The sequence below is a fragment of the Pseudomonas sp. GL-B-26 genome, assembly GCF_019947405.1.
GTDB lineage: Bacteria > Pseudomonadota > Gammaproteobacteria > Pseudomonadales > Pseudomonadaceae > Aquipseudomonas.
This window is the reverse complement of record NZ_JAGYGJ010000047.1, coordinates 1-53,752: the sequence shown is the minus strand read 5'-3', so window position 1 is coordinate 53,752 and position 53,752 is coordinate 1. Positions and strand designations below refer to the sequence as shown.

44 protein-coding genes and 2 pseudogenes are annotated in these 53,752 nt (G+C 55.9%); 30 read left to right on the top strand and 16 right to left on the bottom strand.

Annotated elements, in window-relative coordinates; translation table 11 throughout:
• The 4 genes and pseudogenes from KGB23_RS24515 to KGB23_RS24500 form a co-directional block, all read right to left on the bottom strand.
• A pseudogene (locus KGB23_RS24515) lies at positions 1 to 724 on the bottom strand (glycine dehydrogenase (aminomethyl-transferring)); the annotation flags it as partial.
• Positions 725 to 734: 10 nt separating this feature from the next.
• Positions 735 to 1,112: a glycine cleavage system protein GcvH gene (gcvH, locus tag KGB23_RS24510; RefSeq protein WP_150657248.1), complete on the bottom strand. Its 378-nt coding sequence runs from the start codon at positions 1,110 to 1,112 to the stop codon at positions 735 to 737.
• Between the two features lie 422 nt (positions 1,113 to 1,534).
• A complete protein-coding gene (locus KGB23_RS24505; RefSeq protein WP_223432906.1) occupies positions 1,535 to 3,043 on the bottom strand; it encodes a sigma-54-dependent transcriptional regulator in 1,509 nt (502 codons plus the stop codon).
• Positions 3,044 to 3,100: 57 nt separating this feature from the next.
• Positions 3,101 to 4,015, bottom strand: a complete 915-nt coding sequence (locus KGB23_RS24500) for a LysR family transcriptional regulator (RefSeq protein WP_223432905.1) — start codon at positions 4,013 to 4,015, stop codon at positions 3,101 to 3,103.
• Between the two features lie 151 nt (positions 4,016 to 4,166).
• Between KGB23_RS24500 and speB the strand changes: the two genes are divergently transcribed.
• From speB to betA, 4 genes are all read left to right on the top strand, one after another.
• Positions 4,167 to 5,171 (top strand): agmatinase, encoded by a 1,005-nt coding sequence (gene speB / locus KGB23_RS24495; protein ID WP_095132840.1) that lies wholly within the window; start codon positions 4,167 to 4,169, stop codon positions 5,169 to 5,171.
• Between the two features lie 27 nt (positions 5,172 to 5,198).
• Complete coding sequence (locus KGB23_RS24490; RefSeq protein ID WP_223432904.1) at positions 5,199 to 6,707, top strand: aldehyde dehydrogenase family protein; 1,509 nt, start codon at positions 5,199 to 5,201, stop codon at positions 6,705 to 6,707.
• A 209-nt stretch (positions 6,708 to 6,916) separates the two neighbouring features.
• Positions 6,917 to 8,485: a purine-cytosine permease family protein gene (locus tag KGB23_RS24485; protein WP_056743525.1), complete on the top strand. Its 1,569-nt coding sequence runs from the start codon at positions 6,917 to 6,919 to the stop codon at positions 8,483 to 8,485.
• A gap of 2 nt (positions 8,486 to 8,487) precedes the next feature.
• Complete coding sequence (betA, locus tag KGB23_RS24480) at positions 8,488 to 10,176, top strand: choline dehydrogenase (RefSeq protein ID WP_223432903.1); 1,689 nt, start codon at positions 8,488 to 8,490, stop codon at positions 10,174 to 10,176.
• 92 nt (positions 10,177 to 10,268) lie between these two features.
• On the opposite strand, the gene KGB23_RS24475 is transcribed toward betA, so the two are convergent.
• Complete coding sequence (locus KGB23_RS24475; RefSeq protein WP_223432902.1) at positions 10,269 to 12,554, bottom strand: Orn/Lys/Arg decarboxylase N-terminal domain-containing protein; 2,286 nt, start codon at positions 12,552 to 12,554, stop codon at positions 10,269 to 10,271.
• 2 nt (positions 12,555 to 12,556) lie between these two features.
• Positions 12,557 to 13,960, bottom strand: coding sequence for a putrescine-ornithine antiporter (gene potE, locus KGB23_RS24470; protein WP_223432901.1), 1,404 nt, complete (start codon positions 13,958 to 13,960; stop codon positions 12,557 to 12,559).
• Positions 13,961 to 14,144: 184 nt separating this feature from the next.
• Between potE and KGB23_RS24465 the strand changes: the two genes are divergently transcribed.
• Positions 14,145 to 14,474 (top strand): hypothetical protein, encoded by a 330-nt coding sequence (locus KGB23_RS24465; protein WP_223432908.1) that lies wholly within the window; start codon positions 14,145 to 14,147, stop codon positions 14,472 to 14,474.
• A gap of 98 nt (positions 14,475 to 14,572) precedes the next feature.
• Here the strand turns inward: KGB23_RS24465 and KGB23_RS24460 are convergent, their stop codons facing one another.
• Positions 14,573 to 15,289, bottom strand: a complete 717-nt coding sequence (locus tag KGB23_RS24460) for a glycosyltransferase family 25 protein (protein WP_223432900.1) — start codon at positions 15,287 to 15,289, stop codon at positions 14,573 to 14,575.
• A 197-nt stretch (positions 15,290 to 15,486) separates the two neighbouring features.
• Here KGB23_RS24460 and KGB23_RS24455 point away from each other — a divergent pair, with 197 nt between their 5' ends.
• The 6 genes from KGB23_RS24455 (at position 15,487) to KGB23_RS24425 (ending at position 21,569) form a co-directional block, all read left to right on the top strand.
• Positions 15,487 to 16,140 (top strand): peroxiredoxin, encoded by a 654-nt coding sequence (locus tag KGB23_RS24455; protein WP_150657255.1) that lies wholly within the window; start codon positions 15,487 to 15,489, stop codon positions 16,138 to 16,140.
• 425 nt (positions 16,141 to 16,565) lie between these two features.
• Positions 16,566 to 17,063, top strand: a complete 498-nt coding sequence (locus KGB23_RS24445) for a hypothetical protein (protein WP_223432899.1) — start codon at positions 16,566 to 16,568, stop codon at positions 17,061 to 17,063.
• Between the two features lie 426 nt (positions 17,064 to 17,489).
• Positions 17,490 to 18,047 (top strand): polysaccharide biosynthesis/export family protein, encoded by a 558-nt coding sequence (locus KGB23_RS24440; protein ID WP_223432898.1) that lies wholly within the window; start codon positions 17,490 to 17,492, stop codon positions 18,045 to 18,047.
• Positions 18,048 to 18,133: 86 nt separating this feature from the next.
• Entirely contained in the window at positions 18,134 to 19,189 is a 1,056-nt protein-coding gene (locus tag KGB23_RS24435; protein ID WP_411741509.1) for a hypothetical protein, read from the top strand.
• 20 nt (positions 19,190 to 19,209) lie between these two features.
• Positions 19,210 to 20,769: a GumC family protein gene (locus tag KGB23_RS24430; RefSeq protein WP_223432896.1), complete on the top strand. Its 1,560-nt coding sequence runs from the start codon at positions 19,210 to 19,212 to the stop codon at positions 20,767 to 20,769.
• A 68-nt stretch (positions 20,770 to 20,837) separates the two neighbouring features.
• A complete protein-coding gene (locus KGB23_RS24425; protein WP_223432907.1) occupies positions 20,838 to 21,569 on the top strand; it encodes a CpsD/CapB family tyrosine-protein kinase in 732 nt (243 codons plus the stop codon).
• 44 nt (positions 21,570 to 21,613) lie between these two features.
• Here the strand turns inward: KGB23_RS24425 and galE are convergent, their stop codons facing one another.
• Positions 21,614 to 22,591: a UDP-glucose 4-epimerase GalE gene (galE, locus tag KGB23_RS24420; protein ID WP_223432895.1), complete on the bottom strand. Its 978-nt coding sequence runs from the start codon at positions 22,589 to 22,591 to the stop codon at positions 21,614 to 21,616.
• Between the two features lie 129 nt (positions 22,592 to 22,720).
• Here galE and KGB23_RS24415 point away from each other — a divergent pair, with 129 nt between their 5' ends.
• Positions 22,721 to 24,367 (top strand): phosphoethanolamine transferase, encoded by a 1,647-nt coding sequence (locus KGB23_RS24415; protein WP_223432894.1) that lies wholly within the window; start codon positions 22,721 to 22,723, stop codon positions 24,365 to 24,367.
• A 64-nt stretch (positions 24,368 to 24,431) separates the two neighbouring features.
• Here KGB23_RS24415 and KGB23_RS24410 read toward each other — a convergent pair whose 3' ends face one another.
• Together KGB23_RS24410 and KGB23_RS24405 are read right to left on the bottom strand one after the other, a co-directional pair.
• Positions 24,432 to 27,053 (bottom strand): glycosyl hydrolase family 5, encoded by a 2,622-nt coding sequence (locus KGB23_RS24410; protein WP_223432893.1) that lies wholly within the window; start codon positions 27,051 to 27,053, stop codon positions 24,432 to 24,434.
• A 5-nt stretch (positions 27,054 to 27,058) separates the two neighbouring features.
• Positions 27,059 to 28,582, bottom strand: a complete 1,524-nt coding sequence (locus tag KGB23_RS24405) for an O-antigen ligase family protein (RefSeq protein WP_223432892.1) — start codon at positions 28,580 to 28,582, stop codon at positions 27,059 to 27,061.
• A gap of 95 nt (positions 28,583 to 28,677) precedes the next feature.
• Between KGB23_RS24405 and KGB23_RS24400 the strand changes: the two genes are divergently transcribed.
• The 12 genes from KGB23_RS24400 (at position 28,678) to KGB23_RS24345 (ending at position 41,864) form a co-directional block, all read left to right on the top strand.
• A complete protein-coding gene (locus KGB23_RS24400; RefSeq protein ID WP_223432891.1) occupies positions 28,678 to 30,054 on the top strand; it encodes an oligosaccharide flippase family protein in 1,377 nt (458 codons plus the stop codon).
• Positions 30,055 to 30,385: 331 nt separating this feature from the next.
• Complete coding sequence (locus tag KGB23_RS24395) at positions 30,386 to 31,855, top strand: FAD-dependent oxidoreductase (RefSeq protein ID WP_223432890.1); 1,470 nt, start codon at positions 30,386 to 30,388, stop codon at positions 31,853 to 31,855.
• Between the two features lie 133 nt (positions 31,856 to 31,988).
• Complete coding sequence (locus KGB23_RS24390) at positions 31,989 to 32,606, top strand: acyltransferase (RefSeq protein WP_223432889.1); 618 nt, start codon at positions 31,989 to 31,991, stop codon at positions 32,604 to 32,606.
• Positions 32,599 to 33,555: a glycosyltransferase family 2 protein gene (locus tag KGB23_RS24385; protein WP_223432888.1), complete on the top strand. Its 957-nt coding sequence runs from the start codon at positions 32,599 to 32,601 to the stop codon at positions 33,553 to 33,555. The genes KGB23_RS24390 and KGB23_RS24385 overlap by 8 nt, the downstream gene beginning before the upstream one ends.
• A gap of 8 nt (positions 33,556 to 33,563) precedes the next feature.
• Positions 33,564 to 34,088: a serine O-acetyltransferase gene (locus tag KGB23_RS24380; protein WP_095132884.1), complete on the top strand. Its 525-nt coding sequence runs from the start codon at positions 33,564 to 33,566 to the stop codon at positions 34,086 to 34,088.
• Between the two features lie 43 nt (positions 34,089 to 34,131).
• Positions 34,132 to 35,109 carry a glycosyltransferase family 2 protein gene (locus KGB23_RS24375; RefSeq protein ID WP_223432887.1) on the top strand — a complete coding sequence of 326 codons (978 nt, stop codon included), beginning with the start codon at positions 34,132 to 34,134 and terminating at the stop codon, positions 35,107 to 35,109.
• A gap of 7 nt (positions 35,110 to 35,116) precedes the next feature.
• The gene (locus tag KGB23_RS24370) at positions 35,117 to 36,052 is read left to right on the top strand and encodes a DUF535 family protein (protein WP_223432886.1); all 936 of its coding nucleotides are present in this window, start codon (positions 35,117 to 35,119) and stop codon (positions 36,050 to 36,052) included.
• 75 nt (positions 36,053 to 36,127) lie between these two features.
• Positions 36,128 to 37,330: a glycosyltransferase gene (locus KGB23_RS24365; protein ID WP_223432885.1), complete on the top strand. Its 1,203-nt coding sequence runs from the start codon at positions 36,128 to 36,130 to the stop codon at positions 37,328 to 37,330.
• The gene (locus KGB23_RS24360; RefSeq protein ID WP_223432884.1) at positions 37,327 to 38,514 is read left to right on the top strand and encodes a glycosyltransferase family 2 protein; all 1,188 of its coding nucleotides are present in this window, start codon (positions 37,327 to 37,329) and stop codon (positions 38,512 to 38,514) included. Before KGB23_RS24365 ends, KGB23_RS24360 begins: the two co-directional genes overlap by 4 nt.
• Positions 38,514 to 39,248, top strand: coding sequence for a WecB/TagA/CpsF family glycosyltransferase (locus KGB23_RS24355; RefSeq protein WP_223432883.1), 735 nt, complete (start codon positions 38,514 to 38,516; stop codon positions 39,246 to 39,248). Before KGB23_RS24360 ends, KGB23_RS24355 begins: the two co-directional genes overlap by 1 nt.
• Positions 39,249 to 39,521: 273 nt before the next feature.
• Entirely contained in the window at positions 39,522 to 40,664 is a 1,143-nt protein-coding gene (locus KGB23_RS24350) for a hypothetical protein (protein WP_223432882.1), read from the top strand.
• 78 nt (positions 40,665 to 40,742) lie between these two features.
• Positions 40,743 to 41,864, top strand: a complete 1,122-nt coding sequence (locus tag KGB23_RS24345; protein ID WP_223432881.1) for a glycosyltransferase 61 family protein — start codon at positions 40,743 to 40,745, stop codon at positions 41,862 to 41,864.
• 74 nt (positions 41,865 to 41,938) lie between these two features.
• On the opposite strand, the gene KGB23_RS24340 is transcribed toward KGB23_RS24345, so the two are convergent.
• The 5 genes and pseudogenes from KGB23_RS24340 to KGB23_RS30270 all read right to left on the bottom strand — a co-directional run.
• Positions 41,939 to 43,363 carry an undecaprenyl-phosphate glucose phosphotransferase gene (locus tag KGB23_RS24340; RefSeq protein ID WP_223432880.1) on the bottom strand — a complete coding sequence of 475 codons (1,425 nt, stop codon included), beginning with the start codon at positions 43,361 to 43,363 and terminating at the stop codon, positions 41,939 to 41,941.
• Positions 43,364 to 43,804: 441 nt separating this feature from the next.
• A complete protein-coding gene (locus tag KGB23_RS24335) occupies positions 43,805 to 44,989 on the bottom strand; it encodes an acetyl-CoA C-acyltransferase family protein (RefSeq protein ID WP_223432879.1) in 1,185 nt (394 codons plus the stop codon).
• 224 nt (positions 44,990 to 45,213) lie between these two features.
• Positions 45,214 to 45,654, bottom strand: coding sequence for a helix-turn-helix domain-containing protein (locus KGB23_RS24330; protein ID WP_223432878.1), 441 nt, complete (start codon positions 45,652 to 45,654; stop codon positions 45,214 to 45,216).
• 434 nt (positions 45,655 to 46,088) lie between these two features.
• Entirely contained in the window at positions 46,089 to 46,346 is a 258-nt protein-coding gene (locus tag KGB23_RS24325) for a DUF2790 domain-containing protein (protein ID WP_223432877.1), read from the bottom strand.
• 64 nt (positions 46,347 to 46,410) lie between these two features.
• A pseudogene (locus tag KGB23_RS30270) lies at positions 46,411 to 46,509 on the bottom strand (alpha/beta hydrolase); the annotation flags it as partial.
• Positions 46,510 to 46,589: 80 nt separating this feature from the next.
• Here KGB23_RS30270 and KGB23_RS24320 point away from each other — a divergent pair.
• Positions 46,590 to 46,811 carry a hypothetical protein gene (locus tag KGB23_RS24320; RefSeq protein ID WP_056743460.1) on the top strand — a complete coding sequence of 74 codons (222 nt, stop codon included), beginning with the start codon at positions 46,590 to 46,592 and terminating at the stop codon, positions 46,809 to 46,811.
• Between the two features lie 17 nt (positions 46,812 to 46,828).
• On the opposite strand, the gene KGB23_RS24315 is transcribed toward KGB23_RS24320, so the two are convergent.
• The gene (locus KGB23_RS24315) at positions 46,829 to 47,731 is read right to left on the bottom strand and encodes a LysR substrate-binding domain-containing protein (protein WP_223432876.1); all 903 of its coding nucleotides are present in this window, start codon (positions 47,729 to 47,731) and stop codon (positions 46,829 to 46,831) included.
• 149 nt (positions 47,732 to 47,880) lie between these two features.
• Here KGB23_RS24315 and KGB23_RS24310 point away from each other — a divergent pair, with 149 nt between their 5' ends.
• From KGB23_RS24310 to KGB23_RS24290, 5 genes are all read left to right on the top strand, one after another.
• Positions 47,881 to 49,182, top strand: a complete 1,302-nt coding sequence (locus tag KGB23_RS24310; protein WP_223432875.1) for an NAD(P)/FAD-dependent oxidoreductase — start codon at positions 47,881 to 47,883, stop codon at positions 49,180 to 49,182.
• A gap of 51 nt (positions 49,183 to 49,233) precedes the next feature.
• Positions 49,234 to 50,322 carry a polyamine ABC transporter substrate-binding protein gene (locus KGB23_RS24305; RefSeq protein ID WP_223432874.1) on the top strand — a complete coding sequence of 363 codons (1,089 nt, stop codon included), beginning with the start codon at positions 49,234 to 49,236 and terminating at the stop codon, positions 50,320 to 50,322.
• A gap of 207 nt (positions 50,323 to 50,529) precedes the next feature.
• A complete protein-coding gene (locus KGB23_RS24300; RefSeq protein ID WP_223432873.1) occupies positions 50,530 to 51,501 on the top strand; it encodes a tripartite tricarboxylate transporter substrate binding protein in 972 nt (323 codons plus the stop codon).
• Complete coding sequence (locus KGB23_RS24295; protein WP_150657288.1) at positions 51,498 to 51,992, top strand: tripartite tricarboxylate transporter TctB family protein; 495 nt, start codon at positions 51,498 to 51,500, stop codon at positions 51,990 to 51,992. Before KGB23_RS24300 ends, KGB23_RS24295 begins: the two co-directional genes overlap by 4 nt.
• 24 nt (positions 51,993 to 52,016) lie before the next feature.
• Positions 52,017 to 53,525 (top strand): tripartite tricarboxylate transporter permease, encoded by a 1,509-nt coding sequence (locus tag KGB23_RS24290; protein WP_150657289.1) that lies wholly within the window; start codon positions 52,017 to 52,019, stop codon positions 53,523 to 53,525.
• Positions 53,526 to 53,752 lie beyond the last annotated feature (227 nt).

Sequence of the window (53,752 nt, the reverse complement as noted above, 5' to 3'; positions counted from 1 at the left end):
CCGCCACCAAAGCATTGGCGGCGTGGAAGCGTTCGGTCAGTTCGCGGTAATCGAACACATCACCGTTGCTCGCCGGGTATTGCAGCAAAGCGCCGAAGAATGGCGACACGTCGCTCAGTTCACGCTCATCGCCGACCACCACGTCGATGCCCAACGGCTCGGCACGGGTGCGCAGCACGTCGAGGGTTTGCGGGTGGCAATGCACGGAGGCGAAGAACGCGTGACTACCCTTGTTCTTGCTCAGGCGTTTGCAGAAGGTCATGGCTTCGGCGGCGGCGGTGGCTTCATCCAGCAGCGAGGCGTTGGCGATCGGCAGGCCGGTGAGGTCGCTGATCAGGGTCTGGAAATTCAGCAGCGCTTCGAGGCGGCCCTGGGAAATTTCCGGTTGGTACGGGGTGTAGGCGGTGTACCAGGCCGGGTTTTCCAGCAGGTTGCGCAGGATCGGCGACGGCGTGTGCGTGCCGTAGTAGCCCTGGCCGATATAGGTCTTGAACAGCTGGTTTTTGCCGGCGATGGACTTGATCAAGGCCAGGGCATCGGCTTCGCTCAGGCCGTCTTCGAGGCCAAGGACGCTGGTGCCCTTGATGCTGTCCGGGATGACGCTGGCACTCAGGGCTTCCAGCGAGTCGAAACCGAGGCTGTTGAGCATGGCTTGCTCATCAAAGGCGCGCGGGCCGATGTGGCGGGCGATGAATTCGTTGCGGGTGTCGAGGAGGGCGGTCATGGAGAAGTCCTCAAGCGTCGTCGTGGGTCAGGCGCTCGTAAGCGGCTTGGTCGAGCAGGGCGTCCATTGCACTCGTGTCGCTGGGGCGCATACGAAAGAACCAGCCTTCACCCAGCGCGTCTTCGTTGATCAATTCGGGGGAGTTTTCCAGCGTCGAATTCACCTCGACCACTTCACCGTCCAGCGGCATGTACACGCTGCTGGCGGCTTTCACCGACTCCAGCACCGCCACCTCATCGCCAGCGCCGAAGGTGCGCAGTTCAGGCACTTGAACGAAGACAACGTCACCCAGCGCTTGCTGGGCATAAGCGGTGATCCCCACGGTAATCAGGCCATCGCTCTCAAGACGCAGCCATTCGTGATCGACGGTAAAACGCAATTCGCTCATATCAACTCCTCATTGTTCAGACTCATCCACTGCTGGTGGCGGATGGCGATTGGCAGGCTCGTGCAGGGCAGCGAGCGTGGCTTGAGGGTTGATAGCAAGGGCGGTGCCAATGTTTATTTATCTATTTAAATCAATTGCTTGAATCATTTTTAGACAGATTGGCAATGCGTCTCCGTATTGAAATCAATACAGGTACTCAAGAGAGAGGGTGCGAGGCCCGGGCCAGGCAGGTCGTGACGGTTATGTCTTGAATTCAATACGCTGTATCGATTTTCACACAGGCTGCAACGACACATGTCCATTGTGGGAGCGGGCTTGCTCGCGAAGGCGTCGGATCAGCAACTTTGCAGGCGCCTGACCCACCGCTTTCGCGAGCAAGTCGGATCGCCGCACCGCCGCTCCCACATTTGATCTAGTCGGATTTACGATTTATTGGGAATGCCGTATTTACGCAAGCGGATAGCGATTGCACTGTGCGACGTTTGCAGGCGTGCCGCCAGTAAACGGCTGGAGGGATAACTGCTGTAGAGCTGTTCCAGCAGGTTCTTTTCAAACCCTTCGACGGCATTCTCCAGGCTGCCAACCTCACCGTCGTTTTGCCGCTCCACGGCCGTTCTGGCGATGTCGAGGTCATCGATGTCCACCAGTGGATTTTCGCAAATGGCGGCGGCGCGAAAAATCACGTTTTGCAGCTGGCGCACATTGCCCGGCCAGCGGTTACCGAGCAGCGCCGGATAGGTCCCGGGCGCCAGGCGACAGACCGGACGCTGGATCTGCGCGCAGGCCTGCTGCATGAAATGGTTGGCCATCAACAGGATGTCGTGGCCGCGTTCGCGTAACGGTGGCACTTGCAGATTGAGCACATTGAGGCGGTAGAACAGATCCTCGCGAAAACTGCCTTCGCTGACCATTTTCTCCAAGTCACGGTGGGTCGCGCTGAGGACCCGCACGTTGACCCTGACCTCACGATCGCCACCCACTCGACGGAAGCAGCCATCGCTTAAAAAGCGCAGCAACTTGGCCTGCAAGTACGGCGACATTTCACCGACTTCGTCGAGGAACACCGTGCCCTGGTCGGCCAGTTCCAGCAGGCCGAGTTTGCCACCCCGTTGTGCGCCGGTGAAAGCGCCCGCGGCGTAGCCGAACAGCTCGCTTTCGGCGAGGCTCTCCGGCAGTGCCGCGCAGTTCAGGGCCAGGAAGGGCGAGTCATGTCGGGCGCTGATCGCGTGGCAGGCACGCGCCACCAACTCTTTGCCGGTGCCGGTTTCACCCTGAATCAGCAGCGGTGCATCGAGCGTTGCAACACGCTGGGCGCGGGCCTTGAGGGTCCGAATCGCCGGGGACTCGCCGAGCAGCGCGTCGAAACCTTCGGCATGGTCATGATGCAGCGCCGAGAGCCGTTCACCGATGCGGTTCGGGTGATACAGGGTCAGCAGGGCGCCGGCATCGGTGATCGGCATGGCGTCCAGCAGCAGCGTCTGGCCACCGAGACTGACCTCATGCATGGGCAGGCGGTAACCGTGTTCGATCAACGTCTGTTGCAAGGAGGAATCATCGAAGAGTGCCGTCAGCGGTTCACCGGCGGGCTCCCGGCCGCACAGCGAAATCAACGCCGGGTTGGCCAGCAGCACATGACCGCGCTCATCCACCGCCAACACCGGGTCGGTGCTGGCCGCCAGCAAGGCATCGAGTTGCAAGCGTCGGCGCTGCCCCGGGAGGATGTCGACCATCGTCACCGCTTGCACGCCGCGCACCCCAAGAAAGGCTTCGCGCAGCTCTTCCAGTACATCGGCACCGAGGGTGGGCGCATCGATGTAAACGTTGGGCGGCACCATCTCGACGGCATCCAGATTGAAACGGCGCCCACCGAGCAGGGCCAGCACTTCCTGGGTGATGCCGACGCGGTCGATGAAGGTGACGTGGATGCGCATAGGGTGGCCTGCAAGGGTTGCGAACAGAATGAGTATGACCGGCACGCGCCGTGTCTGTCAGGTGTTGCCGGTGGTGCGCGAACAGGCGGCCAGATCCTCAAGGAACGCCTGAAGGATCGGCGGCGGGGCAGTGCCGCGTCGGGTGATCACGTCGAACGGCGACATCAGTTGCAAGCTGGTGGGCGCCAGTTGGTGCATCTCGCCGGTCTTGATCCACTGGGCTGCGAAGTGCATCGGCAGAAAGCCCAGATAGGCGCCGGAGATCAGCAGAATCGCCAGCGCTTCGATATTGTCCACGGTCGCCGCGGCTTTGCTGACGCCCAGGTGTTCCAGGTCGTATTGCTGCATGTAGCCCCTGACGACAATCCGGCTTGCGGCAATCTCTTCGAGCAGTCCGTCACCCTCGGCCTTGCTGCCATACAGCGGATGTCGCCGCCCGCAATACAACCCCAAGGCTTCCTGATACAGCGGTGTGTGCAACAGGCCTGGAACGTGAATCGGGAAATGCCCGATGGCCAGGTGCAGTCGACCGTCGAGTACGCGTTCTTCCAGTTCGGCCGGGGTGCCGACGTACACGTTCAGGTGCACATCATGTCCCCTCGACACGAAGCGCTGGGTGGTGCGAGGCAGCGGTGAGTCCGGGTCGGTAATGGTGGTGTCGATGATCCCAAGATTGAGCTTGCCGCTGATGTGCTGCTTGAGCACGTCGGCGTCCATGCAGAAGTTTTCCACCGCCGAGAGCAGACGCTGAGTGGCTTCGTGGATCGCCACGCCTTGCTCGGTCAGACGAAAGCCGCTGCGCCCGCGTTGACAGAGCTTGACCCCCAGCCGGGTTTCCAGATGAGTCATCTGTTCGCTGATGGTTGATTGGCCGGCATTCAACGCCGCCTGCGCGGCAGAGAAACCGCCGCACCTGACAATCGTGGCAAACACCCTGAGCAGTTTCAGATCGACATCGTGCAGCTGAATCACCTTGAACCTCCCGCGTGTGGATGCATCGGTAATGCCGATATGAGTATCTGATGTTTAGCATTTTTTCCACGAAAACCTGCGCCCATAGTCATTCCAACGGCGGTCGCCATCCAAGTCCGCTAGCTGATAACAAGAATTGGAGATGCCTGAAATGTCGAACAACGGTTATGAATCCGGTCGCCTGAACCTGCCATTCGTGGGTCACTGCACCTTTGGCAAATCCCCGGTGTGCACCGATTGGGATGCACTGGATGCGGACGTGGCGGTCCTCGGCGTGCCCAACGACATGGGCACCCAGTGGCGTTCCGGCGCACGCTTCGGACCACGCGGCATTCGTGAGGCATCGACCCTGTTTTCCTTCGGCCATGCCGGTGCCTATGACCACGAAGATGACGTCATGTACCTGACTGCCGCCGACGTGCGCATGGTCGATGTGGGTGACGCCGATATCGTGCACACCGACATGGTCACCAGCAACGAGAACACCGAATACGCCGTGCGCAAGATTCTGGATGCCGGTGTCATGCCGGTTGTACTCGGTGGCGATCACTCGGTCCACGCCCCGGTGATCAAGGCATTCGAGGGCCGCGGCCCGATCCATATCATCCACTTCGATGCGCACCTGGACTTCGTCGATGAGCGTCATGGCGTTCGCTACGGTCATGGCAACCCGCTGCGCCGCGCGTCCGAAATGAACCACATTGTCGGCATGACCCAGATGGGCATCCGCAACGTGTCTTCGTCCAATCGCGACGACTATGAAGCCGCCCACGCGGCCGGCTCGAAGATCCTTTCGGTACGTGATGTACGCCGCCTCGGCGTCGAAGGTGTGCTGGCGTTGATCCCGCAGAACATCAACTACTACATCACCATCGACATCGACGGTTTCGACCCGTCCATCGCCCCGGGCACCGGCACCCCAAGTCACGGCGGCTTCCTCTATTACGAAGTGCTGGAAATCATCCAGGCCCTGGCCAAACGCAGCCAAGGCAACATCGTTGGCATGGATCTGGTCGAGGTTGCACCGGTCTATGACCCTTCCGGCATGACCTCGATTCTGGCGGCGCAACTGCTGCTCAACAGCATTGGTTTCATCTTCCATGAGCGGGCTCAAGCACGGAACGCCATGAGCGAAACCACCACGGCCACGGCGTGATCTGACCGCCGCACAGAGGGAATGAAAATGGACACGATCGTTAAGCAGTATTTGCAGAAATTCGGTGTATCCGAAGCCACCCAGACCTTCCTCAGCAAGGTACAGAAAATGTTCATCGGCGGCGCCTTTGTTGAGGCCAGTGACGGGCAGACGTCCGACGTCATCGAACCGTCGACCGAGGGCCTGATCACGCGTATTCCAATGGGCACCACCCAGGATCTGGACCGCGCCGTGCAAGCCGCTCGCGCACAGTTTGACGGCGGCGCCTGGCGCCAGGCCAAACCGGCGGAACGCGAGCGGTTGATGCAACGCCTGGCGGACCTGATTGAGAGTAACGCCGCCGAACTGGCAGAAATCGAATCGATCGACATGGGCAAGTCAGTCGCCTTCGCGCGGGATGTCGATATCCAGGGCACCGTCGATACGCTGCGTTACTTCGCCGGCTGGGCGACCAAGCTGCATGGCCGCACCGTTGAACCGTCGCTGCCGGGCAATTACCTGGCCTATACCCGCAAGGAAGCGGTAGGAGTGGTCGGCGCCATCGTGCCCTGGAACTTCCCGCTGCAAACCATGGCCTGGAAGCTCGGAGCCGCCCTGGCAACCGGTTGCACCGTGGTGGTCAAACCCGCCGAACTGACCTCGCTGTCAGCCTTGCGCTTTGCCGAACTGGTTCAGGAAGCCGGCATCCCGGACGGGGTAATCAACATCGTCACCGGACGCGGCAGCGTGGTCGGTGCGGCCATGGCCGCGCACCCCGGTATCGACAAGCTCACCTTCACCGGCTCGACCCCGGTCGGCCGTACCGTCGGCCGCGCCGCGCTGGACGAAATGAAGCGACTAACCCTCGAACTCGGAGGAAAATCACCGGTAATCGTATTGGCCGATGCCGACGTGCCGGCCGCCGCCCAGGCCATTGCCAACGGCGTGTTTTTCAACTCCGGCCAGGTGTGTGATGCCGGTACTCGCGCCTACATTCATCGCAGCGTCTACGACGAATTTCTGCGCGAACTGATCGCCTACACCCGCACGCTGAAAATCGCACCGGGCCTGGATCCAGACTGCTTCATCAGCCCGTTGGTCTCGGCGTTGCAGAAGGAGCGAGTGACCGATTACATCGAAACCGGCAAGCAAGAAGGCGCCGAACTGGTCTATGGCGGCCAGCCTGTCGAAGGCCCCGGTTTCTTCGTCGAGCCAACCATTTTTGCCCATTGCCGCAACGACATGCGCATCGTCCAGGAAGAGATCTTTGGTCCGGTGCTGGTCACCGCACCGTTCGACGATGAAGAAGAGGCCTTGGCCCTGGCCAATGACTCGCCTTACGGCCTGGCGGCCGCACTGTATTCCAATGACCTTGGAAAGGTGCACAGCCTGATCCCTCGGTTGAAAGCGGGTTCGGTCTACGTCAACGCCCACGGCACCCTCGACCCGTCGATGCCGTTCGGTGGCTACAAGCAGTCCGGATTCGGCAAGGATCTGGGCGCGGAGCAGCTCGATTACCTGCTCGAGACCAAGGCGGTCTGGATCACGCTCCCCTGAGTCATGGCTGACTCAAACCCTGTGGGAGGGGGCTATGTGGCGAGGGGGCTTGCCCCCGTTGGGTCGCGAAGCGGCCCCAAAAAAATGGGACTGCTACGCAGTCCAACGGGGGCAAGCCCCCTCGCCACATAGCTCGCTTCCACAAGGGAACCGTTCACCCGAAAGAATGCAGTTATCTCGTCATGATCTTCCAACAATAAGAGACCATCATGAACACTAACGCCAAGTCAGCCCTGAGCGTGTCGGTCCTGGACGACAAACCCGTCGTCGAAAGCCATTCGATTGATTTCATCCCAGAGAGCGAGCGCACCGATAAACTGTCGAGCCAGGGCCCGTTCTGGTTCCTCGGCAATTTCACCTTCTTTACCATGACCATCGGCTTTGTTGGCCCGAGCGTCGGCCTGACCGCGCTCTGGACCACACTTGCCGGCACGCTGGGCATCATGTTCGGCACATTGTTCATGGCCTTTCACGGCTCGCAAGGCCCGCACCTTGGCCTGCCGCAGATGATCCAGTCGCGTGCGCAGTTTGGCTATCGCGGTGTGATCCTGGTGCTGCTGGCGACGCTGTTTGTGTTCGCCGGTTTCAACATCGTCAACCTGGTGTTGATGATGCAGGGGCTGCACACGCTATTTGGCTTCAACCCCGCGGTGATCGCGGTGGCGGTGACGATACCGGCGGCCGTATTGGCGATCCTCGGGCATGACTGGATGCACCGCAGTTTCAAATGGGCGTTGTACCTGTCGCTTCCACTTTACGGCCTGGTGACGTTGGCGGTGCTGATGGGCTGGGTTCCCGATGCCGCGGTGCCGGTGCTTGCGGCCGGTGAAGTAGCCCCGGCGCCGCTGGGCTTCAACTGGACCGGTTTCATCGCCCAGTTCGCGGCAGCGGCGAGTTACAACATCGCTTACGCCCCGTATGTGTCCGACTATTCGCGTTACCTGCCGAAGAACACCTCCAGCGGCAAACTGATCGCGGTGGTTTTCCTGGGTGCCTCGTTGTCCGGTGCATGGATGATTTCCGTCGGTGGCTGGCTGGCCGATCACCTGCATTCCACGGATGTGCTGGTGGCCCTTGGGCAAGTCGGCAACACCGTGTCGCCACTGATGGGGACGGTGGTGGTGGTTGTCACGATCCTGGCGTTCCTGCCGGTCATCGCCATGAACATCTACAGTGCGAAGCTGACCACGTTGACCTGCGTCGACTCGATCAAGCACATCGAACCGACCCGCAAGGCGCGCATCCTGGCGATTGGTTTTGTGATCCTGCTGCAACTGGGCGTGGCCCTGAGCATCCAGAGTTCGGGCAAAGGCCTGTCGGTGTTGGGCATCTACCTGGTGGTGATGCTGTACTTCCTGGTGCCCTGGACTTCGGTCAACCTGACCGACTACTTCTTCGTCCGCAAGGGCCGCTACGCCATCCCGCACTTCTTCATGCCCCACGGCAACATCTATGGCAGCTGGGGCCTGCGCGGCATCGCGGCGTATGCCATCGGCTTCATCTCGATGATCCCGTTCTTCTACATCTACGATGGCGTTGAACAGCGTGAGGTCTATGTCGGCCCGCTCGCCAAGGCACTCGGCAGCATCGATATCGCCTGGCTCGTCGGGCTGATCGTGTCGGGGCTGGTGTACTACTGGTTCAGCCGCTCGATCGACCTCAAGCGCGAAGAAATCGTCATCCAGCACATCGAAAAAACATCCCCGCAATACACCACCGGCGACACGTTGACCAAGCCGTCGTTGCCCGTTTTCAACGAATCGGCGGTCCGGAGATAATCATGGTTACGCAAAAATACGACTACATCATCATCGGCGCCGGCTCGGCAGGTTGTGTGTTGGCCAACCGCTTGAGCGAAGACCCGGCCACCTCGGTCCTGGTGCTGGAATTCGGCGGCAGCGATCGCAGTGTGGTGATCCAGATGCCGAGCGCGTTTTCGATCCCGATGAACACCAAGAAGTACAACTGGCGCTACGAAACCGAGCCGGAGCCGTTCCTCAACGGACGTCGCATTCACTGCCCAAGAGGCAAAGTGCTGGGTGGCTCGTCGTCGATCAATGGCCTGGTGTACATCCGTGGCCACGCCTATGACTTTGACGAATGGGAGTCCCTCGGTGCAGAGGGTTGGGGCTACCGCAATTGCCTGCCTTACTTCAAACGGGCCGAGCATTACGAGGAGGGCGGTGACGGCTATCGCGGCAGCACCGGCCCGTTGCACACCACCAACGGCAATCACATGAAAAACCCGTTATACGGGGCCTGGGTCGAGGCGGGCGCAGAAGCGGGCTACATCAAGACCGAGGACTGCAACGGCTACATGCAGGAAGGTTTCGGCGCGATGCACATGACGGTGAAAAACGGCGTGCGCTGCTCCACGGCCAACGCTTACCTGCGCCCGGCCATGGGGCGTCCGAACCTGACCGTGATCACCCATGCAATGACTCGCCAGATCATCCTTGAAGGCAAGCGAGCCGTCGGCGTCATGTATGACCACGAAGGGCAGACCCATCAGGTTTATTGCAACCGTGAGGTGCTGATTTCCTCGGGTCCCATCGGTTCGCCGCACCTGTTGCAACGCTCCGGTATCGGCCCGGCCGCGGTCCTGCGCAAAGCCGGGATCGGCGTGCGTCATGACCTGCCGGGAGTAGGGGAGAACCTGCAGGATCACGCCGAGGTTTACATCCAGTTCGGCTGCAAGGAGCCGGTGACGCTCAATAGCAAAATGGACCCGCTGAGCAAGTTGTTGATTGGCCTGCGCTGGCTGTTGTTCAAGGACGGACTCGGCGCTACCAACCATTTCGAGGCAGGTGGCTTCATCCGCTCAGACAAGGGCCTGCGCTGGCCGGACATTCAGTTCCACTTTCTGCCTGCGGCCATGCGTTATGACGGCAATAAACCGATCAAGGGCCACGGCTTCATGGTGCTCACCGGGCCGAACAAACCGAAAAGTCGCGGTTATGTTCGGGTGCGTTCCGCTGACCCTTACGAGCATCCAGAGATTCAATTCAACTACCTGCAACGCGAAGAGGACCGCGAAGGTTTCCGCCGCTGCATCCGACTGACCCGCGAGATCATCGGCCAACCGGCAATGGACCGCTTCCGCGACGGCGAGATCGCCCCCGGACCACAGGTGAATACCGACGAAGAAATCGACGCCTTCGTGCGTGCAAACCTGGAAAGCACCTACCATCCTTGTGGCTCATGCCGCATGGGCGAGGACGAGATGGCAGTGGTTGACTCCGAGCTGCGTGTGCGGGGCATCGCGGGTTTGCGGGTGATCGACTCGTCGGTGTTCCCGACCGAGCCAAACGGCAACCTCAATGCACCGACCATCATGCTGGCCGAACGGGCCTCCGATCTGGTTCGTGGGCGCACCATGCTGCCAGCGTCCGATGCGCCCGTCGGTCTGGTCCAGGATTGGGAAACCAGCCAGCGATCATCGTTGCCAGGGCGCAGTGTGAGGGTTTAAACCCGAGGGGTTAATCGCTTAGGAGAAGACATATAAAACGGGCGCCTTCAGGGCGCCCGTTTTTTTACTTTGCTGCACGTACAGGCGCTAGCTCATTTCAACACCAGCAGGCGATAAACCCCGCCCTCGCTTTCGATCCCGTGGGTGTCATGGGTGAAACCCGGGAAGGATTTGTCGAAGGCTTCCAGCGCCTTGAGATAGGCCAGCAACGGCCCATCCGCAGCCCCGGCGTTTTCACCCGGCATCAGCAGTGGAATGCCCGGTGGATACGGCACGATCCCGGTGGCGGCGATGCGTCCGGCGGCTTCTTCGAGTGTCACCCGTTCGATTTCGTTTCTGACCAGTTTTTCGTAGGCCTCCACCGGGCTGAATTCGGCTTGCGGCAGTGTGCCGAACGCCTGGGCCATGTTGGCGGTGGTTTTGTGTTTCTTCATGGCAGCGAAGATTTCGTCGGCCAGGTCCTTGAGGCCCATGCCGGCGTAACGAGTCTGGTTGGCGGCCAGCAGATCCGGCAGGCACAGTTCCAGTTCGACGTTGTCGTCATAGTCGCGTTTGAAGTCGAGCAGGGCATTGAGCAAGGTGCCCCATTTGCCTTTGGTGATGCCGATGGAGAACAGGAACAGGATGGTGAAGTCGGTGGTTTTCTCGACCACGATGCCCTGACGTCCCAGGTACGCCGTCAGCACACAAGCCGGGATGCCCGAGTCGAGCAGGTTGCCGTCGTCGCCCATGCCGGGGCTGAGCACCGAGACCTTGATCGGGTCGAGCATGCAGTAGCCTTCTTCGATGTCACCGAAGCCGTGCCATACCGCGTTGGGGTGCAGTACCCAGCAGTTCGGCTCGGTTTTCAACAGCACCGGGTCGACTTCATGGAACGGCACGGTGGCCGCGCCAACCTGCACGGTCGGCGGCTGCCAGCAGGTAAAGAACCAGTCATCCTTGCTCAACATCTCGTTGTGCATGCGCGAGACGACCTGGCGGAAACTGATGGCTTCTTCGATCGATTCGGTGGTGAGGATTTGCCCGCTGGGCGCTTCCATCATCGCCGAGCTGACGTCGCACGAAGCCATGATTGCGTAGTTCGGCGAAGTCGAGGCGTGCATCATGTACGACTCGTTGAAGCGCCCGTGTTCGATCGGGTTGCGGCCGTTACGCACGTGAATCATCGAGGCCTGGGACAGGGCGGCCAGCAACTTGTGGGTCGACTGGGTGGCGAACACGGTCGGCTTCGAGTCGTCGTGATCGTCCGGGCTGCCGTGCATGGCGTGGCGCTCGCGGTACAGCGGGTTGAAACGCGCATAACCGTACCAGGCTTCATCGAAATGCAGACGATCGACACTTTGCCCCAGCAACTCTTCGACGCGGGTGACGTTATAGGTCAGGCCGTCGTAAGTGGAGTTGGTGATGATGGCGTGGACGGGTGTCGGATCGATGCCCTGCTTGACTAGCGGGTTGCTGGCGATAGCGGCTTTCACGCCTTCGGCGCTCAGGGTTTGCGGCAGGATCGGGCCGATGATGCCGAAGCGGTTGCGGGTCGGCACCAGATAGGTCGGAATGGCCCCGGACAGGGTCATCGCATGCTCGGCGGACTTGTGGCAGTTGCGGTCACACAGGGCGATCTGATTGCGCGTGACGCTGGCCATGAGGATGACGCGGTTGGACATCGACGAGCCGTTGGTGACGTAGTAGGTGCGGTGGGCGCCGAACACCTTGGCGGCGTAGCGCTCGCCCTGGCCGATGGGGCCGCTGTGATCGAGCAGCGAACCGAGTTCGCCGACCGAAATCGACAGGTCCGAACGCAGCAGGTTCTCGCCAAAAAACTCGTAGAAGGCGCGCCCCGCGGTGCTCTTCAAAAACGCTGTGCCGCCGGCATGTCCAGGGGTGTGCCACGAGTATTCATAGGTTCGGGAAAACTTCACCAGCGCCCCGAACATGGGAGGCAGTGCGGCTTGGCGATAACGCTCGATGGCCGCCAGGATGCGCCCGCTGAGGAAACGGCTGGTGTCCTCGGGCAACCAGATGAAGTCATCGGCGTGTTGCATGACCACCAGCGGAATGTTCGACGCGGTACTGCGGTCGCTAATCAGGAAAACCGGCACCCGGGTGTTGCGCTCACGCAGGCTGACCAGCAGCTGGATGCATTCCTCGTGGTCTTCGCTTTTGTCCATTTCCCAGCTGAGCAGCACGCATTGAATGGCCGGGTCCGAGCGCAGGATCGATGTGGCGTCGCTCAGGGTTTCCGACGCCAGCACCCGGACGGCGCGTTCCTCCACATCGTTGATCAACTGATGCAGGGCGCGACCAAAGACGGTGCGTTTGTCCGGCGGGCTGCTGACCAACAGCGTGAGCATTCCGAGCGAATTTTTATATTCCGTCATGATCAAGCCTCCACTTTTACTGCTTGCAAGTTATTGACCGGTACCGGCTCGCCCGTGATGTGCTGAGCGCTTACGGTCTGTGTCGGTACGCTGTTGTTGAGCGCTTCGAGGCGGATCAGGCGGTTGTTGACGAAGCCAAACAGCGTGTAACCAAAGATCGTTGCCACGCCGCCGAGCATCAGTGCCTGCGCGCCCGAACTGTAGAGTGCCAGGTAGCTGTAAGCCGCTGCGACCCACGCAATGATGTTGGTTATCAGCGCCGTGCCCGCCGGAACGTTGGAGACCTTTTGAATGGTCATCAACGCGGCCATGGAGAGGATGTAGGGCACCAGGTTGGTGACCACCGCGAGGTTGACGAGGGTGTCGAACTGCTTGCTCAGGTCAGGGCTGATGGTGAGAAAAGCCAGCGCCGTCTGCACTGCCAGCAGCACCAGCATGCCGACAATGGGTGTTCCGGCCTTGTTTGACTTGGCGAAGATCGACAGGAAGTAACCGGTGTCCGCGGAGCTTTTGTAGACCTGAGCGATGGTGAATTGCCAACCCAGCAGCGAACCGATGCACGCCAGTACCATCGCGGCCATCACAATGTCGCCGACCATAGGGGTGAACATCTTGGCAAAGACCAGCCCGAACGGTGCAGTTGAGGAGGCCAGTTCCGGGTTATCGACGATACCGGCGATGACGTTGGTGGAGACGATGTAGATCACCGCCGCGCCGAGGGTGCCGCCAAGCACCGCAATGGGTACGTTCCTCTCTGGATTTTCCACGGCATCGGTGTTGGCGCACGCCGACTCCAGGCCGAGGAATGCCCACAAGGTGATCGCCACCGATGCACCTGCAGCTTCGAACCAGCCCATGTTGTGGGGGTTCCAGCCGGCGGCGTAGACACTGCTGTCGAACCAGAACCAGCCAATGGTGGACACCAGCACCACCGGCGCAATGACACCCCAAACCGTGATCGAACCGATCCGGCCGGTAATCCGCGCGCCGCCGAAGTTGGCGAAGGTGGTGATCCATAACAAAGCGATGGTCGCCAGACCCACTTGCAGTGAGCCCAGTTCAACATGGAACAGCTCCTGGATATAGCCGACCGCCGTAATACTGATCGCCACGTTGGCAATCAACAGCGAGAGGCCATAGGTGTAGTTCGTGATGTAGTTACCCGCCTTGCCGAAGGTGTATTCGGCATAGCCGCCCATACCCCCGGTCTTTCGGCTGAGCATCCCGCAGCGCGCAAAGGCATAGGCCAGCGCCAGGGAGCCAGTGGCCGTGATCAGCCAGGAAAGGATGGAAATACCGCCAACTTCGGCAAGTTTTGTGGGGAGCAGCACAATGCCGGAGCCCAACATGTTGACGGCTGTCAACATCGTCAGTTGCCCCACTGTCATTTTCTTTGCGACTGACATTCCGTTGCCTCATTCATTGGCGGGATAGAGTGTTAGCTATAGCTAAGGATTGGAATCTCGCAAGAAACGTCCGTAAGACGTGGAGAAAACAGGCGATAGCGCACTTAAGGCATTTTGCTGGCCCCGAAGACTGAAACTTTTGACCAGAATCAATTAATTTTCAGTTAGTTGGGATCGAATGCAAATGCGGAATGTGATGGTTGCGCTGATTTCGTTAGGCCTGGCGAGCGTTGCCGCCACTGTCCAGGCCAAAGAGCTGGCATCGAATGATCGTTACATTTGCAGCTGGGGCGCAGGTACTGCGGCGAGAGCCCAGGAGCTCAAGCTGTCCGGGGTTTCACTGTATGCAGCGCGGCAGAAGTTACATACCTACAAGTTCAGCAAGCCGTGGATGCACATGATGGCGATGGGCATTACCGAGCAGACCTATGACAGTCATTCGCGGATGAAGCCCGCAGCCCTGCGCGAGAGCTTTTACGAGGAGTGCGTCCGGTACAAGTTGGCGCGCAAATGAGGAGGGGGGCGCCACAATCACCCGGACACGGCTCCTGCGCCGTGCCGGTTGGTTACGTCAGGCATTGGGTACTTCAGACCTTCTTTAAAGAGAGAAAACTATCGAGTTCTTCTCAGATTTTTTGCCTTTAACCTCCTGAGCATACCCATTACCGGCCGCAGGAGAGGCACCCTGTCAAAGATGGAAAGCTCATGCAGGTCCGTCCGCGAGGGCCTTTGATAGCCACAATTCCAAGTGAAATAGTAAGCCAGGATTTCTTTATTCTTATGAATAAGCGTATTGAGAGCGGCGTCATAATGCATCGGACCTCCGTCAGGATGTCCCGGTGGCCGCTCCAGAATCTGGAATAAAAAATCCCTCAATTTCCCAAAGCATTTCCCGTTAACTGCATAGAAATGGGCCAAATGTATTGGCCGGTCAACTGCTTTCCAAGCGGGCAAGTTTGAATTTTCTTCAAACGGATGCCCAAAATAGACGATGTCCCACTCCATACCTTCCAGAGACTCGATGGCCTCTCTTCCATATTGAGAAATATGTCTGGAAAACTGTATGTCGTCCTCCAGGATCAAGATGTTTTTCAAATTCAGGCGCATCGCCTCTTCCAGCACCCCCAGATGACTCAAAAAGCAGCCTCTGACCCCGACGCTCGGGAAGCCATTTCCCTCACTGGGCGTAACAGCCTCAAAAAAGCCTATTTTCTCATCATCAATGTGAAAGCCGTTGCGAGCGAATTCTTCTACTGTTTCTAAACGGCGATCTTTTCTTGACGAGATATTGATGATTCTTACTCGATCAAAATAATCGATCACATTCATCTGTCAGGTCCTTAGCGCAGACAATCAGGGCAGTTGGATTGGCCGGATTGCAGTATAGGCAGCATTTGCGGATGAAGTTTTAGTCTCGTAAATCGGTGTGCAGCAGCCCTTCGACGGGTGCAGAGCGAAGTCTTCAAGGTCTCCTATACTGGATCGTTCCGAGAGTTTCCCTACCCTTCACAGCGAGGAGAACGCACATGACCATTCGTATTGGCGACGAAGCACCGGATTTCACCGCCGAAACCACCGAAGGCACGCTCCATTTCCACGAATGGATTGGCGACAAGTGGGCCATCCTGTTCTCACATCCTAAGGACTTCACCCCGGTCTGCACCACTGAACTCGGTTATATGGCCGGGCTCAAGCCGGAGTTCGACAAACGCAACACCAAGATTGTCGGCCTCAGCGTCGACCCGGTCGGTAACCATCAGACCTGGGCCAAAGACATCGAAGAAACCCAGGGCCATGCGGTCAACTACCCCATGATCGGCGACGAGAATCTGGTGGTGGCCAAGCTCTACGACATGATCCACCCGAACGCCAGTGGCGGCGCTCGTACTGCCGTGGACAACGCCACGGTGCGCTCAGTATTCATTGTCGGCCCGGATAAAAAGATCAAGGCGATGCTGATCTACCCGATGAGTGCCGGGCGCAATTTCGATGAAGTGTTACGGCTGCTCGATGCTATCCAGTTAAACGCCAAGCACACGGTTGCCACGCCGGTGAACTGGCGTCCGGGTGAGGATGTGATCATTCCTACGTCGGTATCCGACGACGACGCAAGGAAGAAGTACCCGGATGGCTTCAAGACGGTGAAACCTTATTTGCGTACGGTGGCGCAACCGAAGTAATGGTCAGTCATTCATCCTGTCTTCAATCGCGATGCCTTTTACGCGCATTGAATTGATCTGCTCGGCGCGGGTGCCAGGGAGGTTGAGCATGGTTCCCTGGTGCAGCGCCGAGACTTCTACAGTGTTCCAGGGCTGGGCCTGTCATGCCGTCTTCATGCGTCAAAAACTCTCCGCCGCCGGGTACTTTGGCCGGCTCCTGATGCGACCGATGCCCATGCGTGAAGCTATTTCACATGGATAGAATTCAGTGGACTGGCGTGCTTGTTGTGGCGTTATTTTGACGCCATCCTCCGTAAAATGAAATTTCGATTTATTATTGTGACGGACCATTGACGTAATAGCGATGTGCTTATAGGCTCAATTTAGCCGATAAAGATTCCTTCAACCGACAAAAGAATAACCCCCCTGCGCAAGGAGGCGGTGTTATGCGCTCAACACTTGTCATTAAATTTGTGTTGTTGTCTGTGATCCTGAATGGTGCAGCCGTTGCTAGTGCTCAGGCGACCAGTTTGGCCTATGAAATTAGTCGCATAAGCAGCGCTTGCGAGGAGTTAGGGCCTCAACTTTGTACGGCTCTCAAAGATAACGCGGGTGGCGCACTACTTACTTTTGGAAAGGGCCTTGGCTTGCCTTCATTGATCACTGATATTTACGTCGATGATGTCCATTCTGCGAAAGTTAACAGTGTCAATCATCACGCTGACTCAGGCGTGGATGTATCCGTCAATTCTTCTTCCCGTGACGGATTAATGGCGGCGGTTGACAATAAGAAATTCAAGATTGATTCATCTCTCCAGGATAAAAGTCTGGTGGGGGTATCTGATATCAACCAACCCAATGCAGTACCGCTTTCTGCGGCAGCATGGTTATTTTCTTCCGCGTTGTTTGGTTTTATTGTGGTCGCCAACCGACGGAAGATATAAGTGTTGTTAACGTTTTTGGCAATAAGGGTTATTTAGACGGTCACTCTGGTGGCTGGCTGGACACACGGCTTTATGTGATGCTTTTGTTGTGATTGTGGATATCAGTTAGTTGCGCTGGCAAACGTAGTCATCGTCAGGTTGACAGTGTCGCAGTTGAGCCAGCTCAAGCGGGTATGGTGTAGTTAATATTGGCGCGAAATACATCGGAGGTGGTTTGCCTGTTCCAACCTATTGTTAAATAACACTATTGTTCTGTTTTGCACTAACGTTCCGGTTTCGGGTGTGTTGCATTGGTAGAATTGACCACCCAGAAGCTCAAGGTGATTGCTGTTTAGTAGTTTCTTTGGCGTGAAATAGGCTAGAGTGATTTGACTAGGTTTTTTTGTTCTAGACTCCTTGCATGGCCACTTAGACGGAGGGATCCCGATGTTCCGTTCATTGATACCTGTGCTCTGCGCGCTGGTCGTTTGGCCCAGCCTTTCCAATGCCGTCGAAAACGACCCGACTTACCGGCTGAGTCCGGGAGATAACCTTTCTATTTCCGTTTGGGGCGAAGACAAGCTCAAACAGGATGTACGCGTACTCCCCAATGGCAGCATTACCTTCCCGCTGGTAGGGCGAGTCGATGTTGAGGGGCTTGATACCACCGCTGTCGAGCAGCAAATCGCTGCCAAACTTGAGAAATTCATACCTGATCCGCAGGTGAGCGTTGTCGTCACCGGCACCGAAGGTAATCTCGTCTACGTCCAGGGCAAAGTGCTGAAACCCGGCCCCGTGCATATGGCAGGTCGAACGTCAGTGCTGCAGGTAATAAGCATGGCGGGCGGGCTCGACAAATTCGCCGATAAAGACGACATTAAGGTCGTGCGGTCCAATGGGGCTAAACAAGAGATCCTGCGCGTCGACTATAGCGAGTTGATGTCAGGGAAAGACATGACCACCAATTTTCTACTTAAAGCCGGCGATACGCTGGTCGTGCCTTAGCCTTGCGCGAGGCACTAAGGATTATCTTGCTTGAATTTCGAACGACCGGGATTGCGACGGCAATCCTGGCTTTGTCGTGTTCGGACATGGCCTATGCTGCTACTTGGCAATCAGCTATAGCAGTGCCTTCGACGGTCGAGTACGACAGCAACCCACTGTTGCTCACGAGTGATGAGAAGGGGGTGACCCGTACCATCATCGCCCCCGATTACAGCCTCGTGGGTACTTCCGGACGGGATGAGTTCCAGTTCGGTCTCGGGGTAAATATCGTGCGCTCGTCGGATACGTCGATCGTTTCGGACCGTGAAGATCCCAGATTAAGGTTAGGGTGGCAGCGCGAGACCGAAACGGGGGCTTTTGGACTCACGGCGAGGTATGAAGAAAACTCTACGCTTTCCACGGTAGTTCAGGAAACCGGCGTAGTTGCCTCTGATGGCACGCAAAAGATGTATTTGCTGGGCGGCAACTGGAGCACTGCTCTCAGCGAGCGAAGTACCCTGGTTAACGAGACTGACTACACTCATGTCACTTACGATATTAATTCACTGACCAACTATGACGAGCTGGCGACCCGCTTCAGCTGGAACTATGCATGGAGTGAGCAGGTCGAGCTGTTCACCCGTTTGGGCGTGAGGCGCTATGAGCCGGACAAGGGGTCTGCGGTGGCTTCCTCGAACAGCTACACCCCTGCGATCGGCTTGAATGTCGAATTCTCCGAGCGGTTTAAGGGGACGGCCTACGTGGGTCTCAACCAAGTCTCCGGCACCGGTAGCGGCCCCAAAGGCCAGGGCGGTTTAATGTTGCAATATGCCGGTGAGCGTATTGATACCAGCATCGACGCCAGTCGTAGCACTCTCGCCAGCGGGGACGGTGGTTTCGTCGAGGTTGATGCCCTGAGGGGGACATGGAGCTATGCCGTCGACGAGACCCGACGCACCGGTTTCGATGCCTCCTGGCAAGACGCCAAAGGCCGGACGCCGAATACCCTGAAAAATTACAGTGCCTGGTTTAGCCAAGAACTCTCGCCTTTTTGGATTGCACGCCTATCCTACACATACAAACAACGCCAGCAAGATGGCTTGCCGGATGCCACTGCAAACGTCGTCGGGCTGACGTTGACCTATAGTTATCCCGGTCTCTGACATTCAGCTGTGTGAGAAATATGGCCTCTGAATACGAAATGTCGTTCAACGACTACCTAGCTATCATCAAGCACCACGCCCTGCTGTTGATCGTGAGTTTCGTGGTCATACTCGGCGTGTGCATAGCGGTAGCGATCTCTCTCCCGCCGACCTATGAGTCATCCGGCACGATTCTGGTGGAGTCTCAACAGATTTCGCCAGACCTGGTGGCGGCCAACAACAATACCTTTGCCGATGAGCGCATCGAAGTCATTCGCCAGCGCGTGATGACCCGTGAGCATCTGGAAGGGATCATCGACAAATACAATCTTTTTGCTTCGCAAAGTCGGCAACTGAGCGTTAGCGAGAAGATCGAAGAAATGCGCAATGCGATTGTGGTCTCCCTGGTCAGTGCTGCCGTCAAGGGGCGCGGAGAGGTGACGATTGCTTTCCGTCTTTCCTTCGAGCACCGGCAGCCAGAGATTGCGAACAAAGTTGCCAAGGAGCTGGTGACGCTGTTTCTGGATGAAAACATCAAGCAGCGCACCGAACGCGCCAGTGAAACGACAGAGTTCCTGACGCAGGAGGCGGACAAACTCAGGGTGGAACTGGAAGCCCTCGAGAACCGGTTGGCGGACTTCAAGCAGGCACACAGCAACGCGCTGCCCGAGCATCAGGAGCTGCGCATGAATATGTTGACGCGCGCCGAAACCGAGCTCAAAGAGGTCGACCGTGACTACAAAACTGCCCGTGAGGAGTTGCGCTTCAATGAGCTGGAGCTTTCCGCCGCGAATGCCGGGCTAGCGACCAAGCCTGGAGCACCCGGTGCGGCAGTTGATAAACCACAGGATCTGGCTAGCCTCAAAGCGGAGTACACCCGGTTGCAGGCGCTGTATACGCAAGCCCACCCCGACGTGCGTGCCGTCAAACGCAAAATTGCTGCACTTGAGGCTGGCAAAGGTGCTGGTGCAGGGGCTTCGGTCAATCTGGACGTTGCCAAGGCCCAGGCGCGGATCTCCGCAGCAGAAGCACGTATCAAGTCGCTGGCCGATCAAAAGCAGCAAATACTCGGAAAAATAGCCGAATACGAGGCACAAATTATTGAGACGCCGCAAATCGAGCGCGGCTTGGTTACGGTGATGCGTGACCACGATAATGCTCGTAAAAAATATGAAGAGATTCGCACGAAGGAAATGAGTGCGAAAATTTCCGAAAGCCTGGAGCAGGAAAACAAAGCCGAGCGTTTTGTTCTTCTGGAGTCGCCGCTGATGCCCGAGAAGCCGGTACGGCCGAACCGTAAAAAAGTGGTTGCCATGGGTTTCTTGCTTGCCCCGGTGGGTGCCGGCGCGCTGGTGATGCTCCTCGAGATGATGAGTCAGCGTGTGCGCGGTGCCCAGGTCTTGGCCAGCGTGCTGGGTAGACGCGTATTGGTTTCCATTCCCTACATTCACACCAAGGCTGAACTGGCACGCCGCAGGAAGTGGCGAATGCTATTGATCGTCTGTGGAGTCGTGACAATCGCGATCTTTCTGGTGCTCCTGCACTTCCTCTACATGCCTCTGGATCTTCTGATGTTTAAAGCTCTGGGCCGGTTTGCATAAGGAATATAGCCATGGAAATGTTCAATCCCGATACCGAAAAAGCCGAGCAACAGACCTCGTCAAAAGCCATGACACCGACCGCGCAGTCCACAGGTCTGAATGCACTCAGTTATGTGCAAACCAAGGTTGTACCTTTGCGACCAGATCACCTTGAGCGCAACCGCATTGTGGCTTACAACAAAAATTCGAATATGAGTGGGGCATTCGATCTACTGCGTACACAAGTTCTAAAAATCATGGAAGAAAATGGCTGGCGCACGCTCGCCATCACCTCGCCGACTCCGGAGGCAGGCAAGACGGTGTTGGCTATAAACCTGGCAATGAGCATCGCGCATCACACGACCAAGACGGCGTTACTGGTGGACTTCGACTTGCGTCGTCCGAAGGTGGGTGAGTATCTGGGTCTGCCGATGGATAAATCGCTTAATGAATTGTTGGCGGATGAAGCTGAACTGCAAGAAGTACTGGTCAATCCGACCTTGCCGCGCTTTGTGGTCCTGCCGACGCGTGAGCCGATTCCTCTTTCCACCGAAGTGCTGTCATCGCCTGCAGTGAGCCATTTGATTGTTGATCTGCGCGAGCGCTACAACTCACGCGTCGTGATTTTCGACTTGCCGCCGTTGTTGAGTTCGGATGATGTGATTAACGTCCTGCCCAGGTTCGACTGTGTCCTGCTCGTTGTCGCTAATGGATTGAACAGCAAGAAAGAGATCGAGGAAAGCCTGCATCATCTTGGGACAGCCAATCTGATTGGCACGGTGTTGAACAAAGCCGAGCCCGAAAACCGCTCTTACTACTAGAGCATCACCCGCAGGAGATCGGCGCTATTGGCTAGCGCCGACGGTCAGTGCCAAGGGTACTTCTGCTCCCAGTTCCAGGCGTGCGCCACTATCTGTTCAAGTGAGCCAAATTGCGCTTGCCAGCCAAGTAATGTGTTGGCCCTGCGGGGATCGGCCACAAGGCGTGGTGGATCGCCCGCGCGACGTGGCGCTTCGCTGACAGAGATATCCTGGCCGGTCACGTAGCGCGCGGTATCTATCACTTGCTGTACTGAGAAACCTTGACCGTTACCGAGGTTGAACGCCGTGCTTGCACCCCCTGCCAGCAGATAATCCACTGCAAGTGCGTGAGCTGCAACGAGGTCGACAACGTGGACGTAGTCGCGAATGCAAGTGCCGTCAGGCGTGTCGTAATCACGGCCATAGACGGTGATGGTTGCGCGCCGTCCGGAGGCTGCTTGCAGGATCAGTGGCAGCAGATGGGTTTCCGGTTCATGGCGTTCACCTAACTGTCCTTCAGGGTCTGCTCCGGCGGCGTTGAAGTAGCGCAGGCAGACCGATTTCAGCCCGTAGGCGCGGTCGAAATCTTCAAGCATCTGCTCCACCATCCACTTGCTGCGACCATAAGGGTTGATCGCGACCTTGGGATGCTCCTCGTCGATGGGTACATACACCGGATCACCGTAGACGGCGGCGCTCGAGGAAAAAATGAAGTTTTTAACCCCGGCGCGAACCATCGCCTGGAGCAGCGTCAGGGTGGCGGCGAAATTGTTTTGATAGTACTTGGCAGGTTCAGCGACGGATTCGCCCACCTGTATAAAGGACGCGAAGTGGAACACGGCATCAAAGTGGTGTCCCGCAAACAGGGCGTCCAGCGCCTGTTCGTCGGCTATGTCCAGTTCGACCAATGTCCCGCCCCTCAACGCGCTGCGATAACCCGTTGAGAAATTGTCTGCCACCACAAGATCGTGACCTGCACTCAGTAGCTGCTTCACCATGTGCGAGCCGATATAACCCGCGCCACCCACCACCAAAAATTTCATCCTGATCTCCGATTTCCTGGGCACTATTGCTGTGCAGGCACAGATTATTTTGAACAAGATACAGCGAGCGCGCCAATTGAAGCTACCCTCTGAGGAGGCATAAGGGCATCCTGCGAGAATTATTATCAAATGAAAAATTCTGCCAAAATTATCGATTATTCATTAAAAATATTTAAAGCAGAATGGCCGAATTTAGTATTGTGGTTATTTCTGCTATCACCGTTGATTGTTAGAACGCTTGCAAACTATCAATACTCTAAAATTGATTTATTGGTCGTATACACCCTGGGCATGTCGGTGTTGTGGCTTTTGGCAATTAGATTTATTTCATCCAGTCAATTCAAGGTTCACATTCTTCTGCTGCCGTTCTATTTGATAGCAGCTATTGATCTGTTTTTGGTTTTGAATTTCAACTCGAGATTAACAGCTGCCTATATATTTATTGGCTTGACAAACTATCAGGAGGCGAGCGAATTTCTGCCGACCTATTGGCAGCCGATCAGTATCGTTTTGGTGATTTTCATATTTTGCTATGGGGCTGGATTAATAGGCCTGCATAAGCGCGAATTATATAAAAACAAAGGTATTTTTGTTTTGGTTGTTAGCGCCTTGCTAGTGGGGTATGGGGCGTATTTTTATAAAACTGTCAAACTTAATTCTTTCGGGAAATCTGCAGTCATGGATCTCCTTGCAAAAGATCAAAGCACGCCAGTAGGTTATTTGTCGCAAATTGCCCTGACTGCAAACTTGTATTTGGGGACGGAGAACCTTATCAAGCGCCGTCGGGAATCCGATGTAAAAATAACCAGTATGTCGGATCAATCCAATATAGAAACCATTGTTTTTGTGATCGGTGAGTCATCACGGCCGCAGAACTGGTCCCTCTACGGTTATAACAAGGAAACAACCCCGAATCTCGGTAAGCAGGCGGGGATTTTCAAGTTTAATAAGATCTGCACGACAGCCCCGTATACCTCGTACGCGGTTCCTTCAATGCTGAGCCTTGAGCCTATATCGGATTGGGACTCCATTGCGTCAACCAAATCATTGGTGAGTATATATCGCGCAGCCGGGTACATGACCTATTGGTTGTCTGTGCAGGAAGTTGATAGTTTTGGCGGGATAATTCCACAAATAGCCGCAGAGGCACAATATCGTCAATATTTTGAGAGAAGCTATGATGGAGCATTGATTTCAGAATATGAAAAAATATTAAATAAAGGCGATACACAAAAGAAAGCCATATTCATTCATGTCAAGGGTAGTCATTTCGAGTATTCACGCCGATACCCAGAACAATTCGATAAGTTCAAGCCGTCAACAGACAGCTTCAAAGACAAAATTACCGCAGAGTATGACAATAGTATTTTGTATACCGACTGGCTATTGAGCGCAATTATTGATCAGCTGAAGTCAAGCAAAAAACCATCTGTCTTGTTTTATTCATCGGATCATGGTGAAAACATGATGGATGACAGTCGAGGGCTCCTGGGTCACGGAATTGGCAATAAATACGATCTCCCGGTTTCGGCATTTATCTGGGCATCCGATAATGTTTCAAGCCAGCAATCGCTCAAGCTTTTAAAGTTGAAGGAAAGAGAAAGTCAGAAAATCAGCATATCCTCCTTGCCACATACTCTTTTAAATATCACCGGGGTTTTCACGAGCAAGTATAAAAGTGCGGATGATTTATTAAGTGATGATTTTGTATCGTCGAAATGTCCACATCTGCTCGGCGCAGGCTATGTCCCATCGTTTGATTTTGACGCCCTTTAAATAGCCCTCACGGAACAACACCGCAAGTTGTTGTTCCATCAGGTTGAGGTCGGCTGCGCAACGCCTAAGGTTGTGCTGGCGTGACGTCTTTTTTCAAGAACAACCAGTTCGACGCCTGCAAGCCGTCGAACTTGATTGTATAGCGGCCATCAAGGTAGGTCGCGGGCAGCTTCTTCATTTGCCTCAGAATGCCGTGGGTGAACAGTGTCAAGCCTTGCGGCGCCTGGATGGTTAGCGTGCCCTCGAGGGGCTCAACGTAAAAAGGTACTTTGTCGACGTCTTGGGGGATGGCACGGGTGCCTAACGAAATCAGTAAATCCTGTGATCGTCCCAAAGGCGCGTCGTCCAGACTTTGCACCACCACACTGGCGTTGGCGGTCTTCACTTGAACCTTAATGTTGCCAAGGCTGATCGACTCGCCGCCGATCCAGCCGGTAGCGGCTTGGGTACGCGGTGTATTGATGGTGTAGATGCCTCGTTTCCAGTTGCGCTTTAGCTCTCCCGTGTCGGTCGTGGACTCGCTGGCATTGGCGTCCAGCAGCGACTGGTCAGGATCATGAAATTCCTGTGCCTTGCTTGGGATAGCGCTCTGTTGCAACCAAGGCAATTCCGGCGTCTGTGGCATCGCGATTTCCAGCTTGCCTTTCTCCATGGCTGTGCGCAGGAGAGCAGAGCTGGCCGGTGTGATCATTTGGTTGAACAGGGTGCCTGGCGTCGGCGCGAAGACGTAGGTCGTTGTTGCTTCGTGAACGTCTGCACGGCGATAAAGCAAGGCGGCGGCGGGCAGGGTGGCCAGCATTGCAGGGTCGTTATAGGCGTGCCAGTTGTTGGCACTCATCCCTCCTTCGCCCCCCAGTGGCTCCTGGCTGTAGGCATATTGCATCAGTGCGTCCCAGCCTTGGTGGCTGGCGGTGCCGGCGATATAGAGCGGCAGCGAGTGACGGTCTGGTGTCGGGAAGGGCTCATTGTTCCACTCGGTGACGGTCAAGGGTTTGCCGATGACCTGGCCGGCGGCAATCCAATTCACTATGCCGTCGCTGTAGAGCGGGTTTTTCTCTATCTGTCCCGAGCCCCCGTAACTATGGACATCGATTACGTCGCCGGCAGTAAGGGCCGGCAGGGAGTTCAGACCATTGCGGCCCCAGCTACTGGTCGTGGCGATGGGGACCTTCACGCCTATTCCACGCAGGTGTTGAATCATGTCGACGTTGAAACGTCGCTCCAGATCGTTAAGGAACAGCTTGGAGGGACCTGGCTCCCAGGAGCGCCAGGTCTGGTTTGCAGACAGATTGTGTTGTTTGGCAAAGGCTTCGGCCTCCGCCATGTAGATGCGGTTGTGCTTCGGCACATTCTTGTCTGGCAACAGGGCGTTGCCAAAGTGGTTGGTGACGTCGTTTTCGTTGGTAATCAGTACGGCGGCGATCGCCGGGTCGTCTTTGTAGGCAAGACCGGTATAGCTGTTTACATGGGTCAGGTAGGCTTCGGTAAAGCGCTTCATGGCTTTCTGAATGGTGAGATTCACATAGGAATAGCCCTTGAGATAGGTAAAATTCTGCTCTTCTTTTGGCAACTCATCGAAGCCATAGATGTTGTCGTTTTCAGTAAAGACTCGCTGGACGTGCAGATCGAGCCACACATAAATGCCTTCGTCTTTCAGGCACTTGATCCACCAGTCGATTTTTTTCTGCGATTCCGGGCTCAGTTGCTGGGTGCTGCGCGTGACCCTGCCGTCGCCAAAGATGTTCGGCAAGACCCATGGCGAGTCATGGTGGTGCAGTCGTACAAGATTGAAGCCCAGTGCGGACAGGCGTTTGGCCTGCTGCTTGATTGCATCGTCTGGCGTGAGGAACAGCGTGTAGGCCGAAAGGTTGGTGCCCCAGAAACGCGCCGTAGTGTTGTCGGCAAATAGCAATTGCTCGCCGGAGGCTTTGATGAAGCCGCGCTTGCCTGCAGGTTTTTCCTGAGCGTTGAGAAAGGACAGGTCGACCGGCGAGGTTTTCCTGTCGAGCTTGTCAGTCGGCCAGTTCTTTGGGTCCGACAGCCCGAAGCGCTCGGTAGTGGTCGGGCCGACCGCCACATCGCCAGAAACGCTCAAGGTGGCTGTGAAATCCTGGCGGCCAGATTTGATCGTGTTCTTGTAGAAAAAAGCGCGCACCTCGGATTTACTGCCCGGTTCAAAGTACACACCCGCCAGTGCGGGCTCGAAGCGCATTTCGATGCGTCGACCTTGTGCATTGCCCCAGGTCCAGCCGCGGTTGTCGGGTAGCAAAGTGGGCTCGCCCATTTCTCCAGCGAAAAGAGCGGGGTCGAATTCGAAGACGATGCCACCCCCTGAAACGCCAGACTTCCCGCTGTGTGCATCCAGGGCAAAGTTCCAGGTCAGTTTTTGCTCGTTTTGCTTCTGAATCTGCGCAGTCAAGTCGAAATCCAGCGCTTGGTTTTTACCTGCAAGGGAGTATCGATAAGGGGTGATTACCTTGAATTCGGTCTGCAAATACGTCCAGTCCCAGTTGCGCCCAAAGAACGAGAATGTCGTAGCAACTACCGGGCTGCCGCCACGCATCAGCGTTGGCAGGCCGTTGCGCTCATCCACACTGACGACCCAGTCCGACGCCCAGGTACGAAACGGCCAAATGACAAAAAACAGCAGGAGCAGAATCTGGGGGCGGCGAAACAACTGGATCATGGGTTCTACCTGAGTTGGAGATGGGTACTCGCCGTGACGGCCGTCGAGGTCTGCTTGAACCTGCGTGCCATCTGAGCGTAGGCCACGCACAGTCCAGCCACCGACCAATACACCACGGGGATGACCGTGATACTGCTAACGGTAACGATGGTGATCAGGATCCCGGCCAGTGTCGCCAGAAGTGCACGTCCGAGTCGGCGTGCCTCATCGTCTTTGTTGGGGAACGAACGCATCCCCTTGCGGATGCCCAGCAGGACACTGGCGAAAAAAACCACGAAAAGCGTCAAGCCAATCAAACCGAACGACAGCGCTATGCCGATATAGGTGTTCACGATATCGATGATCCCCTGGCCCTGAATCATGGACTGCATTTCCGGTGTGCTGCGGAAGTCGAAAGAACCCAGCCAAGGGTTGCGCTGGATAACGATCATGGCGTTATCAATCAAGCGCTGCCGGTAGGTGATATTTTCGACCTCCACCGTGCCGATAAACGGTAGCAGATCAAGCACTTTTTGCCCGCCCGGCACGATGGCCAGCAAGGGCAGGGCGATCGCCCCGGCGGCCGCCAGCAGCATCAGGCGTTTGATCGCTTTACGGCCGGTGCCGATGAACACGACGATCATGACGGCTGCACCGATCCAGGGGCCACGCGACAGCGGTGCGAACAGACCACCGGCGAGCAACAGTGCGCCGAGGCTGCGCTGCATTTTGCTACGTACCTCCTCCTGCAAGTACAGGTAAAAGCCGATGGCCACGCTGATGACTAAGCCCAGCGCAATGGCCTGGCCGGTAGTGACGCTGGCGCGTAATGAGCCACCACGGCTCAAGTAGCCGGGATCCCATTGCAGGCCCATGGCGTAGACAACCGCGCTGTACAACTGCCAGTGCTTGGCATATTCGAAGAGACCTATAAGCGATAGCACCATGGCGGCGAGTACAAAACCGAACAGAGCGTCCTTGAAGTCGCTGAGGTTCTTCAGCGCCCGGCTGGCAACGTAGTAAGGCAAAAAAACTTCGAGGAACAGGTAGAGCATTTGGCGCAAGGTGTCGGTGACGGTGGTTTCGCGCAGGAAAAGCAGACTCGTCAGCAGGAGGTAGGCGGCTAACAGTTTGTCAGGCCCGGTGCGCCCGAAAGGGACCGTGTCGGCGCGTTTGCGCAGAGCCAAAAAAGCCGGAAGCAACACACACAGTGCCAGCAGACGAATATGGTTAAGGGCAAAAAAATAGTTGACCAGGCCGAAGCCCGGAATCTCCGCCGTGGCTGGCGGGATGAGAAACAGCAGAAGGAAAAATAGCGCCACGGGATTGCGTTCGCGATTTCGTGCGAAGGTCAAAACGATCGCGGCAATGCCCGCGTACACCCAGAAGCTGTACGACACAAACGCCAGAAGCGTCAATACGAACCACAGATTGCGCCGACGAGTGAAGTTACGGTCGGGAATCAGGTCTGCTGCTGGTCGACGTGCCATGGCAAATACGATGCCAGTAAGGACCAGAATGACGATTAACGCTCGGAAGTGCTCAGGCATGGATGATTGGACTTATTGATTGATGAGCGACGGCTAGTGGAATGGCCAAACGCGACTATAGTTCCTTTTGAGCCATTGAGTCCGGGGATGATGCTATGTCGTTAGTTGATTTGTCGCCAACGTTGGGTCTTCGTAAGCGCGCGATCTCTGCCGGGGCATGGAATCTCGGGGCGCTGGTTACGTCTCAAGCCTTTCGCTTGGGCGGCAACCTGATAATGGCCCGTCTGCTGATGCCGGAGATGTTCGGCATCATGATGATCGCCATCACCGTTTCTCTGGTTCTGCACATGCTTTCCGATGTCGGCTTGCGCCAGAACATCATCCAGAGCCCGCGTGGCGACGATCCGGTGTTTCTCAATACCATCTGGACCGTGCAGATCGTGCGCGGCTTTATCCTCTTTGCTTCGACACTTCTCCTCGCGGCCCTCGCCTGGTATGCACAGACCCTCAATCTGTGGTCGACCAATTCCACCTACGCCGCACCCGAGTTGCCGCTGGTGTTGGCCGTGACCGGTTTCTCGGCAATCATCGTTGGTTTTCAGTCGACCAAAGTCGACCTGGCAGTGCGCACTTTCCAGCAAAAGAAAGTGGTACTCACCGAGTTCGCGTCTCAGGTCGTCGGGCTGTTGGTCATGCTGGGCATCGGTTACTTCACCAGGTCCATCTGGTCGCTGGTGATTGCAGGTCTGGTCCAATCGATGGTCAACACGCTGCTGGGGCATTTCTGGTTTGAAGGCCCTTCTAACCGTCTACAGTGGGAGCGTACTGCGCTCGATGAATTAGTCGGCTTCGGCCGTTGGATACTGTTGTCGTCGGCAGTGGGCGTATTGGCCATGTACGGTGATCGTGTCTGGTTCGGCGGCAGCATGACGGCCAGCGAACTGGGCGTTTACTCCATTGCCGTGCTGATTTTGGGAGCTGTTCAGCTTGCGTTGCAAAAGGTAGTCGGGGCCGTGGCCTTGCCGGCCTTCAGTGAGGCCTCAAGAACGAATGACACCGTACGGCTCCACGCTTTGTACTACCGCTTGAAATTGATGCTCGATCTTGCCTGTCTGTTTTTATGTGGACTGTTTTGGACTGGCAGTCCCCTGCTCATCAGCATCTTGTACGATGAGCGTTACGCTCAGGCCGGCAACATGATGGCCATTCTTTCACTCTCTTTTTTCACAATGCGCTACATGCTGGCGAATCAGGTCTGGATTGCCTTGGGACTCACCAAGTACCAGGCCATGGATAACATTATTCGCGTGGTCTCGTTGTGGGTGCTGCTGCCTCTGCTGTTGGCGATTGGCGGGGTCAAATATGCGATTTGGGGCGCTGCCCTGTACACGTTCCCTACGCTTATCCTGGTTTTTTATGTCAATTGTCGTCTGGGGATGTTCAGTCTCAAGCGTGAACTGGTGGTGCTGCCTATGCTGGCGGTGGGGGCATTGTGTGGGGAGTTATTGACGGATTTTGTTAAATGGCTTTGATCTGATCTATTTCTCTTGATGTTTCCAAAGCTGTGGCACCGCGTCGCCATTGAGGTATTGATGGCTGTCGCCAAAAAAATGTGGCCTTGATCTGTAGTTGAAATCTCCAACGTATTCTCGGTGTCGTGGAGCTTTGAATCATGAGAGAAACTGATTTGAATACCTCTGTGATGGGGCGCAGAGGCTTCCTCCACGCTTCTGCTCTGTTGAGTATTGGAGGGCTCATGTTCGGATTTTCCAAAGCCGTTTCCCGGCCTTCTGCTGCTAAATCCGAGTTTGTTGTCATCAACGGATGGGTACTGCCTGCCCAGCATTTTCGGCAAGCACACGCATGATCAAAGACTACCAATCGCAGAAAGAGCTCCGCGATCGCTATGACGTTTGCATCATAGGTGGGGGGCCGGCCGGCATTACGCTGGCCTTGCGTTTAGCCGGTAATGGTCGGCGTGTGGTGCTTGTCGAGGGCGGCGGGCACGAGTATTCGCCGGCCTCGCAGAACCTCTACAAGGTCTCATCATCAGGCCTCGAGGTCTACGCTCATGAAACACGCCTGCGTTATCTTGGCGGGACCTCCAATCACTGGGCCGGGCGATGCCGTCCATTCGAAAAGTCGGACTTTACCGTAGGCCCTCCGGTGCCCGTGCCCGGTTGGCCCATCGCGTTTTCCGAGATCGAGCGCAATCTGTCGGCGGCCATGGATATTGTCGATCTTCCGCCGCACTCCGGATTCAAGGCTATCAATGCGACTTTGGACGGCACCGACTTTGACGCTGATCGTTTCCTGTTAAGCCCACCGACGCGATTTGCACAAAAATATGCCAGGGAACTGAATGAAACCGAGGGGCTGGATGTCTTCATCCATTGCAATTGCGTCGATCTTGAGTTCGACAACAAGACTGGCCGCATAGCAACGATAGTCGTCTCCGACTACGAGTTGCATCGCGAGCGAATCACGGCAAAACAATTCATTCTGGCGACAGGCGCAATCGAGAATGCCAGGCACCTGCTCAACAGCGAGTCGCTGGCAGCTGGCGGTATCGTAAGCAAGGATGGTTTCGTCGGTAGATGCTTCATGGAGCACCTGAACGTCGAAATGGGAACCTTTATCCTGAGCGACGGGCAGGATACAGATGCTCGGAAGGAGTACTTCACGACCGATGCATTCGTGATGGAGCACAAGTCAGGTAAAGGGAATGTGACGGCCACGCTTGTCGCTGAAGTGAAATCCTATGGGCGAATGTCTGCCATCAAGAGCTTTTTCGAGAACCTCGTTTGTGAAGTGGGTGCGGAGCGCAAGATTGAATTTATTGCCAAGTTCGATTGCCCTGGAGATGGGGTGCTCGGCACGCTGATCGAGCAGTTTCCCAACCCCAATAGCCGCATCTCATTGCTCGACGAGCGAGATGCGTTAGGGATGAGGAAGGTCAAGATTCATTGGGAGCTAACTCCTGCAGACAGGGAAACCGTCAAGTCCATAGGGCTCGAAGTGGCAAAGTGTTTTGCCGACACAGGGCTGGGCTTCGTCAAGTTGGAAGAATATGTGTATGACGTCGATTTGCCACTGAAGCTCAATCCCCATGCTCATCATATGGGGACCACGCGGATGGCGACGTCGCCTGAGTTTGGTGTGGTCGACGAGAACTGCAAAGTGTTTGGTGTTGAGAATCTTTACGTTGCGGGTAGCAGTGTTTTCGCTACAGGCGGTGCCTGTAACCCCACGATGCCTCTTTTGCAAATTGCTCTAAGGCTCGCAGATTATCTCAACCATCAGATGGGGCCCGCGGTGGGCAGGTATTCCTGAGTGGGAGCATGTGGGGATTATTTGAATGTTGGATTTTAGGGAAGCGTCTACTCTTAGAGTAGTGGTAATGAAGAATCAGGGTGTATCTAACCTTGGCACAGATGTCTATCGCTGAATTAATGAGGCTGACAGGATGATTGGTCTACTGAAACGTATTGTTGCTTATATTGCAAAAACAACGGGGCATGGGACCCCGCTCTATAAAAAATTCTGTAAACCGGACGGGTATGAATGGGCTAAGCATATGGTTCGGTGGGGAGGGCTGCACTCCATCGGTAAAGGCGTATGGATCAATCCTGCTGCCAACATAACTGACCCTTCGCTAGTACGACTCGGAAATAATGTAGGTTTATCTTGTTGCACGCTATTCGGCCACGATGGAATAGTCGGCATGCTCGAGGTGCGCTTTAATACAAAACTTGATTCTGTCGGCCCTATCGATATTCTTGATAATTGTTTTATCGGCTATGGCTCTATCATCATGCCGCGTGTGACTATTGGCCCTAATTCGATTGTCGCAGCCGGTGCTGTAGTCATAAAAGATGTTCCGCCAGGGGTAGTGGTTGGGGGTAATCCAGCCAAGGTAATCTGTACCTTGGAAGATGTATTGGCGAAAGTCGAAGAGCGTAGCGCCACTTATCCGTGGATTGACCTTATCAGGCAGCGCAATGGTGTATACGACCCGGCATTTGAACCGAAGCTTATAGCAATGAGAGCACAACACTTTTTTGGCGAGCAACCCAATGGTTAGTGCTCCCCTTGATGTGTTGGTGGTTAATTACAATACAGCGGAGTTGTTGCAACCGATGTTTAATGCGTTACGCCAGTCAACTAGCGTGGATCGCACGCGCTATTTGGTGGTGGATAATGCCTCTGTCGATAATTCGCTGGAATGTCTGGCAACTATTTGTCCAGAGGCATTGCAACTGGCCAATGAAAATAACGTGGGATTTGGGCGTGCCAATAATCAATTGGTTGAACACCTGCAGGGCAAGTATGCATTGCTCCTCAATACCGATGCCTTTGTTGCTGCGGATACGCTGAGCAAGACGCTCGACTACATGGAGACTCATCCTGATTGCGGTGTCCTCGGCGTTCGATTGGTTGGACGAGAGGGTGATTTACAGCCCTCCTGTCGCTATTTTCCAACGCCGTTAAATGTCTTCCTTTCGCATACAGGGCTTGAACGCTTTTTCCCTGTGGTGAAAAGAGTCGACGACATGGCCTGGGATCATGCTTCGGTGCGTGAGTGCGACTGGGTGCCCGGGTGCTATTACCTGATCCGCCGTGAAGTCATCGACCAGGTTGGCTTGTTCGATCCGCGCTACTTCCTTTACTTCGAGGAGATAGATCACTGCAAACGCGTTAAACAGGCAGGCTGGAAGGTGGTTTATTACCCGCATACCACGGTGGTGCATATCGGCGGTGAAAGTGCCAAGTCTGTTGATAAACTCAATGCGGTTAGTCGCCAGCTACCCACGATACAAATCGAAAGTGAGCTTTTGTACTTCCGCAAGCACCACGGTCTGCCTGGTTTGGCCTCACATATGCTATTGGTAAGTCTGGGTGATCTGATTGTGGCGCTCAAGGCGCTATTGAAAGGCCGTGGTCGGGCCGCTTTAGGGGCGTGTTGGCAGCATACTCGTGTGACTTGGGCGTTGCTGCGTGATACCAAATTCGCTAGCCAACCAACACGGTAGAGCCAGTTATGTTCGAAAACATACGTGCGGACTTGCGTGCATACGCCGGAGATTGGGGGGCTCAGGGGTTTTGGGTGATGGTGGTTTATCGCTTTGGGCGCTGGCGTTACGGTGTGCGACCGGCACTGTTACGTAAGTTGTTCTCCTTTATATACAAAGTTCTCTTCAAACTGGTGCAGATCGTCACGGGTATCGAGTTGCCGTGTGAGGTTGTGGTCGGGCGCAACTTCGTCATCGATCATTTCGGCGGAATCGTGATCAGTGGCTATGCGCAGTTCGGCGATGATTGCCGTATTCGCAATGGCGTCGTTGTGGGCCTCAAGAATGTGAGTGAGCCGATTGCTCCGGTGATGGGTAACAATGTTGATATCGGAGCAGGGGCCAAGGTGCTGGGCAATATCCGCATTGGCAATAATGTCGTGATTGGTGCCAATGCCGTGGTGCTGACCGATGTACCGGACGACTCGGTGGCAGTGGGCGTGCCTGCGACTATCAAGAAAAGGAAGTACGCAGAATCGAGGGAATTCTCATGAACCACCTGATGGATTACTTCAATTGCGTCGCTGAGTGAACGCCATGGCTATGGGTATGGGTGTCGTTGTTATCGGTCGCAACGAAGGCCTACGGCTTGAGCGTTGTCTGATTTCTCTCGTCGGTTCGGCGCAGAAGGTTGTTTATGTCGACTCTGGGTCAACGGACGGGTCAGTGCAGATGGCACTGAGGCTTGGGGTTGAGGTGGTCGAGTTGGACATGACGATTCCCTTTACGGCTGCGCGTGCGCGCAACGAAGGATTTGCCTGCATACAACGCTCATTGCCGGCGATGCGTTATGTGCAGTTCGTCGACGGTGATTGTGAGGTTGTCGGCGGTTGGTTGTTCCGGGCGCAGGCCTTTCTTGATACACATCCTGACGTCGCGGTGGTCTGTGGACGACGCCGTGAACGTTTTCCGCAGCACTCTGTTTACAACTTACTGTGTGATTTCGAATGGGATACGCCGGTAGGTGAGGCCAAGGCATGTGGTGGTGATGCGCTGATGCGGGCTGACGCCTTCGCCGAAGTGTCCGGGTTTCGACCGGGCCTTATTGCCGGGGAAGAGCCTGAATTGTGCGTACGTCTGCGTGGGAATGGTTGGAAGGTCTGGCGTCTGGGCGAGGAAATGACCTTGCACGATGCAACCATGACCCGGTTCGGCCAATGGTGGCAGCGTACCCTGCGCGGTGGTTATGCCTTTGCCGAGGGCGCATTTTTGCATGGTGCCGCACCGGAGCAACATTGGTTGCGTGAGTCGCGCCGTGCCTGGTTCTGGGGATTGGGTGTCCCGCTGGCGACTGTTATCGCGAGTTTGGTGTTTGGATGGTTTGGGCTGCTTCTGCTGCTGGTCTATCCATTGCAGGTTGTGCGCCTCGCCCGCGGGGGCGACAGGTCCACGCGCGAAAACTGGCTGCGGGCTTTCTTTCTCGTGCTGGGGAAATTTCCCGAGATGCTCGGGCAAGTCAAGTTTCTACTGAACAGATTCGGCGCCGGCAAGACGGCGTTGATCGAATACAAGTGAGACTTATATGAATAATTGGGTGATAGTAAAGAGCGTGTTTTTTTTACATGCCGGGTATTCTTTAAGGGCATTGAATAATAAGTTTAAAATGTTGGTGCTGGTTGCAAAGAACTGGTCCGAGCTAAAGTTGTTTTGCGGGCGTATGTCGAACGCCTTGGGTAAGTCCGGTGTTGAGAAATTAGGCGGGGATTGTGTAGGCGTTGTTCATTGGCCATACATCAGCAAGAGCTGGAGCCCCAAGAATAAACTTAGTGTGTTGGCCTCGCATTACGAAGTGGTTGCCAAAAGCTGTCCGCAGCTATTGCTGTGGGGGCGAAGTGACAGTTTGATGCTGAGTGATTTGTCGGAGTTTGCTGCTGGTTGTTCCCTGGTGCTGGATCGTCCCTTCTGGTTTATGCGTGAAGGGGAGTTGGTGCTGAACTTGTTTCAGGGGGATCTGCGCATTGCATCAATAGCCTTCACTTTGTGTCGCACGGACACTGAGTTATGTATTTTTATCGGTGCCGTTCAAGGGATACATAAAGGCATCGAGAGTGAACGGTCGTTGAGTATCTACAGGGACCTGACAAAAGACTTTGAAGGCCTTCGGCCAAGAAGCTTTCTGATCGAAGTTATTAAATACATTGCCATCAATATCGGTGTTGAAAAAATTTATGCGGTAGGGGATGGGTATCGCCACCATCGTCATCCGTATTTTGGCGCTCACAAAGCTCTGGAACTGGCGGCAAATTATGATGTGATCTGGTTAGAGCATGGAGCGACTCCATCAGAGCGCGAAGATTTTTTTGAGATTCCCATGATGCTGTCCAGAAAACCGCTCGACAGTATTGCTTCAAAAAAACGTGCCATGTACCGCAGGCGTTATGAGCTGCTGGATGACACCTTTAAAAAGATAGACAGCGTGTTGATAGGTAGTTATGGCAGCAGTCGTGTGGCTAGTTGACGTTCCTGATACCTGTACTACTGTGGGATTACTTGCAGTAATAATCCACCGCAACGACAACTAAGTCTGGTTCCTATGCGTATCGCTTATTTCATCAATCAATACCCCAAAGTCAGCCATAGCTTCATTCGTCGCGAGATTTTGGCGTTGGAACGTCAGGGGTTTGTGGTGCAGCGCATTGCTCTGCGTGGCTGGGATGCCGAATTGGTGGATGCCGAGGACGTGTCCGAACGCGATAAAACCCAGTATGTGCTGCAGGGCGGAGTCAAAGAGCTGTTGGTGCCTGTGCTGCAGGTGCTGCGCGCCCAGCCGCGACGCTTTTTTTCGGCGTTGTGGCTGGCGCTACGCATGGGCCAGCGTGCCGATCGTCCCTGGCCATACCATTTGGTTTATTTGTCCGAGGCGTGTCGCGTGCTGATGTGGTTGCAGGCGTTCGGTGCCGAGCATGTGCATGCGCATTTCGGCACCAACTCAACCGAGGTGGTGATGCTGGCCAATGTACTTGGTGGGCCGGCGTACAGTTTTACCGTGCACGGCCCGGAGGAGTTCGACAAACCGGAGTTTATTCATTTGGGCGAGAAAGTCCGGCGCGCTGCCTTTGTCGCTGCTATCAGTTCTTATGGGCGCAGCCAGCTGTTCCGCTGGGTGGCTCATGCGCACTGGCCAAGGGTAAAGGTGGTGCACTGTGGGCTGGAGCGGGCGTTTCACGATGTGCCGGCCGTTGCCGTGCCATCCGCGCCGCGGTTGGTTTGTGTCGGTCGTTTGTGTGAGCAGAAGGGTCAGCTTTTGCTGCTTGAGGCCGCCCGCATCCTGGCAGCGCAAAACGTGGAGTTCGAAATAGTACTGGCCGGCGATGGAGAAATGCGCGCGGAAATCGAAACCCTGATTGCACGGCATGGCTTGCAGGCGCGGGTGCGAATTACCGGCTGGATCAGCAGCGATCAGGTGCGGGCGGAGATTCTTGCGGCGCGGGCCTTGGTGTTGCCGAGCTTCGCCGAGGGATTGCCGGTGGTCATCATGGAAGCCATGGCCTTGCGCCGACCCGTATTGACGAGCTATGTGGCGGGCATTCCCGAGTTAGTGCGACAGGGTGAGAACGGTTGGTTGTTTCCCGCTGGAGCGGTGGATGAGTTGGCGGCGGCACTGGCGGACTGCCTCGCGCAACCTGTCGAGGTGTTGCAGCGGATGGGCGAGGCGGCTTATCAGCGAGTGCTGGAGCGACACGACATCGATACCGAAGCGGCCAAGTTGGCTAATTTGTTTAGGGCGCAAGCATGATCACATTACTTGGTTGGCTGTTCAGCTCCCTGCTGATACTCATCCTCCTGCCGGTGTTGGTGCTGTTTGTGCAGGTGCTGATGGCCTGCCTGCCTGCACGGTCGCGCTCGTCGGCGCAAGGATCTCGACCGCGGGTGGCGGTGTTGATACCGGCACACAATGAATCCTCGATCATCGTCGCGACGTTAAATAGCATTCGGCCGCAGTTGCTTTTGGGTGATCGCCTATTGGTGGTGGCGGATAACTGTTCTGACGACACAGCCGCGCAGGCCCGCACGGCGGGCGCCGAGGTGGTGGAGCGCAGAAATGATCAGCAGCGTGGCAAGGGTTATGCGCTGGACTGTGGGGTGCGTCATTTGGCGAGCGATGCACCGGACGTCATGATTGTTATCGATGCGGATTGCCAGGTGGCCGAGGGTTCTATTGAACGTTTGGCAATCTGTTGCATCGACTCAGGGCGGCCAGCGCAAGCCCTTAATTTAATGCTTGCTCCAGCAGGTTCCGGGCTAAAAGTGCGGCTTGCCGAGTTTGCCTGGTGTGTGAAAAATCGGGTACGGCCGCAGGGTTGGACCCGACTTGGTTTGCCTTGTCAGCTAATGGGCACGGGAATGGCTTTCGTCTGGCGGGATCTGACGTTGATCAATTTGGCCAGTGGCCACATCGTTGAAGATTTGAAGATGGGCCTGGATTTATGCCGAAGCGGCAAACCGCCTGTGTTCTGCCCCGATGCTCTGGTAACCAGTTACTTTCCGCGCAGCGATGAAGGCTTAACTACCCAGCGTACGCGCTGGGAACATGGTCACTTAGGGGTAATTCTCGGGGATACGCCAAAGTTGCTGGTGGAGTCGATTGGCCAGCGTAACGGGAGTCTGCTGGCGATGACGCTGGATTTGCTGGTCCCGCCGTTGGCCTTGTTGACGTTGGCCTTGGGGGCGGTATTTGGTCTGGCATGGTTGGTATTTATGCTGTCCGGAGCTTTGGCGCCAGCATTGATAGCTTCTTCCGGGGTGGCAATATTGGGGGGGGCTATCTTGCTGGCATGGAGCCAATTTGGTCGCGGGATTATTTCTTTTTCAGCCTTGTTGTATGCGCCGTTCTACGCCGTGAAGAAAATTCCTCTGTATCTCAAATTTTTGCTTAAGCGCCAGGTTGAATGGGTGCGTTCGAAACGAGATGACAACTAATGCGTGCTTTATCCTGGCAGCACAGCTGGCAAACGATTACCCGGAAACTCAGGGTGGTCAGCGATGCTGATGACGAGCAAGCATTGATTGATGCGTTATCCAGACCTGACGTGACGACAGTGCTCGGGTTCGCCAATGCCCATGCCATGAATCTGGTGGCGGCCAATACCGACTACTTTAACGCGCTGCTGGCTGCGGACGTGTTATTACGGGATGGCTCCGGCATGGCCATCCTGTTTCGTCGCCTCGGCCTGGAGCCGGGGCTGAATATGAATGGCACCGATTTCATTCCCAGGTTGCTGGCCGCGTTCAAGGGCCGGCGTGTGGCTTTCTGGGGTACTGAAGAGCCCTTTCTAGCCAACGCGGTGCAGCGTAGCGAAGCGATATTTGCGGTCAACATCGTCTCTGCTCACCATGGTTTCGCGCCGGTGGATACCTATATAAACCTTGCCCGGCAGTTTCAGCCGGAACTGGTTGTGCTGGGTATGGGCATGCCCAAGCAAGAAGCCGTTGCTGCCAGGTTAGCCGTCAGCGGCGTGCCCTGCCTGGTCGTATGCGGAGGGGCGATTCTGGATTTTCTTGGCGGCAAGGTCACTCGTGCTCCGCAATGGGTGCGTCGTCTCGGTTGTGAGTGGCTGTTCAGGCTAATAGGTGAGCCAAAGCGATTATTCAGTCGCTATGTGGTGGGTAATCCGATGTTCTTGTTACGCACGTTAATCTACAGGGATTCCTGACGTTACAAGAATTTGACGCTTGGCTGGCGCCATAAAAAACACGCCTGAAATATCTTGCAAAACCCCGACGTAGCACCTTTACTCAAGTTGGAATTATCGACTTGACGGGTATATTCGGGGTCGTTTTCATCATTAAGATTGGCGTCAATAAAATGTTGTCAGACACCGCATATTTTGAAAAAAAGTGCTCGGCTGTCGAGCGCTCATTTCGAGTAGTTCGGTTATTGATTTGTAAACTCAAATGGCCATTTCTTGAAGTGTGCTAATAACCAAATGAAAAAATACATAGCCGAATTAATACGTCAGTTAATCTCTCCTTCAATGCGATTTGAGCTAAGGAAAGCGCTCGCCTGGCTGCAGGATATAGGGGGGAGGGCATGTTTTTGGCGCTGGGAAATTGGCAGATTCAAACTGCGCGAAGACAGCACCTATGACATTCTCTATGTGGGCAGGAAAACACAGCGGGAATTTGTAAAGGTTCTACTGGGCGCTGAATCTCAAACGGTTAATAGCCAATTGAAGTTGGATAATTCAGAGCGGACAGTGTGGGTCAGTGAAATGCCGACCTTGGGTGCATTATATGTGCCTCAATATTTAAGTGCTGTCGTTCCGCTGAGCCGGTCAATTGAGGATATTACGGCCAGGTACAATACCGAGTTGCGTCGAAATCTGCGCAAGAACCGGTTGCGCTATCGTATGAAACAGGCCTTGAACGATGACGAAATTGAAATCGCAGATCGGGAAATGCTGAAGCCCTATGCCAGCGCAAGGCATGGAGCAGCGGCCTCTCAAATTGAATCCCGTGAAGTTCAACGGGTGGCAAAAAGCGCCGGGCGGCTCGATCTAGTACTGCTGGAGGATGAAATTGTTGCATGCCATCTTGGGTGCGTGATTACCCGGGCAGGAAAACGCTACTGGAGCACCGTCCGTTTCGGCTACCCCGATATTGTATTTTCAGATGCTAAGAAATTACGTGAAATTAACTCGATTACCACGTTCATGGCACTGGAGTGGGCGATAGAAAATGGTTTTGACTATTATGATATCGGAACGTGCCTGGCTCGCCCGGACGATGGACTTCTTGAGTGGAAAAGAAGGCGAGGCGGTGATGTTGATACGCTGGGCAATTACGGCTATTTGTTTGTTCGACTGCCCAAGGTGGGCGCAGCGCAATTTCTTTGGGAGACACCTCTATTTGCTGTCGAAGGCAAGCAGTTGACACTTCATCTTGGGTTGCCGGACGGTCCGAGTGACGGGGAAGTTGCTAATCGATACCGCGAAATGGGTTTTGGTGGCCTTTTCAAAATATACCTTCATTGTTCCAGGGCGCCGGGAGAAACGCTTCTCGACACCTTGCGTAGTCGCTACGCTCATCTGAAGTCACCCCCTGTCCTGGAAAGTATCGTATCCACCTGAACAGGTTGCTGATTTTAAAGAAGTGCAGTTTTGGCCATGCACGCTGTTTCTGTGTAACTAAATTTGGATGGGGTGCATATGTCGGAATTCAATGCATTGACGAGTGACAGCCAATCAAAGTGGAGCCTTGCTGCGTATAAACACATGTTTAACACACGGCTCACCCGCAAATCGTCCTTAACCCTGCAAAGCCAAGCCGTGAAAGCGTGGGAAATTTCTCCAGGCGACACCACGATTGCTCCGCCCGCTTTTTTCTTGCCAAATCAGCTCGAGCGTATTACGGGATGGGAAGAGAAGCTTTTTTATCCTCACGAGCATCCCCGCCGCACAATGGAAGGCGTCGGTCGTGTTGAACATGGTCCGACTAGAGGTTACCTGCTTAAAGATGTCTGGTTAATCGATGGCACGCTCTACAAAGGCAATGCCAAATCCTGGTTGTCACCGGGTTCCGGTTGGTTACCAAATATTCGAGTAGAAAACGAGATCAATCGCGGGGCGGTGTATTGCACCGCGGGGGGAATCAAGTGGTTTGGAACGTGGTTGATGGATGATTGTTTAACCTATCGATTGGCATGTGAAGAAGGCGTTCCGGTGACCGCGCTACCCTCGGCCGATAGTGTTTCTACAGCAAGGCACGGCATACTCCACACTCCCGGTTATGAGAACTGGCTTGATATGAGGCCCGTTTATTTACGTAACGCATTTTTTCGTGAGCTCGTGATCTTTGACGATCTATGCCAAAACAGACATAAGCACCGGCGTTTCCGTGAGATGGGGGAAAAGCTGTTATCACACGTAACAGTTTGCTCCCACCCCGGCGTGTTCATTCTGCGAGGTGGCAGGGGTGAACTGCGATTGTTACGCAATGAGATGGAGCTGGCTGAACGGCTACGTGACCGCAGAGGTTTTCGCATTCTCGACCCTGCGACGTCCGATGTTTCGACCATCGTGGCGACCTGCGCCGGGGCCAGAACCGTGATAGGGGTCGAGGGGAGTCACCTTGTCCATGGGGTTAATGTTCTCCCGCCAGGTGGTTCGCTGCTGGTATTGCAGCCGCCTAATCGCTTTCTCTGTTTCTTTAAATATCTAACGGATCGTGATCAGCAGAACTTTGGTTTTGTGGTCGGTACACCAGAGGAAAATGGTTTTAGAATCGACCCCGATGAAGTTGAGCGCACGCTGGATCTCTTTCCGTCCTGATACGTCGAGGCCGTATCCCTCGCTTTTATTGCGCATCAAATGGGCCTTGAGATTGCCCAGGTACTCAAGACTGGCTAGTAGGCATGCTTGCCGGAGAAGGCAAACACGGTTCGTACAAGAATGACGAAATCGAGCCATAGCGACCAGTTGTTGATGTACTCGATGTCCGAGTCAACACGCCGAATCATCTGATCTATATCCCTCGTTTCACCACGATAACCACGTACTTGAGCCAGGCCTGTGATGCCCGGTTTAATGTTGTGACGCGCAAAGTAGCCAGAGACGTCGGGCGAGTACTGCACATCGTGTTGAATAGCGTGCGGGCGAGGTCCCACCAGAGACATTTCTCCCATCAAAACGTTGAACAACTGCGGTAGTTCATCGAGGCTGGTTCGCCGAATAAAGGCTCCCACCCTGGTCATGCGCGGGTCATTCTTTTGCGCCTGTTTGACGATGCCGTCTTCCGACTGATGGACGACCATGCTTCTGAACTTCCAGATCCGAAAAGCTTCTCCACTCCACCCCATGCGCTGCTGACGAAAGAATATGGGGCCGGGGCTATCGAGCTTGATGGCAATGGCGACGGCTACCAGGAGTGGCGTTGCAAGAACCAAAATGAGAAAGGCCAGGACTTTGTCCTCAAGGTTCTTCAGAAACAGACGCATCCCCATCAGCGGAGTTTCAGACAAGGTCAGCACGGGAATGCCGGCAATTTCGCGAACACTGTGGTTGATCAGGCGCAACGAGAAAATGTCAGGCACCCAGTTAACAGAGATGTGTTTATCGAACAGCCTTAAATAAACATCCTGGATGACCTCTGAGCCACCCAGAGGGGTCACGAAATAGACGGTACGAATGGCATGTTTAACAACTAACTCATCAAGGTCGGAGATATCGCCCAGTATCGACAGACGTTGCGCGCCTTCCAGACTTTCCTTTCCCCGATCATCGTCCGCGCCAATCAACACACAGCCGACTATGCGCTCACCGAGCCAGGGATTATTGCTGATTTTCTTGTGAAGATAGCTGGCCAGTTCGCCCGAGCCAATGATGAGCGAGTTTTCCAATTGAGTCGAGTGGGCCAAAAACTTCTTCTGCATCTCGCGTGTCGCGAGGTGCAAAAGTAACTGAGCAAAATACCCAACAACAAATAACTGCCCAACCAATAAACGCGAGTACTGTTCGCTTTGCTTGGTCAGAAAGGCCATGGCAACGAGAAAGCCAAACGTGGCAGTCCACGCTTTCAAAAGCTTGAAGGCTTTGACGGTAAAGCCAACATTGCTGCGGTAAATAGCATAGTGGTCGTACACGACGGCCAACGCCCCCAGCAGCAGCAGGAGCAGGATGACATAGGACTGCGTTAAGAAGCCGATATGATAATTGATCAAAAACCACGCAACGCCGGTCACCGCAACACAATCGAGACCAGCCTGAATAACGATACTGGTGCTGCTTCTTCGCTGGAGAACAGAACGGGTACTGTTGGGCTCAAATATCATATTTAGACCTCATGTCTGCTGCCCCTCGCTCGATGATGACGGGATTCAGTTCATGCTGCCCTCGCTTGAGAGCGTTGTCGTCACCGTGATTAGCCACCCACCTTCGAAAATTACTGGCTTTGGGAGGATGTGGCGACGCGTGCTATCACTTTAGCAGTACTGTGAAATCATTCACTGACTCTGCGTAGTTCTGAGTAGTTTAGTAGAACCTCCGGGCCTGAAAAAATGAAGTCCGTCGAGATACCGACCGGCCTGCTGCGGGGCCGTTCGCGGTGTCTGCAGCAAGGTCGTGCCTGGTCAGCAATCGGGTAGGGGGCGCGAGTTCGGTCGCGCAGTGATCGAGGCTTACACCGAGCTGAAATCGATGTGCATTGCGCACTGATTCCATCGCGGTAAAACGAGACGGCGCCCACATTGGGGCGCCGTCTTCGTTTGGGCCGATCAGACGCGTTCGAACAACACGGCGATGCCTTGGCCGCCGCCGATGCACATGGTTGCCAGGGCATAGCGGCCCTGAACACGGTGCAGTTCGTGAATCGCCTTGGTGGCGATAATCGCACCGGTCGCGCCCACCGGGTGGCCCAGAGAAATCCCCGAACCGTTAGGGTTGACCTTCTCCGGGTCGAAGCCCAGTTCCTGCGCCACGGCACACGCTTGGGCCGCGAATGCTTCGTTGGACTCGATGACATCCAGGTCGGCAACGGTCAGACCGGCGCGTTTGAGGACCAGGCGGGTGGCGGGAATCGGTCCCAACCCCATCAGCTCTGGCTCCACTCCGGCATGGGCATAACCGACCAGTCGGGCCATCGGTTTGAGACCTTGATCGAGAACCATCTGACCTGTGGCCATGATCAGAGCTCCGGCACCATCATTGAGGCCCGACGCGTTGCCGGCGGTGACGCTGCCGTCTTTTTTGAAGGCCGGTTTCATTTTGCCCAATTGCTCGGCATTGACCTCGGCGCGGACATGCTCGTCCGTGGCAAACGTCACGGTACCTTTGCGGGACGCCACTTCGATCGGCACGATCTGGTCGGTAAACCGCCCTTCAGCAATCGCCCGGGCCGCCCGTTGCTGGCTGAGCAGCGCCAACTCATCCTGAGCCTGACGAGTGATGCCATAGCGCTCGGCGATGTTTTCCGCAGTAATGCCCATGTGGTAACCGCCAAACGGGTCTTGCAGAGCGCCGAGCACGTAGTCGATGGCTTGCATATCACCCATGCGTGCGCCCCAGCGCGCCTGCGGCAATATATAGGCCCCGCGGCTCATGGATTCGACGCCACCTGCCAGCGCAGCGCCTGCGTCTCCCAACATCAAACTTTGTGCTGCGCTGACAATGGCCTGCAAACCAGAACCGCAGAGGCGGTTGACGTTGAAGGCGGGCGTCTCTTTCGGCAGGCCGGCATTCATCGCCACGGCACGAGAGATGTAGGCGTCACGTGCTTCCGTCGGGATCACATGCCCCATCACCACGTGACCAATGTGTTCAGGTGCCAGCCCCGAACGTTCAATGGCGGCACGGCAAACGTCAGTGGCCAATTGAATGGGTGGCACATCTTTGAGCGAACCGCCAAAGCTGCCGATGGCCGAGCGGACGGCGCTGATAACAAAAATGTCGGATGGGTTCATTTGGGTTTCCCTGGAACAGTCCTGGTTTCAAGTGTGCTTTTGCACTGTTGTATGGGGGTGAGTCTAGACACAGCGATGATTTTGGCCTATGCCAAAACTGCTCAAGGGGGGTGGCGTTTTTTGCCATTTCAGTTGAAGTCGCTTTTTGATCCGTCTGGTCCGGTCAAAAGCGCAGAAAAGAAAAAAGCCCGGTACACGTCCGGGCTTTGTCATCCAGGTCTTTGTCAGGCGCACGTTTGGTCTTGCTTGTGCCATCCATCTTCAAACTGAAGGTTGAGCTTACGAAGCTCATGATCCAGTTCGTTGATCGAGTGAATGGCGGCCATCAGATCCGCCTCGCCAGTCTTGGCTTCCAGGTAAAGCCCGCGCAGGTAGCGATCATTTACAGTTGGAATCTTGTCAGTCTTTTCCCAGATCGCCACCGCTTGGGAGGTCAGCCCGACAATGCTGGCCAGCCTTTCTTGAGACAAACCCAGTTCTTTACGCAGGAACCGAAACTCTGCACCGGTCAGAGCTGCCGGTTTTTGCGCAATCGTCTTGCCGATAAAGTCGTGAAGGCCCTCGACATCCGTGATAGCAACCGACTCGCCATAGGCCGTCTCTTTCACCCTGTAGCCGTTGCTAAGCCAGACGTTCGGTAGCCCGCTCTCAACGTAGTGGTACATCAAATTATCTCTCCCTTTGCATCGTGGTCACTATGACGAGATATCTCCCGTCTTCGTCGACATCGAGATCGAGATCGCACGATTCCTGTAGGAGCTGCCGAAGGCTGCGATCTTTTGATCTTGACCTGCTGCGGTCTGGAAAAGATCAAAAGATCGCAGCCTGCGGCAGCTCCTACGCCGATCGAGCCTTAGCCGTTGACTGTCCCACCCTTCGCTTCACTCATTGCGCCCAGTTACCTATAATTTTTATAGGTTGCGACAGGCTAAAGCTCAAGCGCCGATTGTCAAAGCAGGGAAATAAAATGAGACATGTAGCGAGCGGCGGGCTACAGAGGTCAGCCAGTGGCGCCAATGTAGCCCGATCCTCTGTGAGTGCAGGCGTCTGATCAATTATCACCAATGTAGCCCGATCCTCTGTGAGTGCAGGCGTCTGATCAATTATCACCAATGCAACCCATGCCCTGGACCTGGTAATCCAGCACGTGCTTGCGACCCTGATGGTCGAGGTAAATCAGCTGCGCGGGGACGATGCCGCAATCTTGCGTGATGATATTGCTGGACAGGTCGTTGGCGATATCCAGGTGGACGAAGAAACCGGTCTTGTCGTGGATGACAGGTTCGGTGGTCTGGGTGTCGGCAAACGCAAAACCCGTGGCAAGGAGAGCAGCAAAACCGAGGATTAACATTTTCATGATGATTCCCTCTATTCAGAGGCGGATTGAATGACAATTTTGAAACGAAACGGCGCCGAAGTGACGGTGGGTGACCGGCGGCTTCGAGGATCAGGTCAGCGATTTCTTTGGCGTGGGAGACCAAAGACAAGTGGCTCGACGGCAGCTCGATGGTGGCCGCGTTCCTGCCTGCCGTATGTCGGGAGCGAGGAACGCCACCCATGAAAAAACTTCAAAACGAAGACTGTCTTTGGGAGTTTGAGCATGAGTGATGATCAAAAGAGCGAAGCCCTGGCGGCCTGGTATCAGCTCCTGAAAGTGCCCGAAATCCGGATGGATGCCGAAGAGCAATATGACGCGTTGCTCAAGGCTGCCGATGAGATGGAGCGCACCGGACTCATCAACAGCGCTGAATGGCGCAGGCTGGTTCAAGAGGCGAGCGCTGCGTTTGCCAATGCCACAGAAGGGTTGGGGCGCGGAACGTAGTGGTCAATCCCAGGTGGTCAAACTTCGCCTGCTGGCTGTTCGGCCTGTTGGGTGAACCACTGCATGATCAGCGAACAGGCTGGATGAGCAGCGGCGGAAGGTTGCAGGTTCAAGGCGTAAATGCCGCGGGTCTTCAAGGGATGGCCGAACGGAACGACGAGCACGCCGCGTTCGAGTGATTCGCCTGCCAGGGTCAGGTCAGTCATGGCGACCCCCAGCCCTCGCGCCGCCGCATCGAGCGCCAACTCGTCGAGGTTGAAGGGGATGTGGCGGTAGTCCTCGAGTGACTGGCCGCCATTGGCGTGCAGCCACCGGAACCAGTCATGTTTGTCCGCCGAGCGATGCAACAGCGGGAAACGCACGAGATCGGCCACCGACTCCAACGGCTGGGAGGTGCTGGCCAGACCCGGGGCGCACACCGGCACCAGCGCCTCCTCGAACAACGTCAGGCAGTCAGGATCGCGGGACGGCTCTGGCAGGTAGAGGATGTAGGCGTCGCTGTCGAGGGCTGGTTCCACCACTTCCGTGGCCACGGTTTCGATCGACAGCGAAACCTGCGGATGACTTCGATAAAACTCGCTCAACTTTGGCAGCAACCATCGAACCGCCAGCGACACATGCATGCGTATGCGGAAGGGTCGTTTCTGCGGTGTCAGCCGATCTTCAAGGGTTTTCAGTTGCGCCAGAATACTTCGGGCGGTCGCAAGCACCTGTTCGCCTTCCGGTGTCAGTCGAACACTGCGGCTATTCCTTACGAACATCGGCAAGTCGAAGTGGCTCTCCAACTGCTGGATTTTTCGGCTCACTGCGCTTTGGGTCAGGCACAGCTTTTGCGCCGCTTGCGTGAAGCTGCCCGAGCCTGCGACCTCGACCAGTGCCTGCAAAGCCTGGAGAGAAGGAACGTGGTGAATTTTATCCATGCGTTTTTTGAATGGCTCGATGATTTTATAACGTTGGTTGTATCACTACAGGCCTTATAGATTCTAGCTCTAGCCAGCGCCGGCCGGAAATACTCATGCGATGACGTCATGTGCGGTGCTTGCAGAACGACAGGCAGATGAGGTGATGCATGACCAATGTATGTGGCTGGATTGCGCAGGCGGGGAGTTCACCCGTTCGCGATGCTCTCAAAGGCACACAAAAAGCCGATTGGCTGATTGTCGGTGCCGGTATCACCGGGCTGTGCGCCGCTCACACCCTCGCTGAAATGCACCCTCAGGCGCGGATCGTGATTGTCGACAGACAGCGGGCAGCGCAGGGCGCGTCGGCGCGCAATTCGGGCTTCGTGGTAGGGCACGAGCATCCGGCCAAGGATGAGCTGATCGGCAACCCGGGGTTCGCGGGTTTTGAAGTCGATACCTCGATTTCCCGTGTCGCCAGTGACGAAGTGCGCCAGCGCATCGCTCGTCTGGGCATCGAATGTGAATTCAGGGACTCGGGCTACTTCTTCGCCGTCAACGATCCCGGCAAGTTGACCGATGTCGCCGCCAAACTGGCAACGCTACGCGCTGTTGGCGCCTCTGCGCATTTTCTGGAAGGTGAACCGCTGAGCAAAAAACTGGGCACCGCGCATTACCAGGCCGCGATCTGGTGCGGCAATGGCAACGCACTGCTGCAACCCGCGAAATACGTGAAGGGCCTGCTGGATACGCTGCCGGCCAACGTGACCCTGTTTGAGAACACCGATATCACCGGCCTGGAGCGTTTAGGCAAAGGGCGTATTCGCGCCAATGGCACCGATGGAAGCATCGAGGCCAGGCAAGTCCTGGTGTGCCTGAACGCGTTCATTCCACGTTCAGGGATAGAGGACAGCGGGACGTTCCCGATGGAGCTCAGCGCCAGCCTGACACGGCCGCTCAGCGACGCCGAGCTCAAGTCCATCGGCGCGGTTGAGCCTTGGGGCGTGCTGTCCACCCGGCCCTTGGGCGCCACGGTGCGACTGACCCCGGACCGCCGCGTGATGATCCGCAACACGGCGGAATACCGTTCTCGGGATTTATCCGACAGCGAGCTGCTGCACCGGCGCAAACACCATGTGCTCGGCTTGCAACGACGCTTCCCGTTCTTGAACGAGCAGGACATTCAATACACCTGGACCGGACACTTGAGCGCTTCGCGCACCGGGCAACCGTATTTCGCCAAGGTCGACGAAGGTGTGTTTGCGGTGGCCGGCTGCAATGGTTCGGGCGTTGCACGCGGCACCCTTTGGGGGCGCTTGCTCGCCGAACTGGCATCGGGTGACAGCTCGCCGATCCTCGAATCGGTGATGCGCAGGGCCCAACCGGGCTGGCTGCCGCCGCGCCCCTTGCTCGATATCGGTGCCATGCTTCGAATGCGCGTGGAGGCGGTCAGGGCCAAAACAGAAATCTAGAACACCCGGCTATCAAAAAATAAAAACTCATCAAACACTCGGTGATTGAACATGCGCGTCAATAACATTTCCCTGATGGTCGTGCTGGCGACGTTGTCGGCAGCCACTTACGCCGACGAAGTCGTCAATATTTCAAACTGGAACGGCTACATCGCCGACGACACCTTGACCACGTTCACCAAGGAAACGGGAATCAAGGCCACGTACGACATTCACGACAGCAACGAAGTGCTGGAATCCAAGCTGATGACCGGCAACACCGGCTATGACGTGGTGAGCCCTTCGAACCATTTTCTGTCCCGATTGATCAAAGCCGGGGCGGTTCAAAAGCTCGACAAAAGCCAGTTGCCCAACTGGAAAAACCTGGATCCGGCGTTGATGAAAAAACTCGAGGTCAATGATCCGGGCAACCAGTACGGCTATCCGTACATGTGGGGCACGGCGGGTATTGGCTACAACGTCGAGAAGATCAAGGCGATCTTCGGCAACACCGATGTCACCCATTCCTGGAATCTGTTTTTTGATGAAAACAACATCAAGAAGCTGAGCCAGTGCGGCGTGGCGATTATCGATAACCCTACGCAGATCCTGCCGATCACCCTCAATTACCTGGGGCTGCCGCCCCATAGTCACGAGCCGGCGGATTACAAGAAAGCCGAGCAGGCCCTGCTCAAAATCAGACCTTACGTCCAGTATTTCCACGCCTCCAAGTACATCAGCGACCTGGCGAACGGCAATGTCTGCGCGGTGATCGGTTTCAATGGCGACATCGTGCAGGCGGCCGCCAGCGCCAAGGAAGCCAACAACGGCATCGACATCGCTTATTCGATCCCTGACGAAGGTTCCACGCTGTGGTTCGACATGGTGGTCATGCCCAAGAGCGCGCCGCACGAGAAGAATGGCTACGCCTACATGAACTACCTGCTGACGCCTCAGGTCATTGCCAACATCAGTAACAGCATCCATTACGCCAACCCCAACCTTGCGGCGGATCAGTATGTTGTTCCGGCGGTGAAGCAGGATCTGGCGATTTACCCGCCGACACGTGTGTTGGACAAGTTGTTTACCGTAGAGGAGTTGCCTGCGGCCATCGCACGGTTGAGCACTCGTCTGTGGACCAAGCTAAAAACCAACACATAACAACATCGGCACAATCCTTTGGGTGCGTCGCATCAGACACGCCCTCAGGAGTACAGGCCGGTCTTATTCCAAGAGATTCTTTGTTGTATGTCATGGCCCTAACCATGGCCTACGCTTATCCCGAGATGGATATTCATTGATCAGGGATTGCTCCCTGATCGACGTTCAACGGATGCCCATAAAAACAAAAGTCTCGGGAGACAACTTATGTCCGCTTTGTTCCGTCGATTCAGCCGCTGCGTCGCAACGGCCGTTACCGCTGCTGCACTCGCGACACCGGCCTTTGCGCTGGACACCGTCAAGTTCATGGCCCCGGGTTCTGTGGGTGGCGGTTATGACCAGACCGCCAGGGTCCTGGGCAAAGCCTTGATCGAGGCCAACACGGCCAAATCCACCACCTTCGAGAACAAGGGCGGAGCAGGGGGGACGTTGGGGCTGGCGCAGTTCGCCAACAGCACCAAGGGCGATCCGAATGCGCTGCTGGTTGTCGGTGCGATCATGGTCACTGCCATTGAACAGAACAAACCGCAAATCACCTTGAAGGACGTAACGCCGATTGCTCGGCTGTTTACCGAATACAACGTGATTGCCGTCCGCAAGGAGTCCGAGTTCAAAACCCTGGAGGACTTGCTGAAAGTCTTCAAAGACAAGCCGACCAGTATCTCCTGGGGCGGTGGCTCCAAGGGGTCGATCGATCACATCGGCATTGCCGAATTAGCTGCAAAAATGGGTGTCCCGGTCAACAAGGTGAATTACGTCGCCTTCGCGGGCGGGGGTGAAGTCGTTGCTCAGGCGTTGGGCGGGCAGATCAAGGTGATCACCGGTGGTTATGCCGAGCTTGGCCAATACATCAGAAACGGCCAGTTCCGTGTACTCGCCATCGGCGCACCAGAGCGCATTGAAGGCATCGATGCACCGACCCTCAAGGAGAAAGGCTACGACGTGACCATCGGTAATTGGCGGGGTGTTTACGGTGCCGCGAACCTCACGCCCGAGCAACGCAAAGAAGTGATCGACGCTGTCGTGGCCGCCACCAACAGCAAAGTCTGGAAGGAAAATATCGACACCAACAAATGGTCACCCAACGTCCTGACCGGCGATGAGTTCGGCAAATTCGTCGACGAAGAGCATGTGCGTCTGCGTGCAATGCTGGTCGAGGTCGGGCTGGTTTCGAAATGACTCAGCCTCGCGCAATAGTGCCGGTGCAACTGGCGATTGGCGCCGGAGTGATTGCCATCAGCGCCGTGTTGGCGGTGGGCGCATTCCGGTTTCCTCCCGAGATGGGCTTCGTCATCCTGGGAGCCCACGTCTATCCGTACGCCGTTGCAGTGTTCCTGGGCGTCGTCGGTCTGTTGCTGTGTTATCAGGCCGTCACCGGTGGTTTTCGCGAGCTGGCAGACCACGATGACGAAGCCGCCCAAGCGCTGCCCGGCGGCAAATCCGGCGCAGCCTGGGTGACGGCGGGGCTTGTGGGGGTGGCCGTGCTGATTAACCTCATCGGCTTCGTACTGGCCGCCGGGCTGCTGTTTGCCTGTTCGGCGCGGGGGTTTGGCAGTCGTCGTCCAGTGAAGGACCTCGCTATCGGCATTGCCCTGACCCTGCCGATTTACTGGCTGTTCAACGCCGGGCTAGGGGTTTCCCTGCCGCCCCTGGTCAATGCCTGGATCTGACCCGGGCCGAAGGAGGTAAACAAGGTGGAAATTCTCGCGAACCTGGCCATTGGTTTTTCCGCTGCGCTGACACCGATCAATTTGATGTGGGGCTTTATCGGCTGTTTGCTCGGCACCGCCATTGGTGTTTTGCCGGGTATAGGGCCGGCGCTGACGGTGGCGCTGTTGCTGCCAATTACCGCCAAGGTCGATCCTACGGGCGCCTTGATCATGTTCGCCGGTATCTATTACGGCGCGCAGTTCGGCGGCTCGACCACTTCCATCCTGCTCAATACGCCCGGCGAATCGTCCTCCATGGTCACGGCCCTGGAAGGCAATCTCATGGCGCGCAACGGCCGCGCAGGACCGGCCCTGGCAACGGCCGCGATAGGCTCATTTGTTGCCGGCACCATCGCGACGGTGTTGCTGACGTTGTTTGCCCCGATTGTTGCCACGCTGGCGCTCAAGTTTGGTCCTGCCGAGTATTTCGCGATTCTGGTGTTGTCCTTCACGACGGTGTCTGCGGTACTCGGCGCTTCGATGCTGCGCGGTTTTGTCTCGCTCGGGATTGGACTGACCATCGGCTTGATCGGTCTGGACTCGACCTCGGGCATTGCCCGCTACACCTTGGCGGTGCCGGAGTTGGTGGATGGCATCGAAGTCGTGCTCGTCGCGGTCGGTTTGTTTGCCGTGGGTGAAGCCTTGTACAGCCTGCTGTATCAAAAAGAAGAAGCGTCCGGCCGGCACCGCTTGACCTCGTTGTGGATGACGCGCTCTGACTGGAAACGCTCGGTCCCCGCCTGGCTACGGGGCACGTTGATCGGCTTTCCATTCGGGTCGATTCCGGCCGGTGGCGCTGAAATTCCGACGTTCCTGTCCTATTCGGCGGAACGCAAACTGAGCAAGTACCCGAAAGAGTTTGCGGGTAGCAAGGGCGAGGGGGCGATCGAGGGAGTTGCCGGTCCCGAGGCGGCCAACAACGCGAGCGCGACGGGTTCTTTGGTGCCACTGCTGACGCTCGGCATACCGACGTCCGCCACTGCGGCGATTCTGTTGGCCGCGTTCCAGAACTACAACCTGCAACCGGGGCCGATGCTCTTCCAGACGTCGGGAGAACTGGTTTGGACCCTGGTGGCCTCGCTGTATGTCGGCAACGTGATCCTGCTGGTGTTGAATCTTCCGTTGGTGGGGCTGTGGGTCAAGCTCCTGCAGATTCCCCGGCCGTACCTGAACGCCGGCATTCTGGTGTTTGCCACCATCGGCGTGTACGGCATGCGTCACTCTTCCTTCGACCTGTTGCTGATGTTGGCGATCGGTTGGGGCGGGGTCTTGATGCGTCGTTTCGATTTCCCCGTCGCCCCCGTGATCGTCGGCATGCTGCTGGGGCCTATGGCTGAAAAGCAGCTGCGCAATGCCTTGTCCATCAGCGAGGGAGACTGGCTGGTGTTTGTGACGCAACCGATATCGGCCGCGTTCCTCGCGCTGACGCTGCTGGTCCTGGTGGTTCCGCACCTGCTTCACGCTCGCGGTATCAAGTTGCATGAGGACGATTGAGCGGTATGCATATCCGTTTCTGCGGTCATGGCGGCTATTGGTTTCGCTTTTACAGCGAGTCACTTTGGAAAAGAACCCCAAAGTAACCAAAGGGTTCTTGCCCCTTTCGTTCGGTGCCTCGCCCAGGCTCGGCATGCCCTCGCTCCGGTCCTGCTCCGTGGGCCCGCCGCCATCGGCCATCCATGGCCGGGGGCGGCTAACCCGGCATCCATGCCGGGTTGCCCACT

Coding starts and splice junctions, on each gene's coding strand:
- KGB23_RS24300 (WP_223432873.1), top strand. CDS start 50,530: ATGTCCGCTTTGTTCCGTCGATTCAGCCGCTGCGTCGCAACGGCCGTT.
- KGB23_RS24305 (WP_223432874.1), top strand. CDS start 49,234: ATGCGCGTCAATAACATTTCCCTGATGGTCGTGCTGGCGACGTTGTCG.
- KGB23_RS24405 (WP_223432892.1), bottom strand. CDS start 28,582: ATGCCTGAGCACTTCCGAGCGTTAATCGTCATTCTGGTCCTTACTGGC.
- KGB23_RS24355 (WP_223432883.1), top strand. CDS start 38,514: ATGCGTGCTTTATCCTGGCAGCACAGCTGGCAAACGATTACCCGGAAA.
- KGB23_RS24320 (WP_056743460.1), top strand. CDS start 46,590: ATGAGTGATGATCAAAAGAGCGAAGCCCTGGCGGCCTGGTATCAGCTC.
- KGB23_RS24375 (WP_223432887.1), top strand. CDS start 34,132: ATGGCTATGGGTATGGGTGTCGTTGTTATCGGTCGCAACGAAGGCCTA.
- KGB23_RS24365 (WP_223432885.1), top strand. CDS start 36,128: ATGCGTATCGCTTATTTCATCAATCAATACCCCAAAGTCAGCCATAGC.
- KGB23_RS24400 (WP_223432891.1), top strand. CDS start 28,678: ATGTCGTTAGTTGATTTGTCGCCAACGTTGGGTCTTCGTAAGCGCGCG.
- KGB23_RS24345 (WP_223432881.1), top strand. CDS start 40,743: ATGTCGGAATTCAATGCATTGACGAGTGACAGCCAATCAAAGTGGAGC.
- KGB23_RS24310 (WP_223432875.1), top strand. CDS start 47,881: ATGACCAATGTATGTGGCTGGATTGCGCAGGCGGGGAGTTCACCCGTT.
- KGB23_RS24505 (WP_223432906.1), bottom strand. CDS start 3,043: ATGCGCATCCACGTCACCTTCATCGACCGCGTCGGCATCACCCAGGAA.
- KGB23_RS24295 (WP_150657288.1), top strand. CDS start 51,498: ATGACTCAGCCTCGCGCAATAGTGCCGGTGCAACTGGCGATTGGCGCC.
- KGB23_RS24330 (WP_223432878.1), bottom strand. CDS start 45,654: ATGTACCACTACGTTGAGAGCGGGCTACCGAACGTCTGGCTTAGCAAC.
- galE (WP_223432895.1), bottom strand. CDS start 22,591: ATGAAATTTTTGGTGGTGGGTGGCGCGGGTTATATCGGCTCGCACATG.
- KGB23_RS24440 (WP_223432898.1), top strand. CDS start 17,490: ATGTTCCGTTCATTGATACCTGTGCTCTGCGCGCTGGTCGTTTGGCCC.
- KGB23_RS24360 (WP_223432884.1), top strand. CDS start 37,327: ATGATCACATTACTTGGTTGGCTGTTCAGCTCCCTGCTGATACTCATC.
- KGB23_RS24315 (WP_223432876.1), bottom strand. CDS start 47,731: ATGGATAAAATTCACCACGTTCCTTCTCTCCAGGCTTTGCAGGCACTG.
- KGB23_RS24425 (WP_223432907.1), top strand. CDS start 20,838: ATGACACCGACCGCGCAGTCCACAGGTCTGAATGCACTCAGTTATGTG.
- potE (WP_223432901.1), bottom strand. CDS start 13,960: ATGTCAGTCGCAAAGAAAATGACAGTGGGGCAACTGACGATGTTGACA.
- KGB23_RS24465 (WP_223432908.1), top strand. CDS start 14,145: ATGCGGAATGTGATGGTTGCGCTGATTTCGTTAGGCCTGGCGAGCGTT.
- KGB23_RS24435 (WP_411741509.1), top strand. CDS start 18,134: ATGGCCTATGCTGCTACTTGGCAATCAGCTATAGCAGTGCCTTCGACG.
- KGB23_RS24340 (WP_223432880.1), bottom strand. CDS start 43,363: ATGATATTTGAGCCCAACAGTACCCGTTCTGTTCTCCAGCGAAGAAGC.
- KGB23_RS24350 (WP_223432882.1), top strand. CDS start 39,522: ATGAAAAAATACATAGCCGAATTAATACGTCAGTTAATCTCTCCTTCA.
- KGB23_RS24455 (WP_150657255.1), top strand. CDS start 15,487: ATGACCATTCGTATTGGCGACGAAGCACCGGATTTCACCGCCGAAACC.
- speB (WP_095132840.1), top strand. CDS start 4,167: ATGTCGAACAACGGTTATGAATCCGGTCGCCTGAACCTGCCATTCGTG.
- KGB23_RS24390 (WP_223432889.1), top strand. CDS start 31,989: ATGATTGGTCTACTGAAACGTATTGTTGCTTATATTGCAAAAACAACG.
- KGB23_RS24335 (WP_223432879.1), bottom strand. CDS start 44,989: ATGAACCCATCCGACATTTTTGTTATCAGCGCCGTCCGCTCGGCCATC.
- KGB23_RS24445 (WP_223432899.1), top strand. CDS start 16,566: ATGCGCTCAACACTTGTCATTAAATTTGTGTTGTTGTCTGTGATCCTG.
- gcvH (WP_150657248.1), bottom strand. CDS start 1,112: ATGAGCGAATTGCGTTTTACCGTCGATCACGAATGGCTGCGTCTTGAG.
- KGB23_RS24460 (WP_223432900.1), bottom strand. CDS start 15,289: ATGAATGTGATCGATTATTTTGATCGAGTAAGAATCATCAATATCTCG.
- KGB23_RS24410 (WP_223432893.1), bottom strand. CDS start 27,053: ATGATCCAGTTGTTTCGCCGCCCCCAGATTCTGCTCCTGCTGTTTTTT.
- KGB23_RS24380 (WP_095132884.1), top strand. CDS start 33,564: ATGTTCGAAAACATACGTGCGGACTTGCGTGCATACGCCGGAGATTGG.
- KGB23_RS24415 (WP_223432894.1), top strand. CDS start 22,721: ATGAAAAATTCTGCCAAAATTATCGATTATTCATTAAAAATATTTAAA.
- KGB23_RS24430 (WP_223432896.1), top strand. CDS start 19,210: ATGGCCTCTGAATACGAAATGTCGTTCAACGACTACCTAGCTATCATC.
- betA (WP_223432903.1), top strand. CDS start 8,488: ATGGTTACGCAAAAATACGACTACATCATCATCGGCGCCGGCTCGGCA.
- KGB23_RS24485 (WP_056743525.1), top strand. CDS start 6,917: ATGAACACTAACGCCAAGTCAGCCCTGAGCGTGTCGGTCCTGGACGAC.
- KGB23_RS24490 (WP_223432904.1), top strand. CDS start 5,199: ATGGACACGATCGTTAAGCAGTATTTGCAGAAATTCGGTGTATCCGAA.
- KGB23_RS24475 (WP_223432902.1), bottom strand. CDS start 12,554: ATGACGGAATATAAAAATTCGCTCGGAATGCTCACGCTGTTGGTCAGC.
- KGB23_RS24395 (WP_223432890.1), top strand. CDS start 30,386: ATGATCAAAGACTACCAATCGCAGAAAGAGCTCCGCGATCGCTATGAC.
- KGB23_RS24325 (WP_223432877.1), bottom strand. CDS start 46,346: ATGAAAATGTTAATCCTCGGTTTTGCTGCTCTCCTTGCCACGGGTTTT.
- KGB23_RS24370 (WP_223432886.1), top strand. CDS start 35,117: ATGAATAATTGGGTGATAGTAAAGAGCGTGTTTTTTTTACATGCCGGG.
- KGB23_RS24385 (WP_223432888.1), top strand. CDS start 32,599: ATGGTTAGTGCTCCCCTTGATGTGTTGGTGGTTAATTACAATACAGCG.